Annotated in this window: 59 protein-coding genes and 1 tRNA gene (2 of these 60 running past the window's edge); 30 read left to right on the plus strand and 30 right to left on the minus strand. The window is 72.6% G+C overall.

Annotated features, from left to right (window positions below; all coding sequences use genetic code 11):
• Positions 1-261: the 5' end (the start) of an asparaginase gene (locus tag E0W78_RS07880; protein ID WP_131403317.1), read on the minus strand. 666 nt of this gene lie to the left of the window's left edge; the window shows 261 of its 927 coding nt (coding positions 1-261); it begins with the start codon at positions 259-261; its stop codon lies off the left edge, out of view.
• 107 nt (positions 262-368) lie between these two features.
• On the opposite strand from E0W78_RS07880, the gene E0W78_RS07885 reads away from it, so the two are divergent.
• Entirely contained in the window at positions 369-1,427 is a 1,059-nt protein-coding gene (locus tag E0W78_RS07885; protein ID WP_131403318.1) for a mannose-1-phosphate guanylyltransferase, read from the plus strand.
• Between the two features lie 3 nt (positions 1,428-1,430).
• Here the strand turns inward: E0W78_RS07885 and manA are convergent, their stop codons facing one another.
• From manA to E0W78_RS07900, 3 genes are all read right to left on the minus strand, one after another.
• A complete protein-coding gene (manA, locus tag E0W78_RS07890; RefSeq protein ID WP_165570442.1) occupies positions 1,431-2,612 on the minus strand; it encodes a mannose-6-phosphate isomerase, class I in 1,182 nt (393 codons plus the stop codon).
• Between the two features lie 105 nt (positions 2,613-2,717).
• Positions 2,718-3,662 (minus strand): glycine cleavage T C-terminal barrel domain-containing protein, encoded by a 945-nt coding sequence (locus tag E0W78_RS07895; protein ID WP_131403320.1) that lies wholly within the window; start codon positions 3,660-3,662, stop codon positions 2,718-2,720.
• Positions 3,655-4,173, minus strand: coding sequence for an FABP family protein (locus E0W78_RS07900; protein WP_131403321.1), 519 nt, complete (start codon positions 4,171-4,173; stop codon positions 3,655-3,657). Before E0W78_RS07900 ends, E0W78_RS07895 begins: the two co-directional genes overlap by 8 nt.
• Positions 4,174-4,242: 69 nt before the next feature.
• Here E0W78_RS07900 and dtd point away from each other — a divergent pair, with 69 nt between their 5' ends.
• Together dtd and E0W78_RS07910 are read left to right on the plus strand one after the other, a co-directional pair.
• Positions 4,243-4,665, plus strand: a complete 423-nt coding sequence (gene dtd / locus E0W78_RS07905) for a D-aminoacyl-tRNA deacylase (protein WP_131403322.1) — start codon at positions 4,243-4,245, stop codon at positions 4,663-4,665.
• Positions 4,666-4,758: 93 nt separating this feature from the next.
• Positions 4,759-5,904: an LCP family protein gene (locus tag E0W78_RS07910; RefSeq protein ID WP_131403323.1), complete on the plus strand. Its 1,146-nt coding sequence runs from the start codon at positions 4,759-4,761 to the stop codon at positions 5,902-5,904.
• 72 nt (positions 5,905-5,976) lie between these two features.
• Here E0W78_RS07910 and E0W78_RS07915 read toward each other — a convergent pair whose 3' ends face one another.
• From E0W78_RS07915 to E0W78_RS07940, 6 genes are all read right to left on the minus strand, one after another.
• A complete protein-coding gene (locus E0W78_RS07915; protein WP_131403324.1) occupies positions 5,977-6,273 on the minus strand; it encodes a DUF1416 domain-containing protein in 297 nt (98 codons plus the stop codon).
• Positions 6,273-7,121 carry a sulfurtransferase gene (locus E0W78_RS07920; protein WP_131403325.1) on the minus strand — a complete coding sequence of 283 codons (849 nt, stop codon included), beginning with the start codon at positions 7,119-7,121 and terminating at the stop codon, positions 6,273-6,275. Before E0W78_RS07920 ends, E0W78_RS07915 begins: the two co-directional genes overlap by 1 nt.
• Positions 7,122-7,175: 54 nt before the next feature.
• Positions 7,176-7,613 (minus strand): DUF4395 domain-containing protein, encoded by a 438-nt coding sequence (locus tag E0W78_RS07925; protein WP_131403326.1) that lies wholly within the window; start codon positions 7,611-7,613, stop codon positions 7,176-7,178.
• Positions 7,614-7,793: 180 nt separating this feature from the next.
• A complete protein-coding gene (locus tag E0W78_RS07930; protein WP_131403327.1) occupies positions 7,794-8,237 on the minus strand; it encodes a thioredoxin family protein in 444 nt (147 codons plus the stop codon).
• A gap of 22 nt (positions 8,238-8,259) precedes the next feature.
• Positions 8,260-9,054, minus strand: coding sequence for a hypothetical protein (locus tag E0W78_RS07935; protein ID WP_131403328.1), 795 nt, complete (start codon positions 9,052-9,054; stop codon positions 8,260-8,262).
• Positions 9,055-9,100: 46 nt separating this feature from the next.
• Positions 9,101-9,394 (minus strand): MoaD/ThiS family protein, encoded by a 294-nt coding sequence (locus E0W78_RS07940; RefSeq protein WP_131403329.1) that lies wholly within the window; start codon positions 9,392-9,394, stop codon positions 9,101-9,103.
• 100 nt (positions 9,395-9,494) lie between these two features.
• On the opposite strand from E0W78_RS07940, the gene E0W78_RS07945 reads away from it, so the two are divergent.
• From E0W78_RS07945 to pstB, 9 genes are all read left to right on the plus strand, one after another.
• On the plus strand, positions 9,495-10,205 hold the full coding sequence (locus E0W78_RS07945) for a response regulator transcription factor (RefSeq protein WP_019144615.1): 711 nt from the start codon (positions 9,495-9,497) through the stop codon (positions 10,203-10,205).
• Entirely contained in the window at positions 10,202-11,632 is a 1,431-nt protein-coding gene (locus E0W78_RS07950; RefSeq protein ID WP_242686275.1) for an acetyl-CoA carboxylase carboxyltransferase subunit alpha/beta, read from the plus strand. The genes E0W78_RS07945 and E0W78_RS07950 overlap by 4 nt, the downstream gene beginning before the upstream one ends.
• Entirely contained in the window at positions 11,629-12,444 is an 816-nt protein-coding gene (gene mshD, locus E0W78_RS07955) for a mycothiol synthase (RefSeq protein WP_131403330.1), read from the plus strand. Before E0W78_RS07950 ends, mshD begins: the two co-directional genes overlap by 4 nt.
• 99 nt (positions 12,445-12,543) lie before the next feature.
• Positions 12,544-14,652 (plus strand): RNA degradosome polyphosphate kinase, encoded by a 2,109-nt coding sequence (locus E0W78_RS07960; protein WP_242686282.1) that lies wholly within the window; start codon positions 12,544-12,546, stop codon positions 14,650-14,652.
• Between the two features lie 20 nt (positions 14,653-14,672).
• Entirely contained in the window at positions 14,673-15,557 is an 885-nt protein-coding gene (locus tag E0W78_RS07965; RefSeq protein ID WP_131403332.1) for an NUDIX hydrolase, read from the plus strand.
• 254 nt (positions 15,558-15,811) lie between these two features.
• Entirely contained in the window at positions 15,812-16,897 is a 1,086-nt protein-coding gene (gene pstS / locus E0W78_RS07970; protein ID WP_131403333.1) for a phosphate ABC transporter substrate-binding protein PstS, read from the plus strand.
• Between the two features lie 76 nt (positions 16,898-16,973).
• Complete coding sequence (gene pstC, locus E0W78_RS07975) at positions 16,974-17,915, plus strand: phosphate ABC transporter permease subunit PstC (protein WP_131403334.1); 942 nt, start codon at positions 16,974-16,976, stop codon at positions 17,913-17,915.
• Positions 17,915-18,994 (plus strand): phosphate ABC transporter permease PstA, encoded by a 1,080-nt coding sequence (gene pstA, locus E0W78_RS07980; RefSeq protein WP_131403335.1) that lies wholly within the window; start codon positions 17,915-17,917, stop codon positions 18,992-18,994. Before pstC ends, pstA begins: the two co-directional genes overlap by 1 nt.
• Before the next feature lie 27 nt (positions 18,995-19,021).
• Entirely contained in the window at positions 19,022-19,801 is a 780-nt protein-coding gene (gene pstB, locus E0W78_RS07985; RefSeq protein WP_131403336.1) for a phosphate ABC transporter ATP-binding protein PstB, read from the plus strand.
• Between the two features lie 95 nt (positions 19,802-19,896).
• Here the strand turns inward: pstB and E0W78_RS07990 are convergent, their stop codons facing one another.
• The 9 genes from E0W78_RS07990 to E0W78_RS08025 form a co-directional block, all read right to left on the minus strand.
• Positions 19,897-20,913 (minus strand): inorganic phosphate transporter, encoded by a 1,017-nt coding sequence (locus E0W78_RS07990; protein WP_278249427.1) that lies wholly within the window; start codon positions 20,911-20,913, stop codon positions 19,897-19,899.
• A gap of 2 nt (positions 20,914-20,915) precedes the next feature.
• Positions 20,916-21,533: a DUF47 family protein gene (locus tag E0W78_RS07995; RefSeq protein ID WP_020693390.1), complete on the minus strand. Its 618-nt coding sequence runs from the start codon at positions 21,531-21,533 to the stop codon at positions 20,916-20,918.
• 84 nt (positions 21,534-21,617) lie between these two features.
• Complete coding sequence (locus E0W78_RS16535) at positions 21,618-21,770, minus strand: hypothetical protein (RefSeq protein ID WP_165570443.1); 153 nt, start codon at positions 21,768-21,770, stop codon at positions 21,618-21,620.
• 92 nt (positions 21,771-21,862) lie between these two features.
• Positions 21,863-23,095 carry a histidine kinase dimerization/phospho-acceptor domain-containing protein gene (locus E0W78_RS08000; RefSeq protein WP_131403337.1) on the minus strand — a complete coding sequence of 411 codons (1,233 nt, stop codon included), beginning with the start codon at positions 23,093-23,095 and terminating at the stop codon, positions 21,863-21,865.
• A complete protein-coding gene (locus E0W78_RS08005) occupies positions 23,088-23,795 on the minus strand; it encodes a response regulator transcription factor (RefSeq protein ID WP_242686283.1) in 708 nt (235 codons plus the stop codon). Before E0W78_RS08005 ends, E0W78_RS08000 begins: the two co-directional genes overlap by 8 nt.
• Before the next feature lie 10 nt (positions 23,796-23,805).
• Positions 23,806-24,195, minus strand: a complete 390-nt coding sequence (locus E0W78_RS08010; RefSeq protein WP_131403339.1) for a hypothetical protein — start codon at positions 24,193-24,195, stop codon at positions 23,806-23,808.
• Positions 24,195-25,958 carry an Ig-like domain-containing protein gene (locus E0W78_RS08015; RefSeq protein WP_131403340.1) on the minus strand — a complete coding sequence of 588 codons (1,764 nt, stop codon included), beginning with the start codon at positions 25,956-25,958 and terminating at the stop codon, positions 24,195-24,197. The genes E0W78_RS08010 and E0W78_RS08015 overlap by 1 nt, the downstream gene beginning before the upstream one ends.
• Positions 25,959-26,072: 114 nt before the next feature.
• On the minus strand, positions 26,073-26,663 hold the full coding sequence (locus E0W78_RS08020) for a signal peptidase I (protein ID WP_131403341.1): 591 nt from the start codon (positions 26,661-26,663) through the stop codon (positions 26,073-26,075).
• 41 nt (positions 26,664-26,704) lie between these two features.
• On the minus strand, positions 26,705-27,235 hold the full coding sequence (locus E0W78_RS08025; RefSeq protein ID WP_131403342.1) for a TasA family protein: 531 nt from the start codon (positions 27,233-27,235) through the stop codon (positions 26,705-26,707).
• Between the two features lie 148 nt (positions 27,236-27,383).
• Between E0W78_RS08025 and E0W78_RS08030 the strand changes: the two genes are divergently transcribed.
• Positions 27,384-28,109: an MOSC domain-containing protein gene (locus E0W78_RS08030; protein WP_131403343.1), complete on the plus strand. Its 726-nt coding sequence runs from the start codon at positions 27,384-27,386 to the stop codon at positions 28,107-28,109.
• On the opposite strand, the gene E0W78_RS08035 is transcribed toward E0W78_RS08030, so the two are convergent.
• Positions 28,106-29,314 carry a GAF domain-containing sensor histidine kinase gene (locus E0W78_RS08035; RefSeq protein ID WP_165570444.1) on the minus strand — a complete coding sequence of 403 codons (1,209 nt, stop codon included), beginning with the start codon at positions 29,312-29,314 and terminating at the stop codon, positions 28,106-28,108. The two genes, E0W78_RS08030 and E0W78_RS08035, sit on opposite strands and share 4 nt — an antisense overlap.
• A 34-nt stretch (positions 29,315-29,348) precedes the next feature.
• Here E0W78_RS08035 and E0W78_RS16540 point away from each other — a divergent pair, with 34 nt between their 5' ends.
• Together E0W78_RS16540 and E0W78_RS08040 are read left to right on the plus strand one after the other, a co-directional pair.
• Entirely contained in the window at positions 29,349-29,582 is a 234-nt protein-coding gene (locus E0W78_RS16540; protein ID WP_165570438.1) for a hypothetical protein, read from the plus strand.
• Positions 29,583-29,650: 68 nt separating this feature from the next.
• A tRNA-Lys gene (locus E0W78_RS08040) sits at positions 29,651-29,723 on the plus strand.
• 75 nt (positions 29,724-29,798) lie between these two features.
• Here E0W78_RS08040 and E0W78_RS08045 read toward each other — a convergent pair.
• Together E0W78_RS08045 and E0W78_RS08050 are read right to left on the minus strand one after the other, a co-directional pair.
• Positions 29,799-34,364: a family 78 glycoside hydrolase catalytic domain gene (locus E0W78_RS08045; RefSeq protein WP_131403345.1), complete on the minus strand. Its 4,566-nt coding sequence runs from the start codon at positions 34,362-34,364 to the stop codon at positions 29,799-29,801.
• Positions 34,365-34,582: 218 nt separating this feature from the next.
• A complete protein-coding gene (locus E0W78_RS08050; RefSeq protein WP_131403346.1) occupies positions 34,583-36,208 on the minus strand; it encodes a methyl-accepting chemotaxis protein in 1,626 nt (541 codons plus the stop codon).
• A gap of 221 nt (positions 36,209-36,429) precedes the next feature.
• Between E0W78_RS08050 and E0W78_RS08055 the strand changes: the two genes are divergently transcribed.
• The 3 genes from E0W78_RS08055 (at position 36,430) to E0W78_RS08065 (ending at position 38,431) form a co-directional block, all read left to right on the plus strand.
• Complete coding sequence (locus tag E0W78_RS08055) at positions 36,430-37,143, plus strand: hypothetical protein (RefSeq protein ID WP_131403347.1); 714 nt, start codon at positions 36,430-36,432, stop codon at positions 37,141-37,143.
• A gap of 150 nt (positions 37,144-37,293) precedes the next feature.
• On the plus strand, positions 37,294-38,007 hold the full coding sequence (locus tag E0W78_RS08060) for a hypothetical protein (protein ID WP_131403348.1): 714 nt from the start codon (positions 37,294-37,296) through the stop codon (positions 38,005-38,007).
• A 220-nt stretch (positions 38,008-38,227) separates the two neighbouring features.
• Entirely contained in the window at positions 38,228-38,431 is a 204-nt protein-coding gene (locus E0W78_RS08065; protein WP_019144588.1) for a cold-shock protein, read from the plus strand.
• Positions 38,432-38,514: 83 nt separating this feature from the next.
• Here the strand turns inward: E0W78_RS08065 and E0W78_RS08070 are convergent, their stop codons facing one another.
• Both E0W78_RS08070 and E0W78_RS08075 read right to left on the minus strand, forming a co-directional pair.
• On the minus strand, positions 38,515-38,982 hold the full coding sequence (locus E0W78_RS08070) for an SRPBCC family protein (RefSeq protein WP_131403349.1): 468 nt from the start codon (positions 38,980-38,982) through the stop codon (positions 38,515-38,517).
• Positions 38,979-39,329: a metalloregulator ArsR/SmtB family transcription factor gene (locus E0W78_RS08075; RefSeq protein ID WP_131403350.1), complete on the minus strand. Its 351-nt coding sequence runs from the start codon at positions 39,327-39,329 to the stop codon at positions 38,979-38,981. The genes E0W78_RS08070 and E0W78_RS08075 overlap by 4 nt, the downstream gene beginning before the upstream one ends.
• 72 nt (positions 39,330-39,401) lie before the next feature.
• On the opposite strand from E0W78_RS08075, the gene E0W78_RS08080 reads away from it, so the two are divergent.
• Entirely contained in the window at positions 39,402-40,052 is a 651-nt protein-coding gene (locus tag E0W78_RS08080; protein WP_131403351.1) for a lysoplasmalogenase, read from the plus strand.
• Position 40,053: 1 nt separating this feature from the next.
• Here the strand turns inward: E0W78_RS08080 and E0W78_RS08085 are convergent, their stop codons facing one another.
• From E0W78_RS08085 to E0W78_RS08100, 4 genes are all read right to left on the minus strand, one after another.
• Positions 40,054-40,887 (minus strand): exonuclease domain-containing protein, encoded by an 834-nt coding sequence (locus E0W78_RS08085; RefSeq protein ID WP_131403352.1) that lies wholly within the window; start codon positions 40,885-40,887, stop codon positions 40,054-40,056.
• A 51-nt stretch (positions 40,888-40,938) separates the two neighbouring features.
• Positions 40,939-41,547 (minus strand): permease, encoded by a 609-nt coding sequence (locus tag E0W78_RS08090; protein WP_131403353.1) that lies wholly within the window; start codon positions 41,545-41,547, stop codon positions 40,939-40,941.
• Positions 41,548-41,595: 48 nt separating this feature from the next.
• Positions 41,596-41,778 (minus strand): hypothetical protein, encoded by a 183-nt coding sequence (locus E0W78_RS08095; RefSeq protein WP_131403354.1) that lies wholly within the window; start codon positions 41,776-41,778, stop codon positions 41,596-41,598.
• A 77-nt stretch (positions 41,779-41,855) separates the two neighbouring features.
• The gene (locus E0W78_RS08100; RefSeq protein WP_131403355.1) at positions 41,856-43,040 is read right to left on the minus strand and encodes a peptidoglycan-binding protein; all 1,185 of its coding nucleotides are present in this window, start codon (positions 43,038-43,040) and stop codon (positions 41,856-41,858) included.
• 27 nt (positions 43,041-43,067) lie between these two features.
• On the opposite strand from E0W78_RS08100, the gene E0W78_RS08105 reads away from it, so the two are divergent.
• From E0W78_RS08105 to E0W78_RS08140, 8 genes are read left to right on the plus strand one after another with little or no spacing between them, the layout of a single operon-like run.
• On the plus strand, positions 43,068-45,911 hold the full coding sequence (locus tag E0W78_RS08105; RefSeq protein ID WP_131403356.1) for a Na+/H+ antiporter subunit A: 2,844 nt from the start codon (positions 43,068-43,070) through the stop codon (positions 45,909-45,911).
• Positions 45,908-46,336: a Na(+)/H(+) antiporter subunit C gene (locus E0W78_RS08110; protein ID WP_131403357.1), complete on the plus strand. Its 429-nt coding sequence runs from the start codon at positions 45,908-45,910 to the stop codon at positions 46,334-46,336. The genes E0W78_RS08105 and E0W78_RS08110 overlap by 4 nt, the downstream gene beginning before the upstream one ends.
• A complete protein-coding gene (locus E0W78_RS08115) occupies positions 46,333-47,919 on the plus strand; it encodes a Na+/H+ antiporter subunit D (protein WP_242686276.1) in 1,587 nt (528 codons plus the stop codon). The genes E0W78_RS08110 and E0W78_RS08115 overlap by 4 nt, the downstream gene beginning before the upstream one ends.
• Positions 47,916-48,443, plus strand: coding sequence for a Na+/H+ antiporter subunit E (locus E0W78_RS08120; RefSeq protein ID WP_131403358.1), 528 nt, complete (start codon positions 47,916-47,918; stop codon positions 48,441-48,443). The genes E0W78_RS08115 and E0W78_RS08120 overlap by 4 nt, the downstream gene beginning before the upstream one ends.
• Positions 48,440-48,706, plus strand: coding sequence for a monovalent cation/H+ antiporter complex subunit F (locus E0W78_RS08125; RefSeq protein WP_131403359.1), 267 nt, complete (start codon positions 48,440-48,442; stop codon positions 48,704-48,706). Before E0W78_RS08120 ends, E0W78_RS08125 begins: the two co-directional genes overlap by 4 nt.
• Positions 48,703-49,023: a monovalent cation/H(+) antiporter subunit G gene (gene mnhG / locus E0W78_RS08130; protein ID WP_131403360.1), complete on the plus strand. Its 321-nt coding sequence runs from the start codon at positions 48,703-48,705 to the stop codon at positions 49,021-49,023. Before E0W78_RS08125 ends, mnhG begins: the two co-directional genes overlap by 4 nt.
• Positions 49,024-49,076: 53 nt before the next feature.
• Positions 49,077-50,186, plus strand: coding sequence for a serine hydrolase domain-containing protein (locus E0W78_RS08135; protein ID WP_131403361.1), 1,110 nt, complete (start codon positions 49,077-49,079; stop codon positions 50,184-50,186).
• Positions 50,187-50,195: 9 nt separating this feature from the next.
• The gene (locus tag E0W78_RS08140; protein WP_131403362.1) at positions 50,196-50,984 is read left to right on the plus strand and encodes an exodeoxyribonuclease III; all 789 of its coding nucleotides are present in this window, start codon (positions 50,196-50,198) and stop codon (positions 50,982-50,984) included.
• A gap of 57 nt (positions 50,985-51,041) precedes the next feature.
• Here the strand turns inward: E0W78_RS08140 and E0W78_RS16745 are convergent, their stop codons facing one another.
• Together E0W78_RS16745 and E0W78_RS08150 are read right to left on the minus strand one after the other, a co-directional pair.
• The gene (locus tag E0W78_RS16745; RefSeq protein ID WP_131403363.1) at positions 51,042-52,349 is read right to left on the minus strand and encodes a PhzF family phenazine biosynthesis isomerase; all 1,308 of its coding nucleotides are present in this window, start codon (positions 52,347-52,349) and stop codon (positions 51,042-51,044) included.
• A gap of 128 nt (positions 52,350-52,477) precedes the next feature.
• Positions 52,478-53,395, minus strand: a complete 918-nt coding sequence (locus E0W78_RS08150; RefSeq protein ID WP_131403364.1) for a serine/threonine-protein kinase — start codon at positions 53,393-53,395, stop codon at positions 52,478-52,480.
• 40 nt (positions 53,396-53,435) lie between these two features.
• Between E0W78_RS08150 and E0W78_RS08155 the strand changes: the two genes are divergently transcribed.
• The 3 genes from E0W78_RS08155 to E0W78_RS08165 all read left to right on the plus strand — a co-directional run.
• Positions 53,436-53,996, plus strand: coding sequence for an RNA polymerase sigma factor (locus E0W78_RS08155; RefSeq protein WP_242686277.1), 561 nt, complete (start codon positions 53,436-53,438; stop codon positions 53,994-53,996).
• A gap of 32 nt (positions 53,997-54,028) precedes the next feature.
• Positions 54,029-54,673 (plus strand): hypothetical protein, encoded by a 645-nt coding sequence (locus E0W78_RS08160; RefSeq protein ID WP_131403366.1) that lies wholly within the window; start codon positions 54,029-54,031, stop codon positions 54,671-54,673.
• Between the two features lie 124 nt (positions 54,674-54,797).
• Positions 54,798-54,963: the 5' end (the start) of a BTAD domain-containing putative transcriptional regulator gene (locus tag E0W78_RS08165; RefSeq protein WP_131403367.1), read on the plus strand. 2,918 nt of this gene lie beyond the right edge of the window; 166 of the gene's 3,084 nt are visible here — the first part of the coding sequence; the start codon lies at positions 54,798-54,800; its stop codon lies off the right edge, out of view.

The raw sequence follows: 54,963 nt of genomic DNA on the forward strand, positions 1-54,963 counted from the left end.
CAGCACCTCGCGGACGCCCTCCAGGTGGAAGTCCTCCCCGGAGTGGCTGGCCGTCGCGAGCGCCAGCAGTCGCCCGTCGAGCGGCAGGCCGGCGCGGAGCATCCCGAGGGCCTGGACCGGCTTGTTGGACGACCGCGGGAAGACCACGACGTCGGGGTCGCCGACCGACCAGGTGGCCGCGCCGTCCTCGACGCGGACGACGGCCCCGCGGTGGCGGCTCTCGACCAGTCCCGACCTCACGTACTCGGCGATGACGTCCATGCCGGTCACCCTAGGCAACCGGGGTGGTCGGCAGCGAGGCGACCGCGCCGGGTGCTCCCGCGTCCCGCCGCTACGCTGGGCCGGACCTCGATCCGGAAGGACCGCACGTGACCTTGGAGTCGTTCCACGCCGTGATCCCCGCCGGGGGCGCCGGCACGCGCCTGTGGCCGCTCTCCCGCACCACGCGGCCGAAGTTCCTGCTCGACCTGACCGGCAGCGGACGCTCGCTGCTGCAGCAGACCTGGGACCGCCTGACCACGTTCGTCGAGCCCGACCACGTGCACGTCGTCACCGGCGCCAAGCACGCCGACGCGATCCGCGAGCAGCTGCCCGAGCTCACGCACCTGGTCATCGAGCCCGAGGGCCGCGACTCCATGCCGGCCATCGGCGTCGCGGCGGCGCTCATCCACCGCACCGATCCCGGCGCGGTCGTCGGCTCGTTCGCCGCCGACCACCTCATCCAGGACGTCGTGACGTTCGCCCGCACCGTCGCCGAGGCCGACGCCGTCGCCCGGACCGGCAAGGTCGTCACCATCGGCATCGAGCCCACCGGCCCGTCGACCGCCTTCGGCTACATCGAGGCCGGCGACCCGCTCGGCATGGACGAGGCGCCGCACGCCCTGGACGTCGTCGGGTTCGTCGAGAAGCCGGACGCCGAGACGGCCGCCGCCTACCTGGCCACCGGCCGCTACCGGTGGAACGCGGGCATGTTCGTCACGCGCACGGACGTCCTGCTGGACCACCTGGCCGAGCAGAAGCCCGACCTGCGCGCCGGGCTGGACCGCCTGGCCGACGACTACGACGGGACGCTGGACGCCGCGGCGTGGGGCGCGCTGGAGAAGGTGGCGATCGACCACGCGATCGCCGAGCCGGTCGCCGCGGCCGGCGGCGTCGCGGTGGTGCCCGGCGAGTTCGACTGGTTCGACATCGGCGACTTCGCCGCGCTCGCGTCGCTCCCCCGCCCCGAGACGTCCGCCCTCGCGGTCGGGTCCGAGGACGCGCTCGTGCTGGCCGACCCCGGCAAGGCGGTCACCGTGCTCGGCATCCCCGGTGCGGTCGTCGTCGACACCGGCGACGCGCTGCTGGTCACGACCGCCGAGCACGCCCAGGCCGTCAAGCAGCTGCCCGGCGCCTGGGCCGAGCGCGGCCGTCCCGACCTGGTCTAGCGCTCAGACCAGGTCGACCAGGCGCGAGGTCGCCGGCAGGCTGGCCGGCTGGAAGGCCTGGGCCACCTCGCCGAGGCCGCGGACGTGCAGCTCGCCGTCGTCGGCGCCGGCGTGCACGGTGTCGCCGCGGCGCAGCGTCAGCTCCTGACCGTGCTCGTTGCGCAGCGCCACCTCGCCGCCGGTGCAGATGAGCAGCCGCTCCCCGGCCCCCGGCACCTCGACGCCGTCGCCGTCGGCCCCCGAGCACTGGGTCACGGCGAGCGCGAACTCGTCCGAGCCCGGGCTCAGCAGCACCGTGGCGTGGTCGACCGGCTCCGGCGTGACCCGGGCGAGGCGCGAGAACCGGGTGGTCAGCGTGCTCACCAGGCCGGCGGGGTCGATGTGCTTGCTGGTGAGGCCCGCGCGCAGGACGTTGTCGGACTCGGCCATGATCTCCAGGCACATGCCGCTCAGGTGCGCGTGGATGATGCCCGAGTCCAGGAACGCCGCCTCGCCGGGCTGCAGGGTCAGCCGGTTCAGCAGCAGGCCGACGACGACGCCGACGTCGCCCGGGTAGTGCTCGGCCAGCTCGACGACGGTGGCGAAGGCGCGCTTCACGTCGGTGCCCTCGGCCAGGTGGCGGCGCGCCTCGGCGACGACGCCCTCGATCTCGTCGGCCGGCGGGACGTCGCGCAGCAGCCGCTCGACCAGCCGCACGATGCCGGGGAAGCCCGGGTCCTCGTGCAGCTCGCGGCTCAGCCGGGCGGCGAGCGGCGTGCGGAGGTGGTCGAGCACCCGCAGGATCTCGGCGGTGGGCCGGAAGCCGACGAGCGTCTCGAACTGGGTCAGCGCGTAGGCCATCTCGGGCTTGTGGTTGTCGTCGCGGAAGACCCGGTGCGGTGCGTCGAGCGGGATGCCCGCCTCGTTCTCGGCGGCGAAGCCGGTCTCGGCCTGGCCCTTGTCCGGGTGCACCTGCAGCGACAGCGGCTTGCCGGCGGCCAGCACCTTCAGCAGGAACGGCAGGCGTCCCGCGACGTCCTGCAGCGGACGCTCGTCGTCGTCGGCCAGGCTCGAGGGCAGCAGCGGATGCGTGCCGACCCAGATCTCGGCGACCGGCGAGCCGTCGGGCTCGGCGCCCAGGAACCGCGGGATGAGGTCGGTCGAGCCCCAGTCGTACCCCTGCGTGCCATTGACCAGACGATGCACGGCTCTCCTTCCGTCGCCACGACGCGCTCGCGCCAGCGGTCCAGCGTAGTCAGCGCCACCCCGGCCCGCGCGCGGCGGGCGCGGACGCGCGCCGGCCGGTCGTCGCTACCGGTCGAGGACGGGCCGGACGTGCAGCCCGACCTCGGGGTCGACGACGACCTCCTGGCCGGCGGCGACACCGTCGGCGAGCAGCGTCGCGTCGACCGGGACGTTGCGCTTGACCAGCGCGAGGGCGATCGGGCCGAGCTCGTGGTGCCGGGCGGCGGAGCCGACGAAGCCGACCCGCTTGTCGTCCAGCAGCACGTCGCTGCCGTGGACGGGCAGCCGGTCGACCGAGCCGTCCAGGTGCAGCATCACCAGGCGGCGCGGCGGACGTCCGAGGGTGTGCACGCGCGCCACGGTCTCCTGGCCGCGGTAGCAGCCCTTGTCCAGGTGCACGGCCGACGGGATCCAGCCGACCTCGTTGGGGATCGTCTTGTCGTCGGTGTCGAGGCCGAGCCGCGGCACGCCCGCGGCGATGCGCAGCGCCTCCCACGCCCAGGTGCCCACCGGGTCGCCCAGGCGGGTGGCCTGCTCGCCGAGCGCGGCGCGGTCGACCACCTCGGTGCGCAGGCCGGGCAGTCCGATCACGGCCCGGTCCGCCGACGCGTCACGGACCTCCACCCGCATCATGAAGCGCATCGAGTCCAGGAACTGCGCCAGCGCGGCGCCGGCCCCGGGCTCGGTGTGCGCCCAGAACGTCTCGCCGTCGTCGACGCCGGCGAAGGCGTGCTCGACCCGCCCCTGCGGGCTGAGGATGAGGGCCTCGGTCGGCGCGCCGGGCGCAAGGGCGGCCAGGTGCTGGGTGGTGATCGAGTGCAGGTAGGTCAGCCGGTCGGCGCCGGAGATCGCGAGCACGTCACGGTGGGAGAGGTCGACGAACGCCTCGCCGGCCTCGAGCCGGCGCTGCTCGGCGGAGATGGCGCCGTAGTGCGCGGCCACGCCGGTGTCCGGCGGGTCGCCCTCGACCGCGCCGTGCAGGTCGAGCAGGGGGCTGCGGAGGTCAGACACGCTTGAGCTGTCCCCACACGTGCGACTGCATGGGCTGGTCGTCGGCCGCCTTGTCGTAGGCGTACATGAGGTCTCCCTCGACGAGGCCGTACATGCGCTGGCCGGCGGTGTACGGCGGGGCCGTCTCGGTGCGGGCGACCAGGTCGGTGGCCAGCGTCAGCCGCGGGCCGTCGATCGTGCCGTACCAGATCTCGGCGTAGCCGCTGGGGTGCGCCATGACCAGCTCGACGCCGGTCGCGGTCGACGGCGCGCCCGCGGGGGCGTCGGTCGGACGCACGAAGCCGGTCTCGATCGGGCCGGGACCCTGGCGCTCGCCGTCGGCGTCGGTGATCCAGGTGCGGCTGAAGTAGTGCAGGAAGTCGCGGCCGTCGTGGGCGAAGACGACGTCCTGCTCGAACTCGTACGGCTCGATGGTGGGGTACTCGCCCTTGCCGTTGCCGTGCCACGTGCCCAGCAGCCACGCGAACGGGACCAGGTCGCGGTGCAGGTCGGAGGGGATCTCGAAGGCCATGCCCCGATCCTATCGGCGCACGCACGGGCGTCCCGGCGGCATCGGCGGGGGTCGACTAGGGTCCGGCAGGTGCGAGCAGTGGTGCAGCGGGTCAGCGAGGCGTCGGTCGCGGTCGACGGCGAGGAGGTCGGGCGCATCGGCGCCGGTCTGATGGTGCTCGTGGGCGTCACCCACGACGACACTCCCGAGCAGGCCCGCCGGCTGGCCGACAAGCTCTGGACGCTGCGCGTGCTGCGCGACGAGCAGTCGTGCAGCGACGCCGGCGCTCCGCTGCTCGTGGTCAGCCAGTTCACGCTCTACGGCGACGCCCGCAAGGGCCGGCGGCCCACCTGGAACGCCGCGGCGCCCGGCCCCGTGGCCGAGCCGCTGTACGACGCGGTGTGCGCCCACCTGGTCTCGCTGGGGGCGCAGGTCGAGCGGGGTGTCTTCGGAGCGGACATGGCGGTCTCGCTCACGAACGACGGTCCGGTGACGATCCTGCTGGAGGTGTGAAACCAAGATCTCCCTGGCAATCGGGCCGTTGACGTTGGGCCGCGGGGACGCACCCGGCACAATGTCCCAGGACCCCTCACCAGCAGGAGATCGATGAGCGACGACAGCGCGAGGCCGCGCAAGTACCGAGGCGCGGGCAAGCGCCGCGCCGGTGGCCTCCCCTTCCACAAGCGGCACCGCAAGCTGCTCGTCGGCGTCCTCTCGGTCGTGATGCTGGCCGGCGTCGCCATCGGTGGCTACGCCTACAACCTGAACCGCCAGTTCAACAACATCGGTCGCGTCGGCACCGAGACCCTCAAGGAGGAGGAGCGTCCGGACCCCGACAAGGGCAACGCGCTCAACATCCTGCTGCTCGGCTCGGACCGCGGCGAGACGCAGCTCAAGGACTACAAGGACACCACGTTGTCCGAGGACGCCGCCAACCCCGAGTGGCCGGTCGGCAAGTACCGCTCGGACACGATCATGGTGCTGCACATCTCGGCGGACCGGAAGAACGTCCACCTCGTCTCGATCCCGCGCGACACGCTGACGATGATCTACGACGAGAACGGCGATGAGGCCGGCATGGCCAAGATCAACTCCGCGTTCTCCAACCACGGCCCGGCCGGCGCGATCTCCACCGTCGAGCACCTCACGAACCTGCGCATGAAGCACCTGGCGATCATCGACTGGGACGGGTTCAAGGCCCTGTCCGAGGCGGTCGACGGCGTCCGGGTGTACATCCCCTACACGTCCTACGACAGCAACCAGGACATCACCTGGGAGAAGGGCTGGAAGAAGCTCCAGGGCAAGCGCGCACTCCAGTACGTCCGCACGCGCCACGGCCTGGTGCGCGGCGACTTCGAGCGCATCGAGCGTCAGCAGAACTTCATCCGCGCGCTCATGAAGAAGATGCTCTCGTCGGGCACGCTGACCAACCCGGTCAAGCTCACCAACACGCTCGGCGCCGTCACGTCCAACCTGACCGTCGACCAGCAGTGGGAGTCCGGCGACATCCGCGGGCTGGCCCTGTCGCTGCGCGGCATCTCCGCCGACGACGTGCAGTTCATGACCGTGCCGATCGCCACCACCGAGACGGTCGACCCCTACGGCAGCGTCGTCCGGCTCAAGGAGGACCAGGCCGAGGAGCTGTACCAGGCGCTCCGCTCGGACCGCGTCGCCCGCTACGTGCGCAAGTACCCCGACGCCACGAACAAGGCGCCCGAGGACGACGAGGCCCAGGCCTCCGACGCCGGCTGACCGGCTCGCGCCCGACGCACGACGAAGGCCCCCTCCCGCGTGGGAGGGGGCCTTCGTCGTGCGTCGGGTCGGTCAGACCGTCACGAGCACCTCGGCGACCGAGCCCTTCTGGGCCACGACCTCGCGGTCGACGGCCTCCGAGCGGGGCGCCAGGGTGCGCAGCGTCCAGGCGCCGTCGGCGGCGAAGAACCGGAACTGGCCGGTCACCGACGTCGGCACCTCGGCGGTGAACTCGCCGTGGCGGTCGAGCAGGCGGACGTACGCGTTGCCGACGGGCTCGCCGTCACGCGTGACGATGCCCTGGATGACCGCCTGGTTGGCGACGTCGACCCCCTCGAGCGAGGGTCCGCCGGCCGTGGCGCCGCACATCAGCGGGCTCCGGGCTCGTCGCCGAGCGCGACCGGGACGCCGCGCAGCGAGCCGTACTCGCTCCAGGAGCCGTCGTAGTTCTTGACGTTCTGGTAGCCCAGGATCTCCGACAGCACGAACCAGGTGTGGCTCGAGCGCTCGCCGATGCGGCAGTAGGCGATGGTGTCCTTGCTGTCGTCCAGGCCGGCGTCGGAGTACAGCGCCTTGAGCTCGTCGTCGGACTTGAACGTGCCGTCGTCGTTCGCGGCCTTGCTCCACGGGACGTTGCCGGCGGTCGGGATGTGACCACCGATCTGCGCGGCCTCCTGCGGCAGGTGCGCCGGGGCCAGCAGGCGTCCGGCGTACTCGTCGGGGCTGCGGACGTCGATGAGGTTCTTGGCGCCGATGGCCTCGACGACCTCGTCGCGGTACGCGCGGATGTCGTCGTTGGGGGCCTTGGCCGTGTAGGTGGTGGCCGGGCGGTCGGCGACGTCCGTCGTGAGCTCGCGGGACTCCAGCTCCCACTTCTTGCGGCCGCCGTCGAGCAGGCGCAGGTTCTCGTGGCCGTAGTAGGTCAGGTACCAGTACGCGTAGGCGGCGAACCAGTTGTTGTTGCCGCCGTAGAGCACGATCGTGTCGTCGTTGGCGATGCCCTTGGCCGACAGCAGCGCCTCGAGCGCCTCCTGGCCGACGAAGTCGTGACGGACGCCGTCCTGCAGGTCCTTCTTCCAGTCCAGCTTCACGGCACCGGGGATGTGGCCCTTGTCGTAGGCCTCGGTGTCCTCGTCGACCTCGACCAGGACGACCTTCGGGTCGTCGAGGTGCTGCTCGACCCAGTCAGCGGTGACGAGCGCGTTCTCGCGGCTCATGTTTCCTCCGTTTCGTCGTGGGCTTGCCCCACGGCAGGGTTGGTGAGAAGGGATTCAGGCCCGGGCCGGCGCCAGGCGGCGCAGGACCAGGTACGTCTCGCAGCCGAGGCAGAAGCCCACGACGGCGTTGAGCAGGGCGGCGACCAGCGCGAAGCCGGTCGCGACGAGGCCGACGACGTCCAGGCCCGCGGCCAGGGCGACGACGGCGACGAGCGTGAAGGCGAGCCCGACGCCCTGGGCGAACTGCGGGGCGCGCGCGTCCTCCAGCTCGGACGGCGCGCCGAGACGGGGCCGCACCACGCGGGCGAAGACCCGGCCGTACGGCGAGAGGTCGAACCGGCCCGAGGCGCCCGTCGCGAAGACGAGGGCCTGCGCCGCGAGCAGCACCAGCGCGACGGGGCGCGGGGCCAGGAGCGCGGCGGCGAGGACGACCGAGGTGAGCGCGGCCGAGAAGCGCAGGCCGCGCGGGTCGACCTGGAGCGGTCGGGTCATGGGAGGTCTCCGGGAGGTTCGAGGGGTCGGGCGCGGATCAGCGCGCGCGACACAGCGCCGAGCGCGTGCGGCAGCAGTCCACTGCCAGGCGACGCGTCAGGAGCGTGGTCTCGAACATGGGCCCAGCCTAGGGGCCGGTCCCGGGAAGCCTCGCGGCGTCCCACATGGCGGACGGGCGTCTCAGTCCTCGGGAACGGCCTGCGCCAACGCGGCCAGCACCTGCTCGCGCCGGGGCACGCCGGACGCCCGTTGGACGACCTCGCCGTCCGGTCCGAGCACGAGCACGGTGGGCGTGCGCAGGACCCGGTGGCGACGCACGAGCTCGAGGTTCGACTCGGCGTCGACCTCCACGTGGGCGACGCCGGGGACGCTGCGCACCACGTCGGCGAGCAGCACGCGCGTGGCCCGGCACGGGTTGCAGAAGGAGCTGGAGAACTGCACGAGCGTGGCCCGCTCCCCCAGCGGCGAGTCCAGGTCGGCCGCGTCCACGCGCTCGCGGTCGTCGACGGGCGACGCCGGGGCCGCGACGCCGGTGGCCGCGAAGCGTCCGTCGCGTCGGCGCAGCAGCAGGGCGACGGCGGCGGTGGCGACGAGCGCGCCCAGCAGCACCCAGGTCCCGGTCATGCCGCCAGCCTACGAGCCTCGCTCAGAGCGACAGTCCCGCGACCTGGGCACCGACGTAGGCGACCGGCCCGAGCAGCGCGACCGACGTGGCGGCCGGCAGGCCCCAGGTGCGCTCCCGGCCGGCCACCCAGGCACTGCCGACGGCGAGCCCGAGCAGGGCGGTGACGGCGGCGAGCAGGCCCACGGCGCCGCCGGCGAGCCAGCCGAAGGCGTACGCGTCCTGCAGCTCGGCGGACAGCCCGCCCACCAGCAGCCCGACCAGTCCGGCGGCCGGCAGCACGACGAGCCGGCGCAGCGGGACGGCCCGCACCAGCACGGCCGCGGACGCCGCGAGGGCGACCACGAGCAGCACCTCGGCACCTCGGGGTCCGTGGGCGGCGGCCACCCACCCGGCGGCCAGCGCCGCCACGACGCACAGCCCGACGGCGTAGGCGACGCCCGCGACGACCTGCCGCCGCTCGTCCCGGCGCACCACCTGGGCCACGAACGTGGCGACCACGCCGAGCGCGACCGCGGGCAGGACACCGGTCAGCGTGCCCGACTCCCCCGCGGTGACGTCGACGCGCAGCCCCTCGGCACCGTCGAGCAGTCGCGGTCGCAGCACCAGGAGGGTGGCGACGAGGGCGGTGAGCAGCACCGGCACCAGGCATGGCGCCCGGACGACGCGCCCCCGGGCGTCCAGCGGCGACGGCGCGCCCGCGACGACGAGCTGGGTCAGCAGCACCGGCACGGCCACGGCGAGGGTCCCGGTCCGCGCGGCCAGGGCCGCTCCGATCGCCAGGACGACGACGAGGGCGGCGGAGCGCAGACGGGTCACGGACGCATGATCTCAGCCGGGTCCGGGGCGCCGCGGCCGAACCCGCTCATCCGCCGGCGAACGGCGGCAGCAGCTCGACGGTGGCACCGGCCTCGAGCACCACCGAGGCCGGCTCCCGGGTGTTCACCGGGGTGTCGCCGACCAGCACCGAGCACATCGCGACGACCTCGGCGAAGCGGTCGCCGTCAGCGTGCCGGCGGCGTACCTCGTCGAGCACCTCGGCCAGCGTGCCGGCCGGCACCTGCTCCTCGCTCAGGCCCGCTGCGGCGCGCGCCGCGGCCCAGTAGCGGACTGTGACGTGCTTCGCATTCTCGTAACGCTCTGGAGACGGTCGTGACACATGGTCTAGTCTGAGGCATGCAATGAGGCCGCGGTGATCGACTGATCACTGACGGCCTCAACGTGTATACGGGGTGAACCCCGTCCGGCAAGGAGGCACCGTGTCCCACCTGCTCCTGCTCACCAAGAGCACGCAGTCCTCGGCCGAGGTGCTGCCTGCCCTGGCGCTGCTCCCGCACTCGGTGCGCATCCTCCCGGCGGAGGCGAGCGCCCTGCTGGACGCGCCCCCGTGCGACGCGGTGCTCGTCGACGGTCGCAACGACCTCGCCCAGGTGCGCAGTCTCACCCGGGTCATCCGCACCACCGGCATCGAGTGCCCGCTCGTGCTCATCCTCACCGAGGGCGGGCTCGCGGTCGTGGCCGCCGACTGGGGCATGGACGACGTCATCCTCACCACCGCCGGCCCGGCCGAGCTCGAGGCCCGGCTGCGGCTGAGCCAGGGCCGCCTCGCCGAGGCCCGCGACGGCCACGAGGACTCCCACCTGATCTCCACCAGCGGCCTGGTCGTCGACGAGGCGACCTACACGGCCAAGCTCGAGGGCCGCACGCTCGACCTCACGTTCAAGGAGTTCGAGCTGCTGAAGTTCCTGGCCCAGCACCCGGGCCGCGTGTTCACGCGCCAGCAGCTGCTCCAGGAGGTGTGGGGCTACGACTACTTCGGCGGCACCCGCACCGTGGACGTCCACGTCCGCCGCCTGCGCGCCAAGCTCGGCGCCGACAACGAGACGCTCATCGGCACGGTGCGCAACGTCGGCTACCGCTTCGTCGCCACCAAGGCCGACGCGCGGGACACGGCCGACGCGAAGGCGTGAGCGTGGCCCAGCGCGTCCACGCCCGTGACCTGCTCGACCTCGTCCTCGACCCCGGCTCCTGGGCGTCCTGGGACGCACCGGTCACGATCGACCACCACCCCGAGGCCTACCAGCGCGAGCTGCGCGCCGCCGCCGAGCGGGCGGGCACCGACGAGTCCGTCCTGACCGGACGCGGCACGGTCCGCGGACGTCCGGTGGCCGTGGTCGTCAACGAGTTCTCGTTCCTGGCCGGGTCGATCGGGCAGGCGTCGGCCGAGCGCATCGTCGCGGCCGTGCGCCGGGCCACGGCCGAGGGGCTGCCGATCCTGGCCTCCACGGCGTCCGGTGGCACCCGCATGCAGGAGGGCACGCCCGCGTTCGTGCGGATGGTCGACATCTCCCGCGCGATCATGGACCACCGCGCGGCGGGCCTGGCCTACCTCGTCCACCTGCGCCACCCGACGACCGGAGGCGTCTTCGCCTCGTGGGGCTCGCTCGGCCACGTCACGGTCGCCGAGCCCGGCGCCCTGGTCGGCTTCCTCGGCCCCAAGGTCTACGAGAAGCTCCACGGACGCCCGTTCCCGCAGGGCGTGCAGGTCTCGGAGAACCTCTCGCGCCGGGGCATCATCGACTCGGTCGTGCTGACCGACGAGCTGCCCGAGGTCGTCGACCGGGCGCTGAGCATCCTGCTCGACCCGGCCGAGCCCGCCTCGCTCCCCCGCCGCACCGACGAGCCGCGGTTCGCCAGCGGCACGTGGGAGTCGATCGAGCGCACCCGTGGGGACGCCCGCGCCGGCGTCCGCGAGGTGCTGCGCCACGCCAGCTCGGCCACCGTCCGCCTGCAGGGCACCGGGGAGGGCAAGCGCGACAGCGCCATGCTCGTCGCCCTGGCCCGGCTCGACGGCGTCCCGTGCGTCGTCGTCGGCCAGGACCGCAAGACCCAGACCCCGGCCACGCCGATGGGCCCGGCCGCCCTGCGCGAGGCCCGCCGCGGCATGCGCCTGGCCGACGAGCTCGGGCTGCCGCTCGTCTCGTTCATCGACACCCCCGGCGCCGAGCTGTCCCCGGCCGCCGAGGAGGGTGCGGTGGCCGGCGAGATCGCCCGCTGCATCGCGCACATGTCGACGCTGCGCGTGCCCTCGGTCTCGGTGCTGCTCGGCCAGGGCTGCGGCGGCGGGGCACTGGCCCTGCTGCCCGCGGACCGGACGATCGCCACCGAGCACGCCTGGCTCTCGCCGCTGCCGCCCGAGGGCGCGAGCGCCATCGTCCACGGCGACGTCGACCACGCGGCCGAGATGGCCGAGGCGCAGCGCGTCGGTGCGCGCGAGCTGCACCGCGCCGGCACCGTCCAGGTCGTCGTGCCCGAGCGCGACGACGACACCGCCGAGTCCCTCGCGTCGGCCGTGGCCGCCGAGGTCGGCGCCCAGCTGAGGGAGCTCGCCCGATGACCACGCCCGACCTGACCCGCCTGGCCGACGCGGCCGCCGCGCACGACAGGGTGGCCCCGTTCAACGAGGCGTCACGCCTGGCCCTCGCCGAGCAGCGCGAGCCGCGGGTGCTGGCCACCCGCACCGACGGCGACGCGGTGGTGGCGGCCGGCTACGCCGTCGACGACGCCCCGGTCGAGCTGGTCGTGCACCCCGACCACCGCCGCCAGGGCCACGGCCGCGCGCTGGTCGACGGGCTCCTGGCCGACGGCGAGACGCGCTTCTGGGCCCACGGCGACCTGGCGCCCGCCCAGGCCTTCGCCGCCGCGACCGGGCTGCGCGCCGAGCGGACGCTGCTCGTCCTGCGGCTCGAGCTCGACGAGGCGCCCGCACCCGAGCGCGTCCCCGAGGGCGTCACCCTGCGCACGTTCACGCCCGACGACGTCGACGCGGTCGTCGCGGTGAACGCACGCGCGTTCGCCGCCCACCCCGAGCAGGGCGCGATGGACCGGGCCGACTTCGAGCGCCGCGCCGCCAGCGACTGGTTCGACCCGGCCGGCCTGTTCGTGGCCGAGGCCGACGGCCGGGTGATCGGCTTCCACTGGACGAAGGTGGAGGACGGCGTCGGCGAGGTCTACGTCGTCGGCGTCGACCCCGACCGGCACGGCGGCGGCCTCGGCACCGCGCTCACCGCTCACGGCCTGCGCCACCTGTGGGAGGCGGGCCTGCGGGTCGTCGACCTCTACGTCGAGGGCGACAACGCGCCCGCCCTGGCCGTCTACCACCGGCTCGGCTTCGTCACCCACGCCAAGGACGTCCTCTACACCCGCTGACCCCGCGGGGCCGACTCCCCGGCGTCGGGCCGGGTTCACGTCGCGTTCATGTTGCTGGGGCACGGTGGGGGCGTGGAGACTGCCGACATGTCCGCGGCCATGGAGGAGGCGGCGTCGCCGGACGAGTTCGACGTCGACCCTCCCTTCGACCCGGCCGCGAGCGACCTGCCCCGCGACCGGTTCCTCGACCGCGAGCTCTCGTGGCTCGCGTTCAACGCCCGCGTGCTGGAGCTCGCCGAGGACGAGGAGCTGCCGCTGCTGGAGCGGGTCCGCTTCCTGTCGATCTTCGCCAGCAACCTCGACGAGTTCTTCATGGTCCGCGTGGCCGGCCTCAAGCGCCGCATCGCCGCCGGCGTCGCCGTGCCGAACGCCGCCGGTGCCCCGCCGTCGCAGATCCTGGACGACCTGCTGCGCGCCGCCCAGGTGCTCATGCGCCGCCACGCCGAGGTCGCGTCCGCGATCGTCCCGCTGCTGGCCGCCCAGGACATCCACCTGCTCCGCTGGGACGAGCTGACCGGCGCCGAGCGCAGCCGCGCCGGCGAGGCCTACCGCGAGCGCGTCTTCCCGGTGCTGACCCCGCTGGCCGTCGACCCCTCGCACCCGTTCCCGTACATCTCGGGCCTGTCGCTCAACCTGGCCCTGCTGACGCGCAACCCGGAGACGGGCAAGGAGCACTTCGCCCGGGTCAAGGTGCCGCCGATCCTCGACCGCTGGTTCCACCTCGGCGAGGGCCGCTACCTGCCGCTCGAGGAGATGATCGCGGCCCACCTCGACCTGCTGTTCCCGGGCATGGAGATCCTCGCGCGGCACCTGTTCCGGGTGACCCGCAACGAGGACCTCGAGGTCGAGGAGGACGACGCGGAGAACCTGCTCAAGGCGCTCGAGCAGGAGCTGCTGCGCCGCCGCTTCGGCCCGCCGGTCCGCCTGGAGGTCGAGGACGACGTCTCTGACGACGTGCTCGAGCTGCTCGTCTCCGAGCTCGGCATCCGGGCCGAGGAGGTCTTCCGGCTCCCCGGGCCGCTCGACCTGCGCGGACTGGCCCAGGTCGCCGACCTCGACCGGCCGGCCCTGCACTACGAGCCCTACGTGCCGCGCACCCACCGCCACCTGGCCGAGGTCGAGACGTCCAGCCCGGCCGACCTGTTCGGCGCGCTGCGCAAGCGCGACGTGCTGGTGCACCACCCGTACGACTCGTTCGCCACCAGCGTCCAGCGGTTCATCGAGCAGGCGGCCGCCGACCCCAAGGTGCTGGCGATCAAGCAGACGCTCTACCGGACGTCCGGCGACTCGCCGATCATCGACGCCCTGGTCGACGCCGCGCGCGCCGGCAAGCAGGTGCTCGTGCTGGTCGAGATCAAGGCCCGCTTCGACGAGCAGGCCAACATCCGCTGGGCCCGCAAGCTCGAGCGCGCCGGCTGCCACGTCGTCTACGGCGTCGTCGGGCTCAAGACCCACTGCAAGCTGGCCCTCGTGCTGCGCGACGAGCCAGACGGGCTGCGCCGCTACGCGCACGTCGGCACCGGCAACTACAACCCCAAGACCGCACGCGCCTACGAGGACCTCGGCCTGCTGACCGCCGACCGCGACATCACCGCCGACCTCACCGACCTGTTCAACAACCTGTCCGGCTTCGCCCGCCGCCAGTCCTACCGCCGGCTGCTCGTCGCGCCGACGGGCGTCCGTGACGGGCTGCTGGAGCGCATCGCCGCCGAGGTCGAGCACCACCGGGCCGGACGTCCGGCGCGCATCGTCATCAAGGTGAACTCACTGGTCGACGAGGAGACGATCGACGCGCTGTACGAGGCGTCCCGCGCCGGCGTGCCGGTCGACCTGGTCGTGCGCGGCATCTGCGCCCTGCGGCCCGGCGTGCCCGGGCTGTCGGAGAACATCCGCGTGTTCAGCGTGCTCGGCCGCTACCTCGAGCACAGCCGCGTCTTCTGGTTCGCCAGCGGCGGCGAGCCGCAGGCCTGGCTCGGCTCGGCCGACCTCATGCACCGCAACCTCGACCGTCGCGTCGAGGTGCTCGTGCGCGTGCCCACCGCCGAGCACGTCGCCGAGCTCGGCGAGCTGCTCGACCTGCTCACCGCCGACGACACCACGAGCTGGCGGCTCGGACCCGACGGCGCCTGGACGCGTCACGTCGGCGCCCACGACGCCCACCACGTGCTCATCGCCCGCGCCCGGGCCGCCCGCCGGCCCCGCGGCTGACCCCACCCGGAGAGGTGCCCATGAACAGCTCCCAAGACACCGTCGTGCTCGCCGCCGGCGCCGTGGTCTGGCGTCGCCGCACCGGCGGCACCAAGGGCGCCCTGGAGGTGCTGCTCGTGCACCGCCCGCGCTACGACGACTGGTCGTTCCCCAAGGGCAAGGCGGACGTCGGCGAGCGCGTCGCCGAGACCGCCGTCCGCGAGCTCGAGGAGGAGACCGGGCAGCGCGTCCGGCTCGGCGTGCCGCTGGACGTCGTCGGCTACGTCGTCAACGGCGGCCACAAGCGGGTCTCGTACTGGTCGGCGAAGGTCGTCGGCCGCGAGCAGCCGTTCGTGCCCAACGACGAGGTCGACGAGATCGCCTGGGTCTCCCCCAAGGCCGCGCAGGCGATGCTGAGCCACGAGACCGACCGGCGCGTGCTCGACCGCTTCGTCGACGCCGCGATCGACCGGTCGCACAAGACCCGCACCCTCGTCGTCGTCCGCCACGGCAAGGCGGTGCAGCGCGACGACTTCGTCGGCGACGACCTGGACCGCCCGCTCACCGACGTCGGGCGCGAGCAGGCGCTCGGGCTGCGCGGCGCCCTGGCCGCGTACGGCGTCCGCCACGTCGTCTCCAGCCCCGCGCTGCGCTGCACCCAGACCGTGGAGCCGTACGCCGACACGCTCGGCACCTTCCTGGAGGTCGATGAGCGGCTCGGCGAGGAGACGACCTCGGGCCAGGTCGGACGTTCCGTGGACGCCCTGCTCGAGCGCCGCAAGCCGACCGTCGTCTGCACCCATCGGCCGACGCTGCCGCTGCTGTGGGCGGCGCTCGGCGTCGACGGACCCCGGATGTCGCCCGGCGCGGCCCTCGTCGTCCACCACCGCAAGGGCCGCGTCGTCGCCGTGGAGGAGCTGGCCTGAGCGTTCCGACGGTGAACACCCAGCGAACGAGCCCGCCGAGACCCGATCTCGGCGGGCTCTCGCGTTCTCGCCACGTGGCGGGCGCCACACCCCGGGGCGCCGGGGCGGAAGCCGGTCGCCCCCGCCCGTCGCGAGGGCGCGCCACTCGTCGGTCAGGGTTCACCGTCCGTTCACCTACGACGGGGCATCGATACACCTGGCGTCCCTAGCGTCCTGGATGTCAGACCCCCAGACATCGAAAGAGGAACCAGGACGTGAACCGCACCCTGCGCCGCGCCACCCTCCCCGCTGCCGCCATCGCGCTGGCGCTCGGCCTGAGCGCCTGCAGCGCCGGCAACGAGGCCTCCGGCGACACCGACTCCGAGTCGACGCTCTCCGGCACCCTGAACGGCGCCGGCGCCAGCTCCCAGGAGGCCGCTGTCGGCGCCTGGAAGCAGGGCTTCCAGACCGCCAACCCCGACGTGACCGTCAACTACGACCCGGTCGGCTCGGGCGGCGGCCGTGAGCAGTTCATCGCCGGTGGCGTCGCGTTCGCCGGCACCGACTCGGCCTTCGACGAGGAGGAGACCACGGCGGCCGCCGAGAAGTGCGGCAGCGACCTGGTCGAGGTCCCCTCGTACGTCTCGCCCATCGCCGTCATCTACAACCTCGACGGCGTCGAGGACCTGAAGCTGTCGGCCAAGACCATCGGCGCGATCTTCCAGGGCACCATCAAGACCTGGGACGACGCGGCGATCAAGGCCGACAACCCGGACGCGACCCTGCCGTCCACCAAGATCACGCCGGTCCACCGCTCGGACGACTCGGGCACGACCAAGAACTTCACCGACTACCTCGACCAGGCGTCCGAGGGCGGCTGGAAGGGCGGCGTCGTCGAGACCTGGCCGGTCAAGGGCGGCGAGGCGGCCGAGGGCACCTCGGGCGTCGTGCAGGCGGTCGGCAACGGCAGCGGCACCATCGGCTACGCCGACGCCAGCCAGGCCGGCGAGCTCGGCACCGTCCAGGTCAAGGTCGGCGAGGACTACGTCGGCCCGACGGCCGAGGCCGCCGCGGCGATCCTCGACGCGAGCGAGGAGGCCGAGACCGGCTCCGAGACCCAGCTCGTCTTCGAGCTGAACCGCACCACGACCGAGGCCGGCACCTACCCGATCGTCCTCGTGTCCTACCTGGCGACGTGCGCCAAGCACACCGACGAGGCGCAGGGCGAGCTCGCCAAGGGCTGGTTCGAGTACGTCACCGGCACCGACGGCCAGCAGGCCGCCGCCGAGTCGGCCGGCTCCGCGCCGCTCTCGGAGTCGGTGTCCCAGAAGGTCGCCGACATCGTCGCGAAGATCTCCTGACCCACCTGGCCGTCCGGCCGCGCTCCCCTCGGGGACCGGCCGGGCGGCCGCCGCAGTCCCGCTCGAAAGGCACCACGTGACCACCACCCCCACCCCACGCCGACCGCGTGGGGTCCGTCGCGCCGGCGACCAGGTCTTCCGCGGCCTGTCCACCGGAGCCAGCCTGCTCATCCTGCTGGTCCTGGCCGGCGTGGCCGTCTTCCTGACCGTCGAGGGCATCCCCGGGATCACGGCCGACCCGCAGGACGTCAAGAGCGGCGAGTCGTTCCTGCCGTTCGTCGCCCCGCTGGTGTTCGGCACGCTGCTGTCGGCGCTGCTCGCGCTGATCATCTCGCTGCCGCTGTCGGTCGGCGTCGCCCTGTTCATCTCGCACTACGCGCCGCGCCGGCTCGGCGCGGCGCTCGGCTACGTCATCGACCTGCTCGCCGCCGTCCCCAGCGTCGTCTACGGCGCCTGGGGCATCGCGGTGCTCGCCGGATGGCTGGCCCCCGCCTACGCCTGGCTCGAGACCCACCTGGGCTTCATCCCGCTGTTCGCCGGCCCCGCGTCCGCGACCGGACGCACGATCATGACCGTCGGCGTCGTCCTGGCCCTCATGATCCTGCCGATCATGACCGCGATCTGCCGCGAGATCTTCCTGCAGACGCCGCGCCTGCACCAGGAGGCCGCGCTCGCGCTGGGCGCCACCCGCTGGGAGGTCGCCCGGATGGCGATCTTCCCCTACGCCCGCTCCGGCATCGTGTCGGCGGCGATGCTCGGCCTGGGCCGTGCCCTCGGCGAGACCATGGCCGTCGCGATGGTGCTGTCGGCCAGCGGCGTCGTGACCTTCAACCTGATCAGCTCCACCAACCCGAGCACGATCGCGGCGAACATCGCGCTGAGCTTCGGCGAGGCGAGCGGCCTGACGGTCAACGCCCTCATCGCCTCCGGCCTGGTGCTGTTCGTCATCACCTTCGTCGTCAACTTCACCGCGCGCGCGATCGTCGACCGCCGCAAGGACTTCTCCGGAGCCAACTGATGAGCACTGTCGTCACCCCCGAGCCGGGCACCCGTCCCGAGACGTCGCTCGCCGACCAGCTGCGCGGACGCTCGCTGCCCGCCGGCGCCGCCCGCGTCGTCGTGGGCGTCGCCCTGGCCACCGCCGTCCTGGCGTACGTCGTGGGCGCCTCGCCCGTGCAGGCCGTGCTGCTGGCCTGGGTCGTCACCCTGGCACTGCCGGTCTGGTCGTACGCGGTCGAGGGACGCCGCAAGGCCGTGGACCGCCTGGTCACCGTGCTGGTCTCGTCGGCGTTCGTGCTGGCGCTGTTCCCGCTGGCGAGCATCCTGTGGACCGTCATCTCCAAGGGCGCGCCGGTCCTGTCGGCGGAGTTCTTCACCTACTCGATGCGCAACGTCGTCGGCGAGGGCGGCGGCATCTACCACGCGCTCATCGGCACGCTGCTCATCACCGGCGCCGCCACCGTCATCAGCGTCCCGATCGGCCTGCTCACCGCGATCTACCTGGTCGAGTACGGTGCCGGCGGCCGCATGGCCCGCTGGATCCGCTTCCTGGTCGACGTCATGACCGGCATCCCCTCCATCGTCGCCGGCCTGTTCGCGTACGCCCTGTTCGTGCTGTTCTTCGGCGAGGGCGTCCGCATGGGCATCGGCGGCTCGGTCGCGCTGTCGGTGCTGATGGTGCCGGTGGTCGTGCGCTCCTGCGAGGAGATGCTCAAGCTCGTCCCGAACGAGCTGCGCGAGGCGTCGTACGCGCTGGGCGTGCCGAAGTGGCGCACCATCACCAAGGTCGTGCTGCCCACCTCGTTGGCCGGCATCGTCACCGGCATCACGCTGGCCATCGCCCGCGTCATCGGCGAGACCGCGCCGCTGCTGATCATCGCCGGCATGACCGACTCGGTGAACTTCAACCTCTTCGACGGCCGCATGGCCACCCTGCCGGTCTTCGCCTACACCTCGATCCGCAACCCCGGCGTGCCGCCGGAGTTCGCGCTCGAGCGCGCGTGGGGCGCCGCGCTGGTGCTGCTCATCATCGTCATGCTGCTGAACCTCGCGGCACGACTCGTCTCCTACTTCTTCTCCCCCAAGGGCGAGCGCTGAGCTCCCCGGTCTGACAAGGAACCCATCATGGCCAAGAGCATCGACGTCTCGGACCTCAACATCTACTACGGCGACTTCCTCGCCGTGGAGGACGTCACCATCGACATCCCCGCCCGCTCGGTGACCGCGTTCATCGGCCCGTCCGGCTGCGGCAAGTCCACCTTCCTGCGGTCGCTGAACCGCATGCACGAGGTGATCCCCAACGCCCGCGTCGAGGGCAAGGTCCTCATCGACGGGCAGGACCTGTACGGCGACGAGATGGACCCGGTGAACGTCCGCCGCACCATCGGCATGGTCTTCCAGCGGCCGAACCCGTTCCCGACCATGTCGATCTACGACAACGTCATCGCCGGCCAGAAGCTCAACAGCAAGCGCATGAAGAAGGCCGACTCCGACGCGATCGTCGAGCGCTCGCTGCGCCGCGCCGGCCTGTGGGCCGAGGTCAAGGACCGGCTCAACCGTCCGGGCTCCAGCCTGTCCGGCGGTCAGCAGCAGCGTCTGTGCATCGCCCGGGCGATCTCGGTCGAGCCCGAGGTGCTGCTCATGGACGAGCCGTGCTCGGCCCTGGACCCGATCTCGACCAGCGCGATCGAGGACCTGATCCACGAGCTCAAGAGCGAGTACACGATCGTCATCGTCACCCACAACATGCAGCAGGCCGCCCGCGTCTCGGACGACACCGCGTTCTTCAACCTCTCCGGCGTCGGCAAGCCCGGCCGCCTGGTCGAGACCGGCCGCACGGAGAAGATCTTCTCCAACCCCGAGGACCCGGCCACCGAGGCCTACATCCAGGGCCGCTTCGGCTGAGCCGCACGCCACGAGCCGTACGCAGAAGGCCCCGCCCGGATCACCCGGGCGGGGCCTTCTGGCGTCCCCTCGACGAGCTCGGGGAGCGGGTACGACTACGGCAGGAAGACCCGCGCGACGTAGTACGTCGCCGCCGCGACGGCGGCCGCGGCCGGCATCGTGACGATCCAGGCCACGACGATGCCGCGGGCGACGCCCCAGCGCACGGCGCTGAAGCGCTTGGTGGCGCCGGCGCCCATGATCGCCGAGGTGATCGTGTGCGTCGTCGAGACCGGGGCGTGGAGACCGATCGCCATGCCGTACAGGACCGTGGCGGCGGTCGCCTCGGCCGCGAACCCGCGGGGCGGGTCGAGGTCGATGATGCGCCGGCCCAGCGTCCGCATGATGCGCCAGCCGCCCGAGTAGGTGCCCAGCGCGATCGCGGTGCCTGCGGCGGCGATGACCCAGAAGGGCACCGAGTCACCGTCGGCGTAGCCGCCCGCGACGAGCGCCAGGACGATGATGCCCATCGTCTTCTGCGCGTCCTGCAGGCCGTGGCCCAGCGACATGCCGGCGGCCGACAGCGTCTGCGCCAGGCGGAACCCGCGGCTCACGCGCCCTGGGTTGGCCTTGCGGAACAACCACATGATCGCGGTCATGATGGCGAACGCCCCGAGGAAGCCGAGCAAGGGCGACAGCACCATGGGGATGGCGACCTTCTCGACCAGGCTGTCCCAGTGCACCGTGGTGGCCGAGGCCACGCCCGCGCCCACGATACCGCCGATGAGGGCGTGCGACGAGGACGAGGGGATGCCGAAGTACCAGGTGATGAGGTTCCAGGTGATGGCGCCGACCAGCGCCGCGAGGACGATGGTCAGCGCATGTTGCGCGCCTTCTCGGGCGATCGTCGGCTCGATGTCGATGAGGCCCTGGATGGTCTGGGCGACGCCGACGCCGAGCAGGGCGCCCACAAAGTTGAGCACCGCGGCCATCGCCAGGGCGGCGCGCGGGGTCAGCGCCCGCGTCGACACCGAGGTCGCGATCGCGTTGGCGGCGTCGTGGAATCCGTTGGTGTAGTCGAACACCAGTGCGATGGCCACCACGACGATGACCATGATGAGGGTGGAGTCCACGCTCAGGACTCCTTGACCGCGATCTGCTCCACCGTGTTGGCGACGGACTCCAGGGCGTCGATGGCGTGCTCGAGGGAGTCGACGACGTCCTTGAGCTTCATCACCTCGAGCGTCTTGTACGAGCCGCCGAACAGGTGGGCCACGATGCGGCGGTACGCCCGGTCGCCCTGGTTCTCGAGACGGTTGATCTCGATCCAGAACTCCTCGAGGTCCTTCATCGTGCGCAGGCGCGGCATGGCCTCGGCCGTCAGCTGGGTGGCGCGCTGGAGCACCTCGACCTGCTGGGCGACCTCGGGCGGCAGCTCACCGAGCTCGTAGAGGCCGATCAGGTCGACCGTCTCCTCCATGAAGTCCATGACGTCGTCGAGCAGGCCGGCGAGGCGGTAGATGTCCTCGCGGTCGAACGGCGTCACGAACGTGCTGTTCACGCGACGGACGATCTTGTGGGTGGTCTCGTCCGCCTGGTGCTCGGCCTCGCGCATGCGCTCGGCGATCGCGGATCGATCCTTGGTGGGGTCGAGCATCTCGGCGAGGAGTCGGGACCCCTCGACGAGGTGGGACGCCGATTCCGTGAAGAGGTCGTAGAACGACGTCTCCACGGGACGCAGGCTGAAACGCACGACAAACTCCAGTCGACGGTGAGTGGGCCACGGCAATGCTAGGTCATGGCGGGCAGGGCGAAGAACGTGCAGGCGGCGCTCGGGTCAGGGGCGGGTGTCCAGGCCCAGGATGCGGTCGACCTCCGCCTGCGTCAGCGGGGTCTCACGGGTCGAGGCCGCGATCATGAGGTCGCTGGTCAGCTCGATCTCGTCCAGCGCCGCGTCGTCGCGCAGCCGCTCGTCGAGGGGCTCCGCCATGGTGCCTCCTGAGGTGCCCGTGCCAGGTCGATCCCCCAGGGCCCAGCGTAAGCCCAACCCGCCCGCGCGCGCACCCGTCCGAACGGGCCGGATCAGGCCAGGACGTCGCTCGCGTCGCGGCGCGGCAGGCGCAGGACGTAGCGCGTGGTGGGGGTGTCGTCGACGAGCAGCTGGCCGCCCATCGACTCGGCGAGCAGCGAGATCGCCGACAGGCCGCCGCCGACGCCGCGCACCTGGTGGATGACGCCGGGTGCTGCGGTGCGCTCCCCCTCGTCGTCGACCGCGATCTCGTCGTACGCCGGACGACGGGTCACCGTCACCGAGACGACGCCCTCGCCGTGGGCCAGCGCGTTGTCCATGAGCGCCTCGACGACCTGTGCGACTGGGCCGGGGACGACCGTGACCGTGGCCTCGTCGTCGCCGCCGAGCCGCACCGAGCGACCGGCCTCGCGGGCGGGCTCGCGGAAGCGGTCGATCGTGCCCGCGACCAGCCGCACGAGGTCGACCTCCACCGCCTGGCCGAGGTTCGCCCCCTTGCGGTCGACCAGCAGCTCACCGATGGCGGCGTCGAGCCGGTCGAGCTCGCCCATCGCGGCGGTGAGCTCCTGGGCGACGTCCGGCGGGGTCTGCGGCCAGTAGGACAGGTCCTCAAGCACGAGCCGCAGGGACGTGACGGGGGTACGGAGCTCGTGGGACGCGGTGACCGCGAGCTGGCGCTCGCGGGTGACCAGGTCGTCGAGCTGGCGGGCCGTGGCGCGCAGCGCGTCGCCGAGCGCCTCGGCCTCGGGGACGCGCGAGTGCGGCACCTCCACGTCGAAGCGTCCGGTGCCGAGCACGCGGGCGGAGTCGGCGAGCCGGCGGAACGGGTGGGCCAGCCGGCGGGCGAGCACGAAGCCGACGACGGCCGAGAGCACGGCCAGCAGCAGCGCGAGGAGCACGAGCGGGGTGAGGGCGTCGGAGATGCGTTCGTCGACGGCGTCACGTCCACGCTGGACGACGACCTCGCCGCCGCCGCTCAGCTCGCGCGTCGCGGTGAACGCGTCGTCGCCGACCGGGTCGCCGGTGACCGCCGTCGTCCCGTCCGGGGTCGTCACGGTGATCCGCTCGTCGTCGCCGGCCAGGCTGCGCAGGAAGCCCGAGTCGACCGGGGCGCCGCTCGCCCGCCGGGCCTCGACCGCCGTCGCCGCGAGCTGGACGGTGCGGCCGACCGCCTCGCGCTCGCGGTCGGTGATGAGGTCGGCGGTCTCGTACGCGCGCGGGACGCCGAACAGCGCGATGACCGCGAGGGTCATCCCGACGAGGGTGACGACGAGGCGCTCACGCATCGGCCGGGGCGTCCTCGAGCCGGAAGCCGACGCCGCGGACGGTGACGATGCGCGCGGGGGTGCCGCTCTCCTCGAGCTTCTGGCGCAGGCGGCCGAGCGTGGTGTCGAGCGTCTTGGTCGAGCCGAACCAGTTCTCGTCCCAGACCTCGTCCATGATCCGCTCGCGGGTCACGACAGCGCCAGGATCGGCGGCCAGCAGGGCGAGGACGTCGAACTCCTTGACCGTCAGCACCACCTCGCGGTCGCCGGCCCACACGCGGCGGGCCTGGACGTCGACCCGCAGGCCGTCGGGGCTCGCCGGCCCGGCGGCGTCGCCCGGGGTCTCCCCCGCGGACGCACGCGGGCCGCTGCGCCGCAGCAGCGCACGGGTGCGGGCGAGCAGCTCGGCCAGGGAGAACGGCTTGGGCAGGTAGTCGTCGGCGCCGACGTCCAGGCCGACGACGCGATCGAGCTCGCCGCCTCGCGCGGTCAGGATGATGATGCCGCCCTCGTAGCCGTCGGCCCGGAGCCGGCGGCAGACCTCGAGGCCGTCGACGTCGGGCAGACCCAGGTCGAGCAGCACGAGGTCGACGTCGCCGGCGGCGGCCCGGTCGACGGCGGGGAGGCCGGCGGCGAGCCGCTCGACCGTGTAGCCCTCGCGCTCCAGGGTGCGCAGCAAGGGCGGCGCGATCTGGTCGTCGTCCTCCACCACCAGCACCATGGCACTCACGTCAGGGAGCATACGGCGACACCGCCGGCCGGGAGCGGTGACGCCGCGGCACCTCGGCCGCGACCGTCACCAGGAAGACGACGGCGGCCACGCCGAGCACGACGCCGGCCGGGCTGGTCGAGGGGCTCCGGCCGGGCAGCCCGACCGTCGCCGCCGCGACCGCGCCGCCCAGTGCCGCGAGCGTCGTGAGCCAGGAGACGAGCCGCGACTCGAAGCAGTTGTCGCGCGCCATCTTGTAGGCCGCCCCGACGGTGACGACGGCGGCGGCGGTGATCGGCAGCACGAGGTAGGGCAGCGCGACGCTGGTGGCCCCGAGCTCGGCGAGCGCACCGGCGACCAGGCACAGCGCGACGACGGCCACGCGGCTGAGCGCGGTGTGCGGGACGCGCATCAGAAGTCCCGGTCGAGCGGGCCGCGCTCGGTGACCACGGCGGTGTCGAGCGGGTTGCCGGCCAGGTCGGTGACGCCGGACGCGGGCGTCCACTCCATCGCCGCCGCGCTGTCCACCGTCGTCATGCCGAACCCGCCGGAGCTCTCGATGCGGATGGTGACGACCGTGCGGGCCACGCCGTCGACGGTGACCGTCTCGGCGGACAGCGTCCCGTTGACCGTGTTGCCGAACAGGATCGTGAAGTCCTCGTTCAGCTGGACCGAGCCCAGCCGGACCGTCGCGGAGCGGCCGACGACCTGGAACGTGTTGTTGCGGAAGCCCCAGTCGTCGGTGACCCGGCCCTGCACCGAGACCGGCGATCCGTCCCAGCCGGCCAGGACGCTGCCCAGGTCGATCCGCTCGCTGAACGTGAAGGACATGGTGTCGCCGGCGTCGATGCGGCCGGGCGCGCCGCCGTTCGTGGTCTGCACGTCGTAGCCGCGGGGCGCGACGTTGTCGACGGTGCGGTCGGTCACGACGGCGGAGGTGACCGAGGCGCCCTGGGTGTCGGTGAGCACCGCGCGCAGGTCGTAGGCGCCCTCGGCCAGCGTGCGGGTGTCGAGCGCGCAGGAGTAGGGGGCGGTCGTGTCGGTGCACACGTCGGTCCAGGTGCCGGCGCCGGCCGGCGAGCGCTGGACGACGACCTTGGCGATCGTCCCGGTCGTGGTGGCGCTCGCGGTGAGCGTCACCGTGCCGCGCAGGTACGCGCCGGGGTCGGCCAGCGTGACGGTGGAGACGACGTTGCTGACGACGCGGCCGGTGACCGCGGCGGACGTCGTGGAGTTGCTGGCGACGTCGGTGGCCACGGCACGGAAGGAGTACGTGCCGTTGGGCACGGTGCGGGTGTCGGCGCTGCAGCTCCAGGGCGCGGCGGTCGCGGTGCACAGCGTCGTCCAGGTCGAGCCGCTGGAGTACTGCACGGCGACCTCGGCGACGCCGGAGTGGGCGTCCGTGGCCGTCGCGGCGAACGTGCGGGTGCCGGACAGCGGCGTGCCCGGGTTCGTCAGCGTCACCGCCGGGGCGGCGTTGTCGACCAGCACGCGCTCGGTGCCGGACGTGGCCAGCACGGTGGTGCCGCTGACCAGGACGGCGCGCAGGTCGTAGGAGCCGTTCGCGACGCCGGTCGTGGCCCAGCTGCACGAGTACGGGGAGGCGAGCGGGCCGCAGACCGTCGTCCAGGTGCCCGCGCCGGCCGGCGAGCGCTCGATGCGCACCGCGGCGTCAGTCGCCGTGGAGGTCGAGGCCGTCGCGGCGAGGGTGACGTCACCGCGCACGACGGACGCGGGACGGGCGAGGGTGACGGTGGCGCGGTTGACCACGGTGACCCGGGCGACGTCCGACGTGCCGGTGTTGCCGGCCGCGTCGGTGGCCAGGGCCCGCACCTCGTAGGTGCCGTCGGCGCCCGCGGTGGTGTCGTAGGAGCAGGTCGCGCGGCTGCCGGCCTGCGTGCACACGGTCGTCCAGTCGCCGCCGGCAGGACGCACCTGCACCTGCACCGACGCGACGCCGGACTCGGCGTCCGTCGCGGTGGCGGTGACCGACGCGGTGCCGGAGGCGGTGGCCGGGGCGCTCAGCGTGACGGTGGGGCGGGTCCAGTCCGAGGAGGCGGCGACCGTGGCGGTGCTGCCGCTCTGCGAGGTGTAGGTGGCCGAGGAGAACTGGGCCGTGCCGAGGGCGAGCACGCCGCTCAGGGCGGCGAGGGCGACCAGGACTCGGCGGCTCATCGGGGGCTCCTTCGGGGTTCTGCTGGGGACGTCGTCCACGCTACGGAGCGTCGATCCACGCGTTCTCCACACGCGCTCCCCGGCCGCTCCACAGTCGGGAGCGGAGGCGGAGCGTCAGGCCTGGACGGGCGCGGCCTCGGTGGCCGGCGGCTTCGTGCCGGGCTCGCGCAGACCGCGGACGAGCTGCACCATCGCGCCGAGCGCGATGAGGACCGCGGGGCCGCCGACGGCGAACATCCGCACCTCGCGGTCGGCCATGGCGATGAGCGCGTAGCCCACGTACGGGACGGCGTGCTCGACGACCGGCTGCGTAGAGTCGGTCAGGTTGAACTTCCAGGGGTCGGGGTCGGGGTTCGCGTCACCCTTGGTGACGAACTGCCGGACGCCGTCCTCGGTCGTGGTCACCGAGGAGATGCGGTGGGTGACGAGCGTGCTCACGCCCGTGTCCGCGGGGGGCTGGTAGGTGATGACGTCGCCGACCGCGAGCTCGTCGACGGGCACCTCCTGCTCCAGGACCAGGGACCCCTTCTCAAAGGTCCCCGACATGGACCCACCCGTGATCACGTACCGGTCGTAGCCGAGGGCCCACGGAACCACGTAGGCGACGCCGGCCAGGGTGACGACCAGGAGCACCAGGTCCACCAGCGCACGTCCGAGACGGACGGCGACGCGACGGCGGGGGACGTCGTGGGTGACGGTGCTCATGGTTGCTCCTGGGATCACGGGTGGGGGTCTGGGGTGTCGGACTACTGGTTGGTGGTCTGCGCGTCGAGCTGCGTCGAGGCCCACTGGTAGGAAGCCGAGGCCGTCTTGCCCTGCTGGGTGTTTTCGGCGTTCTGGTCGAGCTTCACGGTGAACGAGTACTGGTTCGCCGCGCCGGCCGCGACGGTGCCGAGGTCCTGCTTCTCGTTGTCGACCAGGGCGCCGAAGGTGCCGTCGAAGACGACCCGGTTGGTGGTGACGTTCTTGATGGTGAGCGTCAGGTTCGCGCCGGTGAAGCCGTTGGTGGACGCGGTCTCGGCCAGCGTGAACTTGGCCGGCAGCGAGCCCGTGTTGGTGATGGTCAGACCGCCGTTGAGCGTGTCGCCGGGCTTCATGCCGTTGAGGTTGAAGATCGCCGAGTCGGCCTTGGTGTTGGCCTGCGACAGCGTGCCGGAGGTGACGGCGCTGATCGTGTTGTTCGTCTGCGAGGTGAACGTGGCGCCCGAGCCGATGGCGACGGCGCCGGCGACGGCGACGGTGGCGAGCGGGGCGAGGAGCTTGGCGCTGAGAACCATGAGTGGGTGTCCTTCGTGGTGGTTTCCGTGGGTCGTGCTTGGTGTCTCCGACGCTATGCAGACGCGATCCACGCCTCCTCCACACGAGCTCCCCATGCGGTCCACGGTTCCGCGACGGTCGTCCGTGGACGTCTGGGAGAGTGCCGCCATGACCGTCCCGAGCCCCGCGCCCGACGCCCACGTCCTGTCCCTGCACCGCTACCCGGTGAAGTCGACGTCCGGCGAGGCGCTGGGCTCCGTCGACGTGGACGTCCGCGGCCTCGTGGGCGACCGCGCCTGGGCGGTGCGCGACGCCGACGGCAAGCTCGGCAGCGGCAAGTCGACGAAGCGGTTCCGGCGGATGCCCGGGCTGCTCGACCTCGCCGCGCGGCTGGGTGACGACGGCGTCCCGGTGCTGCACCTGCCCGACGGCACGGACCTGCGCGCCGACGACCCGGCGGTGCACGCGGCGGTGTCGGAGCACGTCGGGCGTCCGGTCACGGTGGCGCCGGAGGCGGACGTGTCGCACTTCGACGACGGACCGGTCCACCTGGTGACGACGTCCACCGTCCGCGCGGTCGAGGCGGCCCTGGGACGTCCGGCCGACCCGCGGCGCTTCCGGCCCAACCTCGTGCTCGGGACCGACGGCGACGGCTACGTGGAGGACGCGTGGATCGGCCGCGAGGTGGCGATCGGGCCGGAGCTGGTGCTGCGCGTGCTCATGGCGATGCCGCGGTGCGTGATGGTGAACATGGCCCAGCAGGACGGGGTCGCGGCCGACCCGGACGTGCTCCAGACGGTCGCGTCGGCGCACGACACGACGGTCGGCGTGCTGGCCGAGGTCCTGACCCCGGGCGCGGTCGCCGTCGGCGACGCGGTGCGGGTGCTCGGCTAGGCCGGCAGGTCGAACCAGACGGTGAGGCCGACGCCGTCGTCGGGCGTCTCCAGCCCCATCGTCCCCTGGTGGGCCTGCACGAGCCGCAACGCGGTCGTGAGCCCGATGCCGTGGCCCTCGACGTCGGTCGTGCCGCGCTCGTAGAGGCCGAACAGGGCCTCGCGCCGCTCGGGCGGCACGCCCACGCCGTTGTCGGTGACCCGGACGCGCCAGGAGCAGTCGCGCCGCTCGGCGGTGACGCGCACCCGCGGCGGGACGCCGGGGCGGGCGAACTTGAGCGCGTTCGACAGCAGGTTCAGCGCGACGACGTAGAGCATGCCCGCGTCGCCGCGGACGGTCGGCAGGCCGTCGGCCTCGATCGTCCCGCCGGTGCGCTGCAGCAGCGCCGCGACGTCGGTGCGGGCGGACCCGAAGACGTCCGTCAGGGACGCCTCGGCCAGCCGCAGGCGTCCGCCGTCGCGGGCGACGCTGAGCACCTTTCCGATCATCTGGTCCATGCGCGTGGCCGCGGCGAGAATGCCCTCGACGACGGTGCGCGCGTCGCGGTCGTCGACGACGGCCGGCTCGGTGGCCAGCAGCTCGGCGTTGGTCTGGATGGCGGTGAGCGGGTTGCGCAGGTCGTGGCTGACCTGGGCCGCGAAGAGCCCGAGGTGCTCGTTGGAGCGGCGCAGGTCGTCGCGCACCGCGGTGAGGTCGCGCAGCGACTGCTCCAGCTGGCGGGTGCGCAGCCGCAGCTCGAGCATCTCCATGACCTGCCCGGCCAGGGTGCGCAGCGCCCGCACCTGCTGCTCGTCCAGCTCGCGCGGCTCGGTGTCGAACACGCACATCCGTCCGATGGTGACGCCGTCGGGCGTGGTGATCGGCGCCGAGGCGTAGAACCGGACGGTGTCGATGCGCCCGTCGACGAACGGGTTGTCGGCGAACCGCGGGTCCTGGCTGGCGTCGCCGACCACCACGGGCCGGGCGACCTCCTGCACGGCCGCGCACATGGAGTCCTCACGGCGGCAGACGCCGCCGTCCATGCCGGACGTGACGACCTGGTGCTGCTCGGTGCTGGTGAGCATGTTGACCGCCGCGTACGGCACGCCGCACACGCGGGTGACGAGGTCGACCAGCGCCTGCAGGCCGGGGGCGTCGGCGTCGAGCGCGTCGTACCGCTCGATCTCGGCGTCGACGCGCTGGGCGGCGCTCCGGACGTCGTCCACGCTCACCCCTCGCTCGTTCGCCGCGGACGCCCCGATGCCTCCGCTCGAGACCGATCGTAGGGGTGTGCACCGCTCGGTGGGGATCGGTGCTGAGCTCGAGCGGCCGTTCGGCGTGCGGGCGCGGACGTCCGCCGCGAGGCTGGACGTCCGACCCGACGACGGAGGCACCGTGTTCCTGTTCTTCAGCAACCGCCTGGGCTGCCTGGGCTCCGTGCTGGTCTCGCTCGTGCTGACCGCGCTGCTGGTCCTCGTGCTCATGGCGCTGTAGTCCCGACCCGCTCGACTCCCCTCCACCTCTGCGACAATCGCCGGGGACGCGGAGCACGCTCCGCGCCCGGGCCTCTAGCTCAATTGGCAGAGCAGCGGACTTTTAATCCGCGGGTTGTGGGTTCGAGTCCCACGGGGCCTACCGACGGCAGGTCACGGCACACGGCCCCGGTTCCCGACGTGGGAACCGGGGCCGTGGCCTCGGACGACGAGCCGGCTACCGCTTCCGGACCACCACCCTGAACGCCTTGCTCGAGCCGGCGACGTTGGTCGAGCCCGCGTAGGTGACGGTGAACCGCTGCGAGCCGGCCTTCTGGCGAGGCAGCCGGAGCACGACCTTGCCGTTCCTGACCGTCCCGCGGGCGACGACCTTGCCGCCGCGGACGACCTGCACCGGCCCCGACACGACCGCGCCGCCGGCGGACACGCGGACCGTCACCTTCGGCCGCGTCGTGGTGGTCACCTTCTTGGGCGACACCGAGACGGACACCGAGGCACGCGCCTTGGCGACCTTCACCACGACCGCCCCGGTGGCCGGGGCAGCCGTCGCGCTGCCCGAGTAGGCGAGCGTCAGGCGGTGGGTCCCGGCGTTGAGCGCCTTCGCCGGGATGGTCAGCGCGACCTTGCCGTTCGCCCCGACCGGCGCGGTGGCCAGTGCCCTCGAGCCGTTCTTGAGCGTCACGGTCCCGCTCACGCCGTCCTCGTTGGTCACGACCGCGGCGACCTTGATCGCCTTGCCGTAGGTGCCGCTCGCCGCCGACCCCTTCACCACCGAGGGCGTCTGGACGCCCTTGACGTACCCGCCGTCGACCGAGGCCTTCACGGTCGCGCCGTCGACGGAGAACGTGTACTTGCCGGCCCCCAGGGTGAACTGGGCGACGGTCAGGCCGTTGCGCTTCGTCATGGCGGTGAAGGTGACGCCGGGGACGTTCTTGAACGACTTCACGTCCGCGGAGACCGGCAGGTACAGCGTCGCCGTGGTGTTGGCCGGGACCGTCGTCGCGTACGAGCTGAGCTTGCCCTTCGAGGCCTTCCAGCTGGACTCGATCGTGCCGTAGCTGGAGGTGAAGCTGCCCTTGAGCGACGTGAAGTCGCCACCGGGCACGGGCTGCAGGACGAAGTCCTTGTAGCCCTTAGCCCCCTCGGACGTGATGCCGAGCTGGTACTCGTACATCCAGGCCTGCGAGGCGCCCAGCGCGAAGTGGTTCTGCGAGTTCATCTGGCTGTTGCCGCCCTGGGCGAGACCGCGCTCGTAGGAGTTCCACAGCTCCCACATCGAGGTGGCGCCCAGCGTGACCGGGTAGAGCCAACTGGCGAACTCGTCGTTGCTGAACAGCTTGTAGGCCGTGTCGCCCTCACCGTTCTTGGTCAGCGCCGGAAGGATGTTCGGCGTGCCGTTGAACCCGGTGGTGATGGTGTACGGCTTGTTGCTCGCCTGCCCGCCGGAGAACAGGCCGGTGCCGGCCAGTGGGCCCTTGCCGTCGTTGCTCTGCGCCGGGTCGGCGATCAGCTGCGCGAGCCGCTTGGTGGCGAACTCCTTGTAGGTGAGCCCGGCGTTCGGACCCGCCTGCACGGTCATCTCGTCGCTGAACAGGTTCAGCGCGAGCGGCGTGGCGTAGGACGCCTGGGAGTCCTGCAGCGTCCGCCCGCTGACCAGGGTGGCCCCGGGCGTGGCGTTGAGCGTGTAGCCCGTCTGCGGGTCGACGTACAGCCGGTTGAAGCTGTCGACGCCCTGCTCGTACCGCGTGCGCAGGGTCTCGGCGTAGTCCTTCTCGCCGATGACGTCGGCCATCTTCGCGGAGATGTCGACGAAGTACAGGTACATCGCCTGGCCGACCATGTGCGCCTGGGTGTTGGCGTCCATGCTGATGTGGTCCGCGTTGCCCGACGTCCGGCTGGTGAGGCCGGGGTAGTCGGCGCTGAGCGCTCCGCCGTCGGCCAGGTAGCCCTCGAGCCACTTCCGGATCGTCGAGAAGTTCTCGCGGATCACCTGCGTGTCGCCGTACTGGGTGTACAGCTGCCACGGCGCCTGGGCGACCGCACCCTCCCAGGTGGGCGACTGCGGGTAGTTCGTCCCGCGGTCACCGGACAGGCTGATGATCGGCACGGTGTCGCCGATGCCGCCGTTGACGCCCTGGGCGTCCCGCAGCGCGATCAGCCACTGGCGCAGGAACGCCTGCGTGTCGGTCGAGTTGTACGTCGCCGACCGGGCGTACGCCTGCAGGTCTCCGGTCCAGCCCATCCGCTCGTTGCGCTGCGGGCAGTCGGTCGGCAGCGAGAAGAAGTTGCCGAGCTGGCTGCGCTGGGCGTTCTTGAAGAACTGGGTGGCCAGCTTGCCCGTGTGGTTGTCGTCGCTGGTGGTCGCCTCGTACGTGCCCTCGGGCATGTCGATGGACGACAGGACGACCCCTTCGACGTTCTTCAGCGGCAGGGCCGTGTCGCGGCCCGGGACGGTGATCTCGATGTACTGGTAGCCGCGGAACGTGAAGTTCGGCTGGATGACCACGTCGCGGTTGGCGTCGGCGGCCGACGCCTCGTAGACGTCCTCAGCCAGGGCGGCCCGGTAGGTGTCGGTCAGGATCTGTCCCGCGACGCCCGGCCGGTAGCTGCCGTTCGGACCGTAGAGGTCCGCGTACGGCTTGGGCTGGGAGACGCGCGGGTCCGGGCCGGGCCACGTCTTGTTCGGGGAGTCGTCGTTGCCGGGGTAGATCGTCTCGCCGAAGCGGAAGATCACCTCGTCACCAGCCTTGAGCGTGCCCTTCGGGATGGTGATCCTCGGGACGCCGACCATGTTGACGCCCATGTCGTACGTCCAGGTGCGGTCGTCGTCGCTGTGCGTCTCGAGCACCCGCTTGGCCGTCAGGCGCTCGACCTCGTGCACCGGGTTGTCCTGGCGGGCGACGATCTCGGGCTTGAGCTCGTTCTTCAGCGCGACGACGTCGGGGGTGGACCACTTGCTGACCAGGGCGTCCTTGTAGGACGTCTTGGTCCAGTTCGCGACGTTCGGCTCCTTGCTCGCGTCGTACGTCACGCCCTGGAAGTTGTCGGCGTAGCGGTTCGGACCGTCGTTGTAGGCCTTCCACGTCGACGGGTCGGTCACGATCGTCTCGGTGCTGCCGTCGGCGTAGGTGACGACCATCTTCGACAGCAGCGCCTCGCTGTCGCCGAACATGTTGTAGTTGTTCGGCGTGAACGTCATGTAGCCCGTCCAGAAGCCCGGGCCGAGCAGCGCACCGACGGCGTTGGTGCCGCCGGAGAGCATGTCCGTCACGTCGTAGGTGTTGTAGTTGAGCGTCTTGGCGTAGGTCGCCATGCCCGGGTTGAGGTAGTCGTCGCTGACCCGGTCGCCGTTGATGAACATCTCGTACGCGCCCTGGGCGGTGACGTACAGCCGCGCCTTGGCGATCTCCTTGGCCGGGTTCAGCCGGAACTCCGAGCGCAGGTGGGTCTGCGCCCCGTAGCTCGGGTCGGCGTACTTCGGGCCGAGCTGGGCGGCCGTGGTCGGGTTGATGCGGATCGTGCCGCCGCTGGTGGTGATGCCCGAGCTCGGCAGCGAGCTGAAGATGCCGTAGCTCGCTCCCGTGCTGGCGTCGAACAGCGTGCGCTTGGCGCTCTGTCCCACGTCCACGAGCTTGTAGTCGCTGACGGTGACGTCGTCCCCGACGTTCTTGACCTGGAAGCCGATCTCGTTGAGGTTCGGGAACGTGTTGTAGTTGTTGCCCGTCGCAAACGTGTGCACGCCGGCGTCGTTGATCGTCGAGTACGGCGACACGTTGAGGTTGTTGTTGGCGGCCGGACGTCCCGCGCCCACCGTCATGGTGGCGGCGGTGAACCCGGTGAGGGGCACCCCGTCGACCGTGAACGTCATCGCGCTGGCGTTCCCCTGGATGCGCAGGGTGTGCTCGGCGTTCTTGTTGGCCGGCGTGAACAGCGTCTTGACCGCCGCTGCGGTGCTGTCGGCGAGCTTGACCGACTTGTACGGCAGGACGTTCGGGTCGCCGTTGTCGTCGTCGGTGGCGTGGTAGCCCTTGCGGTACAGGTTGAGCACGCCGCCGGTGTTGCTGGCGTCGGCCGTCACCCCGGAGAGGTCGAGCTCGGCGCGGATGAAGTTCTCGCCGCCGGGCGCGCCGAAGACGTTGCGGAACTCGCTGGTGAACCGGTCGTCGTTCGCGCCGAACACGAACGAGACGTTGTCGCCGGTGTTGATCGTGAACGTCGTGTTGATGTCGAAGATGGCGGCGGTGCGCGCGTCCAGCTTGGTCTTGGTGCTGCCGATCCACTGCGCGCCGTCCCAGGCGCCGATCTTGCCGCTCATGAGCCCGGTCGAGAACGTCGAGGTCTTCGAGACCGTCTTGACGCCCCGGTGGTCGGTGGAGGTGACGCGCCACCAGTAGTCGGTCTCCGGACGGAGCTTCTGGGCGGAGCTGCCGGTGCCGCCGTAGGTGATGTCGGTGGTCTCGTCGGAGGCGACCGTGCCGCTGTCCCACGCGACGTTCCGGAAGCCCGCGTCGCGCGCGACCTCGATGCGGTAGCTCTTCTGCTTCGCGCCGATGACGTTCGACTCCACGCCCCAGCAGAAGACCGGGTTCGCGTCGTCGATGCCGAGCGGCGCGAACAGGTGGTTGACCTCCAGCCCGTCCACCGTGACCTTCGCCGCCGGCGCCTTCGCCGCCGCCACCGTGCCGGGCGCCGCCGTCGCCGTCGGGGCCACCAGCACCCCGGCGCCGAGCGGCAGGGCCATGCCCCAGGCCACCAGCAGCCTCGTCGTCCTCTTCGTGATCATGATCGCCTCTCGTGCCTCGTGCTGAGTCCCCCAACACGACCAGCCATGGATGCGACGGACCCGATGAGACGTGGGTCACGCCGACTGAAACGGTTCAACCATGAGGTGACGCGCGTCACAAAGTCCACGGAATGACCGCATGTGGCCAGCACGACGACGAACGACGACGACCCGTGTCCGCCCGAGCGGGACACGGGTCGTCGTGGACCAGGGGTGGGTCAGTAGGAGAAGCGGCCCACCAGCTCGCGCAGGTCGCCGGCCATGTGCGAGAGGTCCTCGGCGGCCTCGCGCGTGCTGTCGGCGGCCTCGCGGCTCTCCGCGGCCGAGCGGGCCACGCCCGACACGGTGCCGGCGATCGCCACCGAGCCGTTCGCCGCCTCGGCGACGTTGCGGCTCATCTCGTTGGTGGTCGCGGTCTGCTCCTCCACCGCCGAGGCGATGGTCGTCTGGCTGTCGCTGATCTGGCCGATGACCTCGGAGATCTGGCCGATCGCGGTGACCGCCTCCTCGGTGTCGCCCTGGATGGCCTGCACCCGGCGGGCGATGTCCTCGGTCGCGCGGGCCGTCTCCTGCGCCAGCTCCTTGACCTCGTTGGCGACGACGGCGAAGCCCTTGCCCGCCTCGCCCGCACGCGCCGCCTCGATGGTCGCGTTCAGCGCCAGCAGGTTCGTCTGCTCCGCGATCGAGGTGATGACCTTGACGACGTCGCCGACCTCGGCCGACGAGGTGCCGAGGCGCGCCACGGTCTCGCTGGTGCTGCTGGCCGCGGTCACCGCGCTGGCGGCGATCGTCGCCGCCTCGCTGGCGCTGTGGGCGATCTCGCGGATCGAGGCCGACATCTCCTCGGTGCCCGCCGCGACCGTCTGGACGTTCGTGGAGACCAGGTTGGCCGAGTCGGCCACCAGGCCGGCCTGCGTCGCGGACTCCGCCGCCGAGCCCGACATGGACGCCGAGACACCGGTGAGCCGCTCCGACGCCGCGGCGAGCGCGGTCGCCTGCTCGTCGAGCTGCCGCATCGACGCGCCCAGGGTCTCGAGCACGCCGTTGAGGCCCGTGCTCATGCGGGCGACCTCGTCCTTGCCCGTGGCGTCGGCGCGGACGTCCAGGCGTCCGGTCGCCACCGTCGCGAGCAGCTCGACCATGCGACCGAGGGGACGCGTGACCGAGCGGGTCACCACGACGAGCAGGGCGACGGTCAGCGCGGCGGCGAGCGCCAGCACGCCGAGGTAGAGGGTGCGGCCTGTGGCGACCGTGGACTCCTGCTCGTCCTGCAGGGTCTCCAGCCGCTTCGCGACCGAGGTGCTCAGCGTGTCGGCCTCGCCGTACACGGCCGTCCACGCCTCACCGGCCGCACCACCGTTGATGCTGGCCATGATCGCCGGCAGCGCGTCCAGGCCCTCGCTGCGCAGCTGATCGCGCAGCTTGAGGTCCTCGACGAAGAACTGCTGGAACTGCGCCTCGGCGTTCTCGACCGCCTTCAGCTCGACGGGGGCCAGCACGTCGCGGTCGATGTCGGCGAACATCTTCTCGATGCCGGCCTGTGAGTCGGCGAAGCCGGCGACGTTGTAGGCGTCGTCGGCCAGGCCCTTGCGGACGCCGTTGGCCGCGGCCTCGGCGATGTAGAGCCCCTGCCAGCCGGTCACGTCGTTGATCCGGATGAGCAGGTCGTCGGAGATGCGGCGCGCCTCGTAGGCGTCGGCCAGCTCGGCCTGCTTGTCCTGCGCCCGCTCCTGGGAGACCAGGTCGACCACGATCGCGGCACCCAGCAGGACGCCGCACAACGCGAAGACCGCCCCCAGGCGGACGCCGATCGGACGATCTCGCAGCACACGGTTCAAGCGCATCGGTTGTAAACCCCTCGACGTCGTTGCAGTCCGCACCGGACCATCGACATCCATCGGCATCGTGACCCCGGATCTGACCGGTTCCGGACACCGGAACGCCGACTCGGCTCGGACGGGCCGGGCCTGGGTGGCCCGATCGGGCCGGATGGAACGATTTGGCAGACGGCGCTGACCGCCGCCCCTACCGTGAGGACCTCCATCACCTCGTCGCTAGGACCCCCATGCGTCTCACGCTCCCCCGCGCCGTCCGCCTCGCGGCCGTCGCCACCGTCGCCTCCGCCCTCGTCGTGGGCGGCGCGACCAGCCCGGCGACCGCCGACGACCGCCCGGCCGTGCCGTCGGCAAAGACGTTCGTCGACCACGCGATCAACAGCGGCTCCGAGCTGACCTTCAAGGTCGGCAGCAAGGGCGCCGTCAAGCGCTGGAGCCTGTTCGACGTGTGCGGCACCAAGCTCAGCGGCACCAAGCTGACGTTCAAGAACTCGCGCCTCAAGGCGACCAAGAAGGTCAAGGGCAGCAAGGTCACCTTCGACCTGCACGTGGCGAGCAAGAAGGTCGTCGTCGGCGAGGTGAAGATCAAGGCCAAGGACCGCGACTGCTCGGCCACCTACACCGTCGTCGCCGGCACCAAGGGCGCCTGGAAGGGCGACGGCGAGGCGATCGCCGTCAACACCGTCCTCGCCTACTCCGGCGTCATCGACTGGGCCGCGCGCGACTACAAGTCGAAGACCGGCCGCTTCCCGAGCTCGAAGGCGAAGCTCGTCCGCCACGCCAAGCGCCTCGGCATCACGTCCAGCAAGCAGGTCGGCGAGCGCGTGACCGCCTACGAGTCCAAGCGCAAGGGCAAGGGCTTCGTCGTCACCCTCGGCGCCAAGCGCGGCACCGACGTGCGCGTCGAGTTCAGCTCGTCGTACCGCTTCGACTGGGTGCTCTGACCCGTCGAACGTCCCTGACCACGGGCCCGCACCTCCTCGGTGCGGGCCCGTGGTGCGTCCGTCCCGAGTTCGGCCGAACCGGCCCACGAGCGGGCGCCTCCGGGTTAGCGTGACCGCGCACGTCACCCACCCACGTCCCAAGGAACGTCCATGCGTCTGCTCTCCCTCGGCCGGACGGCCCGCCTCGCGGCGACCGCCCTGGTCGCCAGCACCCTGGCGGTCGTCGGCACCGCCGCGCCGTCGTCCGCCGCCGAGTCCGTCACCCCCGTCGCCCACGTCTTCTGGGACGCCACGGAGGAGAACGGCCTGGCTCTGAAGATGGGGAACAAGGGTCGGATCCACGGCTGGTGGGTCGGGTCCGAGTGCGGTGACGAGTTCCAGGGGCGGTCGGCCAAGCGGTTCCAGCGCTCCAAGACGACCTTCAGCAAGAAGACCAGCCGCGGCAGCGTCAAGATCACGCTGCGCGCGGTCGAGAAGCGACTCATCGTGGGTCACGCGACGGTGAAGGTGAAGGGCAAGCCCGAGTGCTCGAACACCCGCCCGATGATCCTGGGCGACTCCAGCAGCTGGAAGAGCTCCGGTGACGCCTACGCGGTCTCGGAGCTGTTCTTGTACACCGACAGCGTGCGCGGGGCCGCCGAGCAGTACCGCGCCCGCACCGGCAAGTACCCGAGCAGCAAGACGAAGCTGGCCCGCGAGGCCAAGCGCCTGGGCGTCCGGTCGTCGAAGAAGTTCGGCCAGAAGATCGACTCCTACAAGCGCACCCGCAACGGTCGCAGCTACACGCTGCGCACCTCGGGCAAGCGCGTCGACCTCGGCATCGAGATCGGTCCGGCGGCCGGCAGCACGCGCTGGCTCTACTGAGCCACGACGACCGCGTTCACCGACTCGTCATCGAGAGGTCGGACACGGAGGGTGCGCGGGCACCCGGCCGTCCTGTACGGTTGAGGCAGTTGCACGACGTTGTACCCCGGTTTCGAATGCGCCTCCTCGGAGGCACCAGCAGTTCTTCTCCAGGTTGATGTTTGCGCGACCGGCTGCACGCAATACAGCGCGTGGCCCGATTTACCCGAAGGAGAACAACATGGCTACCGGAACTGTGAAGTGGTTCAACGCTGAGAAGGGCTTCGGCTTCATCGCGCCCGACGACGGCGGCGAGGATGTCTTCGCTCACTTCTCCTCGATCCAGTCCAGCGGCTACCGCTCGCTCGACGAGAACCAGAAGGTCGAGTTCGACGTCGAGCAGGGCCAGAAGGGCCTGCAGGCGGCGAACATCCGCCCCATCTGATTCATCTCGAGCAGCTCGCTGCTTGAACGCACGAGGCCCCCGCACCGTCACGGTGCGGGGGCTTCGTCCTTTCCTGGGGCGGTTCAGTCCAGCGAGGCGACCAGTGCGTCGAGCAGCTCCCGCGTGCCGTGCTCGCGCATCGTGCCGTCGTCGAACCCGTCCAGGTGGACGCCCTGCTCGGTGAACGTCAGGCGCGTGCCGGCGTCCGTCGGCTCGAGCGCGATCGTCGTGATCGACGTCGAGATGTGGGCGCCGTCGATCCACATGTCGTACGTGTAGACGATCCGCTGGTGCTCGACGATGTCGGTGTACGTGGAGTGGAAGCGGTGCTCGGGCCCGTCGCCGAACCGCCCGGCGTCCGTGCCGTGCCCGCCCACGCGGAAGTCGTCGGTGAGCTCGGACAGGTCCAGGTCGTCGCTGCCTCCGCCCCACCAGCGCCGCTTGGCGTCGAGATCGGCGAACGCCTGCCAGACGCGCTCGACCGGGTGGGCGACGTCGCGCTCGACGACGAACGTGTGGTGGGTCTGGGACCGCTCGGTGGTGGTGCTCATGAGGACTCCTCGGGTGGTGGTGGGGCGTGCTCGTCCAGGTGCGCCTCGAGCCGGTCGAGCAGGCGCTCGGCCGGCGTGCGGACGTCCGCGATCCAGCGGCCGGCGTCCTCCAGCGCCCCGGGCACGACCCGGAACGTGCGGACGCGACCGACCTTCTGCGAGGCGACCAGCCCGGCGGCCTCCAGCACCTTGAGGTGCTGCAGGACGGCGGGCAGCGACATCTCGAACGGCGCGGCCAGCTCGCTGACCGTCGCCGCCGAACGGCTCAGCCGCGCGACGATCGCGCGTCTGGTCCCGTCGCCGAGGGCACGGAAGACGCTGTCGAGGTCCTCCTGATGGTTAAGCACATCGTTAAGTATTGGCCTCTCGCTCCGGCCCGTCAAGAGCCGGGTGAGACCGGACGTCGCTACGGTGCGGCCATGCCGCTCGTCGCCTGGCCGCTCGCCTTCGTCGCCGCCACCTTCGTCCACCTCGTGCTGAACGTCGCAGGTGCGACGCCGTGGGACTCGGTCACCAAGTGCCTGCTCGCTCCCCTGCTGGCCGGCTGGGTGCTCGCCGCCGGCGGACCGCGCATCGTCGCGCTGGCCCTGCTGTTCTGCGTCGTGGGCGACCTGCTCCTGGAGCTCACCCCGTCGGACACGTGGTTCCTGCCCGGCATGGCCGCGTTCGCCCTGGCCCACATCTGCTTCATCGCGTTCTTCGCCTCGCGCGGCGCCTTCGACCGGCTCGCCGACCACCCGTTGGTCGGCGCCGCCTACCTCGCCGCCGCCGTGGCGCTCGTCGTCTGGCTGTGGGACGGGCTGGAGCCGGGGCTGCGCGTGCCGGTGGCGGTGTACGCGCTGCTGCTCACCACGACCGCCGTGTGCGCGTGGGCGAGCGGACCGGTGGCCGCGGCCGGGGGCCTGCTGTTCCTGGTCTCGGACGCGCTCATCGCGCTGGACGTCGCCGGACGCTGGACGCCGCGGCCCGAGGGGTTCTGGGTCATGCTCACGTACGCGCTGGCGATCGGGCTGCTGACGGCCGGCGTGCTCGGCTCGCGCGCCGACGCCCGGGTGCCGGCCCGGGCCTAGCTCAGACGAGCTGGGGCAGCGGCACGGCCAGTGGCCACCCCGCGCGGTCCTCGACCCGGCGGCCGGCCCGGCGGGCGTAGGCGTTCCAGTCGTCGGCGCGCTCGCCGAACCAGCCGCGCTGGTGGTGCACGAGCGCCTCGAGCGTGACCTCGCCGACCTCGCGGTGACGGGCCCCGATCTCGACCGCGACCTCGCGGGCGGCGACGGCGTCGCAGCGGGCGTCGTGGGCGTCGGCGATCCGGACGCCGTAGTACTCGCAGGCGATGCCGAGCGTGCGCGAGCCGAGCGTGCCGCGGTGCAGGCCCCAGTCGACGACCAGCGGGTCGACCACCAGCAGCCGCGACCAGTCCGGCTGCAGCACGCCCCAGCGCTCGCACTCCGCCCGCAGCATCGTCAGGTCGTAGGCGGCGTTGTAGACGACCAGCCCGACGCCGGCGTCGGCGAGCGTCTGGACCCACTCGGCGATGGCCGAGACCGCCTCGTACGACGCGGGCGCCCCGCGCAGCGTGTCGGCGGTGAGCCCGTGGACGGCCGAGGCCGCAGCCGGAACCTCGACGCCCGGGTCTACGAGTCCGACGACGTCCTCGCCGTGCGGGCCGAGCAGCGCGTAGCTGACGACGCGGTCGGCGTGCGGGTCGACGCCGGTGGTCTCGAAGTCGAGGGAGGCGAGCGGGAGGCGGAACCAGCCGTCGTGCTGGCCGCGCTCGGGGGCGACCGGGACGTGGGCCAGGCACACGACCTGGCGGCTCCCGAAGGCCCCCGTCAGTCGTCCGCTGCCTGCCGGCACCGCCACCGCGCAGGTGGCGCACCATCCGTCGTACGCGTTCGGCTTCACATCGACCTCCTGCCAGCAACCTAGGGGCGGTCACCGACAGGAGGCGGCAGGTCAGGGGGTGTGTCGAGGAGCGTCCGGCGGCGTCTCCGCGTCGCGGCGGGCGATCTGGTCGCGCAGCTCGTGCACCTGCCGGCGGCGGCGCCGGGCCGATCCCAGCAGCGCCGCGGCCACGAGCACCAGCAGCACCGCGACCAGGGCACCGGCCAGCGTGGCGCCGCGGAAGCCGGGCGCGTCGGCCTCCATCAGCGCGCGGCCGTCGAGCGCGGAGTCGTTGGTGCCGAGCACGACGGCGAGCGTGAGCCAGTTGGGCGTCGCCACGAGCAGCGCCAGCACCACCATCGCGGCGCCCGCCCGCCGACCCCAGCGGCGGTTCACCAGCAGCATCGCGAGCAGCGGGACCAGGGTGAACCCGAAGCCGTAGAACAGGCCCCAGGCGATGCCCGAGGACGTCGAGCCCTGGACGCGGTCGGCGATGCGCTCGGCCCACCACTGCGGGAGCGTGGCCGCGGCCAGCACGATGAGCGCCACGAGCAGGGCCGCCAGGACGATCGACCACAGCAGGCGCGCGACCCACCGGCGCTCGCGCCGCGGGGCGGGCGGGACCGGGTCGGTGCGCTCGTCCGCCGGGTCGACGGGACGGGACGGGTCGTCGGTGCTCATGTCGTCATCGTGCCGCGACGGAGCCGGACCCGCCTGCGGAGCGCGGCGTCAGGGCTGCGGGACGCGGCGCCGGGACCCGCGCGTGAACAGGCGGAAGAGCAGCTCCGCGAGCAGGATGCCACCGGTCCCCCACAGGCCGAGGGCGAGGATGCCGCCGTCGCTGTCCGCCCCGGCCTGCAGGCCCAGCCAGAGCATCCCGATGGCCACCATGAGGGCGCTGGACCCCTTCACGTCTCCCCCTCGAGTCGTCGTCGAGACGAGCGTAGGACGGGGCGGGCGCACGCGGGCCCGCTCCGCCCTGCTCGCCGTCAGGACGGGAGCGCCCTCCAGGTCGCGGCGTCCACGACCCCGGTGGCGCGCAGGCCGCGTGACTTCTGGAACCGCTTCACCGCGGTGCGGGTGTGGCCGCCGAAGTAGCCGTTGACCCGGGCGCGCGGCATGCCGAGGGCGACCTGCAGCGTGATGACGTCCCGGCCGATCGAGCGTCCCTTGCTCAGCACGCGACCGGCGAAGTGCTCCTTGGCCAGGCGACCGGCCGCGCCGCGGGTGAGGCCGGCGGTGACGTCCGTGCGGACGTCGGCCGGGCTCAGCGAGGCCCAGGTGGAGTGGTCGAGCACGCCGGTCACGGGCAGGTCCGCGCGCTTCTGGTAGCGGCGTACAGCCTTCCAGGTCCGGGCGTCGAAGGTCCCGGTCTGGCGGACGCGGAGCAGCTTCTGGGCCGCGCGCACCGCGTCGCCGGTGTGGCCGTACGCCCGCTCCGGACGCTTGGAGGTGCGCAGCGCGGAGGTTGGCACGACGTCGCAGGCGCCGACCCGGCGGCGCGTGCTGGGCAGCGCCGCGAACGTGCCGCGGAAGTAGGTGCACGGACCGAGGTCCTGGCGGCTCTTGGCCCGGCCGCGCCAGAACGAGGTGCGCCCGTTCGCGCCGTCCCAGGTGAAGGAGACGTGCACGTGGTCCTCGTGGCCCCACGACGGACGCCAGCCCTCGTCCGCGCGGTACGACGCCCAGATCTTCTTGTTGTAGATGACGTACATGACGCCGAGGCGGCGCGCGTTCTCGCCGTTGCGCCGGGTCAGCCAGGCCAGGAAGTCACCGGCCGCCTTGCGGTCCTTGGACTTCTTCGGGTCGAGCATCCAGTCCCAGGCGCGGCCCTCGAGGTGCTCGGAGTCGGCCGCGCTGCACAGCCGGACGCTGCCGCCGGAGTGCCCGGCGCCGTAGGTGCGCAGCACGAGCTTGCGCAGACGGGCGACGCCGCGCTTCTCGACCGGCGAGCACGACGACTGCGGCACGTAGGCCGGCACCGGGTCGAGGTCGCCGACCAGCCGCGCCGGGGCGCGCAGGCCGTGCGGGTCGCTCGGCATCCGGACCGGATCCTTCGCCTGCGCCGGCGTGCCCGTGGTGACGAGCAGACCGGCGGTCAGCGCGACGGCGAGGGCCGCGGCCCAGCCCCGTCGCGTCCGTCGCGGGGCACCCGAGATTTCCCCTGTCTTCATGCGTACCGATACCCTTTCCTCAACCTCATGCTGCCGCTGCTGACGCTCCACTTCCTCGCTGCAGCGGTGGCCCCTGTCCTGGTCCGCTACCTGCATCGCGGCACGTTCCCCGTGCTGGCGCTGGTGCCGGCCGGGGGGTTCGTCTGGCTGCTGGTGCACGGCCGTCCCGACGGGACGGATCTGGAGCACCACTCCTGGATCGGCACGCTCGGCCTGGACGTGAGCCTCGCGCTCGACCCGTTGCGCTGGACGCTCTCGCTGCTGGTCACGGGCATCGGCGCGCTCGTGCTCGTCTACTGCACCAGCTACTTCCGCGCCGGCGACCCCGGACTGTGGCGCTTCTCGGCGGTCTTCGTCGCCTTCGCCGGTGCGATGCTCGGCCTCGTCCTGTCGGACAACCTGCTGCTGCTCTACGTGTTCTGGGAGCTCACGACCGTCCTGTCGTACCTGCTCGTCGGCCACAACCCCGAGCGCAGCGCCAACCGTCGTGCCGCCATGACCGCGCTGCTCGTCACCACCTTCGGCGGCCTGGCGATGCTGGTCGGCTTCATCCTGCTCGGCGAGCACGCCGGCACCTACTCGGCCGCCGCGCTCGTGGCCGACCCGCCGGCGTCCGGGCCGCTCGTCACCGTCGCGATCATGCTCGTGCTGGTCGGCGCGGTGTCGAAGTCGGCGCTGGTCCCGTTCCACTTCTGGCTGCCCGGCGCCATGGCCGCGCCGACGCCGGTGAGCGCCTACCTGCACGCCGCGGCGATGGTGAAGGCGGGCATCTTCCTGGTGGCGCTGCTCGCGCCGGCCTACGCCGACACCCCCGGCTGGCGGGCGGTGCTCGTGTCGCTGGGCCTGCTGACGATGATGGTCGGCGGCCTGCGGGCGCTGCGCCAGTACGACGCGAAGCTGCTGCTCGCCTACGGCACCGTGAGCCAGCTCGGCTTCCTCATGACCCTCGTCGGGCTCGGCACCCGCTCGGCCGCCCTCGCCGGCCTGGCGCTGGTGCTCGGCCACGCGCTGTTCAAGGCGACGCTGTTCATGGTCGTCGGCGTGGTCGACCGCTCCACCGGCACCCGCGACATCCGCCAGCTGTCCGGCCTGCACCGCCGGATGCCCGTGCTCATGGTCGTCGCCGTCATCGGCGCCGCGTCGATGGCCGGCGTGCCGCCGCTGCTCGGCTTCCTGTCCAAGGAGGCCGCGTTCGCCGCCGCCGAGGACCTCGGGCACGACCTGGGCTGGACCGTCGCCGGACCCCTCACGCTGGCCGGCCTCACGCTCGGCTCGATCCTGACCGTCGCCTACGCGGCGCGCTTCGTGTGGGGCGTCTTCGGGCCGGCGCCGGGCGTCGACCCGTGCTCGATCAAGCGTCCGAGCTACTGGCTGGTCGCGGCGCCCGCCGTGCTCGCGGTCGCCAGCGTCGTGCTCGGCCTGCTCGGCGGTCCGCTCACCGAGCTGCTCGCGCCCCACGCGGACGTCTTCCCCGCCGGCGCCCACGAGCCGGAGCTGACCCTCTGGCACGGCGTGACCGTCCCGCTCATGCTGTCGGTGCTGGTGCTGGTGCTGGGCGTCGCGCTGTTCGTCGCGCGCCACCCCGTGGCCGCCGTCCAGCACGCCGTCGTCGACCGGGTGCCGATGCCGGACGCCGAGCGCGGCTACCAGCTCGTGCTCCGCGGGGTCGACCGTCTGGCCATCGAGCTGACCGGACGCACGCAGCGCGGCTCGCTGCCCTTCTACCTCGGCTCGATCCTGGTCGTCGTGGCCGCCGTGCCGGGCACGGCGCTGCTGCTGGCCTGGGAGCCGACCGACGTCCGCGTCGCCGACTCCCCCGCCCAGGTGGTCGTGGCCGTCGTCATGGCCATCGCCGCCGTCATGACCGTGCGGTCGCGCCGCCGGCTGCGCGCGGTGCTGCTGGCCGGCATCACCGGATACGGCACGGCGCTGCTGTTCGACCTGCACGGCGCCCCCGACCTGGCCCTGACCCAGGTGCTCGTCGAGACCTTCGTGCTCGTTACCTTCGTGCTCGTGCTCCGCCGCCTGCCGCAGCACTTCTCAACCCGCCCGTTCACGCTCTCGCGCTGGGTGCGCGTGGCCATCGGCGTCATGAGCGGCGTGCTCGTCGCCGGCCTGGCCTACGTCGCGTCCGGCGCCCGTGTGGCCGACCCGATTTCGGACGGCTTCGCCAAGCCGGCCAAGGAGTACGGCGGCGGCTCGAACATCGTCAACGTCACGCTGGTCGACATCCGCGCCTGGGACACGCTCGGCGAGCTGTCCGTGCTCGTCGTGGCCGCCACCGGCATCGCCAGCCTGATCTTCCTCATCACCGACCGCGCCACGCTGCCGACCACGCGCAAGCCCGGCCACGACTCGGCCTGGCTGCGCAACCCCAGCCTCCCGCCGGAGCGCCGCTCGATCGTGTTCGAGGTCGTGACCCGGCTGATCTTCCACGCCGTCATCGTCTTCTCGGTCTACCTGGCCCTGGTCGGCCACGAGCTGCCCGGCGGCGGGTTCGCCGGCGGCCTGGTCGCCGGCCTGGCCCTCATGCTGCGCTACCTGGCCGGCGGGCGCCGCGAGCTCGACGCCGCCGCGCCCATCGACGCCGGCGTCGTGCTCGGCGTCGGCCTCGCCCTGGCCGCGGCGTCCGGCCTGCTGCCGACGCTGCTGGGCGGCGGCGTGCTGCAGAGCGCCATCGTCGACGTCCACATCCCGGTGCTCGGCACCCTGCACCTGGTGACGTCGGTGTTCTTCGACCTCGGCGTGTACCTGGTCGTCGTCGGGCTCGCCCTGGACGTGCTGCGCAGCCTCGGCGGCGGCATCGATAAGGACATCGAGACCGACCACGACGACGCCCAGGACGACGAACGAGAGGAGGTGCGCCCATGAGCCCGAGCCTGACCCTCGTGCTGCTGGTCGGCGTGCTCGTCGCGTGCGGCGTGACGCTGATCCTCGAGCGCAGCCTGTCGCGCATCCTGGTCGGCTTCGTGCTGCTGGGCAACGCGGTCAACATCCTGCTGCTGCTCGTGTCCGGCCCGGCCGGCGCGCCCCCGATCGTCGGCCTCAGCGACGACGAGATGGCCGACCCGCTCCCCCAGGCCATGGCGCTGACCGCCATCGTCATCACGCTCGGCACCACCGCGTTCGGCCTGGCCCTGGCCTACCGGGCCTGGCAGCTGCGCGGCACCGACGACGTCCAGGACGACGTCGAGGACGACCTGATCCGCCGGCGCGCCGAGCGCGACGAGGTCTCCTCGACGTTCGAGGAGGCCGCGCCCGGCGCCGTGCCCGACGAGGAAGGTGCCGACCAGTGATCGACCAGGTCGTGCTGCTGCCGGTGATCATGCCGCTGCTCGGGGCGGGGCTCTGCCTCGTGCTGGGCCGGTCGGCGGCCGCCCAGCGCCTCGTCTCCGTCATCGTGCTGGCGCTCGTCGTCGCCGTGGCCGGGTTCCTGCTGCACCGGGCCGACACCGTGGGGCCGCAGTCCGTGGACGTCGGCGGCTGGCCGGCGGGCATCGGCATCAGCCTGGTCGCCGACCGGCTCTCCGCGCTGCTGCTGCTCGTCTCGGCCGTCGTCACCCTCTGCGTCCTGCTGTACTCGCTCGGCCAGGGCGTCGCCGAGTACGGCCGTGCGACGCCGCTCTCGGTCTTCCACCCGACGTTCCTCGTGCTGAGCGCCGGCGTCTCCAACGCCTTCCTCTCCGCCGACCTGTTCAACCTGTTCGTCGGCTTCGAGATCCTGCTGGTGTCGTCGTACGTGCTCATCACGCTCGGCGGCACGGACGCCCGCGTGCGGGCGGGCACCATCTACATCGTCGTCAGCCTGCTGTCGTCGGTGCTGTTCCTGGTCGCCATCGCCTGCGTCTACGCGGCCTGCGGCACGGTGAACTTCGCCGAGCTCGCGCTGCGCATGCCGGACGTCGCCCTGCCCGTGCAGCACGTGCTCCAGCTGCTGCTGCTGTCGGTGTTCGCGATCAAGGCCGCGGTGTTCCCGATGTCGGCCTGGCTTCCCGACTCCTACCCGACCGCGCCGGCACCGGTCACGGCGGTGTTCGCGGGCCTGCTCACCAAGGTGGGCGTCTACGCGATCATCCGCACGCAGACGCTGATCTTCCCCGACTCGGGCATGAACGACCTGCTGATGTGGGCGGCGATCCTGACGATGCTCATCGGCATCCTCGGCGCGGTCGCGCAGTCCGACATCAAGCGTCTGCTGTCGTTCACCCTGGTCAGCCACATCGGCTACATGCTGCTCGGCGTGGCCGTCGGCACCGAGCTCGGGCTCACCGGCTCGATCTTCTACGTCGCCCACCACATCACCGTGCAGACGACGCTGTTCCTCGTCGCGGGCCTCATCGAGTACCGCAGCGGCACCACCAGCCTGGACAAGCTCGGCGGCCTGGCCCGGGCCGCGCCGGTGCTGGCGGTGATGTTCTTCGTCCCCGCCATGAACCTGGCCGGCATCCCGCCGCTGTCGGGCTTCCTGGGCAAGCTCGCCCTGGTGCAGGCCACCGCGGACCTGTCCGGGTTCCTGCCCGCGCTGGCCATCGGCGTCGCCATCGCGACCAGCCTGCTGACGCTGTGGGCCGTCGCCAAGGCCTGGAACCGCGCGTTCTGGCAGCCGGCACCCGAGGAGTCGGTCGACCGCGACCACACCGACTCGCTGCACGGCCACGGCCGTCCGGCCGCCGGCGACCTGCGCACGTCCGACATCGTCGAGGCGGTCGAGGACACCCGCCTGCCGCGCAGCATGGCCGTGCCGACGCTCCTGCTGGTCGTCGTCGGCCTGGCGTTGACCGTGCTCGCCGGCCCGCTGTTCGCGCTCACCGAGCGCGCCGCCGCCGAGACCCTCGACCGCAGCCCGTACGTCGAGACTGTCCTGGGGAGCGAGCGATGACCGCCCGGCTGCTGTTCACCGGCGGGCTGACCGTGCTGTGGCTGATGCTGTGGGGCTCGGTCACCCCGCTCGCCGTCGTCGGTGGCGTGCTGGTCGCCACGCTGGCCATGGTCGCGTTCCCGTTCCCGACGATGACCTGGGACGTGACCTTCCGGCCGTGGCCGTTCGTCGTGCTGACCGCCCGCTTCTTCGCCGACGTGCTGCGGGCCAGCGTCCAGGTCGCCTGGCTGGCCGTCCGCCCGGCCCGGCCGCCACGCAGCGCGATCGTCGAGGTGCAGCTGCAGACCCGCTCGGAGCTGGTCATGACCCAGATCGCCGAGATGATCTCGCTCGTCCCGGGCTCGCTGCTGGTCGAGACCGACCCCGACACCGGGCGGCTGTGGCTGCACGTGCTCGACGGCCACGACGAGGAGGCGGTGGCGCACGCGCACCGCATGGCCGCCGAGCAGGAGCGACGCGTGCTGCGCGCGTTCGCGACCGACGCCGACCTGGCCGAGAACGGGCACCCCGAGGAGGCCGCGTGACCACCGTCGCCGTCGTCTGCACCGCCATCCTGGGCCTCAGCGCCCTGGTGGCCGTCGTCCGCATCGTCCGCGGCCCGTCCATGCTCGACCGGGCCGTCGCCACCGACACGTTCATCGCCATGATGGCCGCCGCCATCGGCATCGAGGCGGTCGCCAACGACCGCACGGTGACGCTGCCGATCCTGGTCGCCCTCGCGCTCATCGGCTTCCTCGGGTCGGTGGCCGTGGCGCGTTTCGCCGTCCGTCCGGAGGAGGAGGCATGATCGACGTCGTCGCCGCGGTGCTGCTGGTCACCGGCTCGCTCATGTCGCTGACCGCCGCGATCGGGCTGGTGCGCTTCCCCGACGTGCTCACGCGCATGCACGCGGCTACCAAGCCGCAGACCGTCGGCCTGCTGCTGATCCTGGCCGGCATCGCCGCGCACTTCCACACCCTGCCGGTCATCGCGATGGTGTCGCTGGTCGCCGTGTTCCAGCTCGTGACCGCGCCGGTCGCCGCGCACATGGTGGCGCGCAACGCCTACCGCGCCGGCATGCACGACTCGCGCCAGCTGACCGTCGACGAGCTCGCCGACGGCTGAGCCCCCAGGTTCGTGGCCTCCGCCGAGAGCCGTGCCGAGGTAGCGTCCGGGCCATGCTGACCTACGCGCACTGCGTCCCCGGCCTCGAGCCGGCGCTGGACGTGCTGGGCGACCTGGTCGCGAGCGGTGCCGAGCCGGGCGCCGGGGTGAGCGTCCTCGTGGCCGGACGCGAGGTGCTGGCCGCCGGCGGCGGCACCCAGGACGCCGCGGGCCGGACGCCGTGGTCGGAGCGGACGCTCGTCCAGACCTACTCGACCGGCAAGCCGCTGGTCGCCGTCGCTGCCCTCCTCGCCGTCCGCGACCGCTGCCTGACGCTCGACGACCCGCTCGTCACCTGGTGGCCGGCGTACCGCGACCATCCCGAGGGCGCCACGACCCTGCGGCACGTGCTGTCGCACACCGCCGGCAAGCCCGTCTTCGGCCCGGACGCCGAGCACGTCCCGCCGCACCGGGCCGACGCGCTCGTCGACGTCCTGGCAGGACAGGCGCCCGCCACCGTGCCGGGCCAGCAGCTGGCCGAGCACGCGTCCACCTACGGGCACCTGGTCGACGGGCTGCTCGCCGCCGCCGGCGCACCGTCCGTCCGCGACCGCACCCGCCAGGTGGCCGCCGCGCTGGGCGTGGAGCTGTGGTTCGGCGTCGAGCCCGGCGACCTGGACCGCGTGGCCGACCTCGAGCCGCTCGCCGACGGGTGGGCGGACGGCTACCTGGCCGACCCGTTCGCGCGGGACGCCCTCACGCGTCCGCCCGGCCTGCTCGACCCCGCCTACCTCCGCACCGAGGCCTGGCGGCGCACCTCGTTCCCCGCCGTCGGCCTGCACGCCGACGCCCGGGGCCTGGCCGCCTTCTACGACGACCTGTCGCGCGAGGACGGCGTGCTCGCCGGGCTGCTCGGCGCGGACCTGCGCGCGGAGATGCTGCGCCCCCAGGCGTCCGGACCGGACGCCTTCCTGCGTCGCGACGCAGAATGGTCGCTCGGGTTCAACGTCGAGGGCGGCGAGGTCGGCATGGGCGGCATCGGCGGCTCGTCCGCGTGGTGGTCGCCCGCCCACGGCTACGCGATGGCCTACGTGACCCGCGGCCTGCTCGACCACGCCCGCGTGGACGCCGTCGCCACCGCCGTCGAGCAGCACCTCGCCGACGCCGTCGGGGGCGTTCGATAGGTTCGTCCGGTGCGCATCGCCACCTGGAACGTGAACTCCGTCCGCACCCGCATCGACCGGGTGACCGCCTTCCTGCAGCGTCACGACGTCGACGTCCTGGCCCTGCAGGAGACCAAGTGCCGGGACGACCAGTTCCCGGCGCTGCCGCTCCACGAGCTGGGCTACGAGACCGCCCACGTCGGGCTCGACCAGTGGAACGGCGTCGCGCTGATCTCGCGCGTCGGGCTGGACGACGTGCGCACCCAGTTCGCGCCCGAGCAGCCGCTGTTCGGCGCCGACGCCCCGGTGCTCGAGGCGCGCTCGATCGGGGCGGTCTGCGGCGGCGTCGAGGTCTGGAGCCTGTACGTGCCGAACGGCCGCGAGCTCGACCACCCGCACTACCACTACAAGCTCGCCTGGCTCGAGCAGCTGCGCGCCACGGCGGCCCAGTGGCTGGCCGACGACCCGGGCAAGCAGGTCGCGCTCACCGGCGACTGGAACATCGCGCCGCAGGACGAGGACGTCTGGGACATGGCCGCCTTCGAGGGCAGCACCCACGTCTCCGAGCCCGAGCGGGCCGCGTTCCGCAGCGTCCTGGACGCCGGCTTCACCGACGTCGTCCGGCCGTACACCGAGGGCGCCTACACGTACTGGGACTACCAGCGCCTCGCGTTCCCCAAGCGCATGGGCATGCGGATCGACTTCATCCTCGCCTCGCAGGCGCTCGCCGCCCGCGTGAACGGCGCGATGATCGACCGCGAGGAGCGCAAGGGCAAGGGCGCGTCCGACCACGCCCCGGTCATCGTCGACCTGGACTGAGACCTCGTCCGGTCCCTGAGCCTGTCGAAGGGACGTACCGACGCCGAGTCTGGCCGATCAGGCCGTCTCGCGCGGCCAGACCACCTCGAAGCGCTCGAACACGACGTCCAGCTCGTCGACCCGCTCGGGGTCGAGGCCGAGCCGCTCGCACGAGCGGCGGAAGTACCGGCGGTGCCCGCGCAACCACGAGTCCCGGGTGCGGTCGTCCTCCCCCTCGTCCCAGGCGAACGCGTCGTCGACCGACTCCAGACGCCCGACGCGGACCTCGGACGTCCGCAGGACGACGGCCGGCACGCCGGCCCCGTCCGCGACGACCCAGTGGTCACCCGGCTGCGGCACGGGGTCGCCGTCCGCCTCGAACTGCGCGACGAGGTCGGCCGTCGCCCGCTTGGGCCCGTCGGTGACCAGCGCCAGCAGCTCGTCGCCCAGGCGCATCGAGTCGCCGAACGCCTCGAGCGGGGGCTGCTCGCCGTCGTGCTCGGGGTGGGCGGCGACGTACTCACGCCACAGGTCCGTCTCGGTGGCGACGTGGTGGAATCGTGACCCGACACCGCTGACCCGCGTCCGTCCGTCCGGACGTGACACGTCGACCAGCAGCCGACACGGCCGTCCCATGTCGTGTCCCTGCAGCACGGTCACCGGCACGGCAGCGTCGTGGCCGGTCGCCCGCAGCCAGCCGCCGAGCGCGGCAGCGGCCGCCCCGGTCGCCGGGTCCTCGTAGACCCCGCCGACCGGGAACGGGTTGCGGGCGTGGACGAGGTCGGGACGCTCGACGTGGAGCAGGCTCACCGTCGTCCATCCCTGGCCGAGCATGAGCGCCTTGAGCCGGTCGACGTCGTAGTCGAGCCGGGCGAGCCGCGCGCGCGACCCGGCGAACACGAGCAGGTGGTGCATGCCGCCGAACGCGACCGCGGGGTGCCGGGCGGGGTCCAGCTCGTCGGACGACCAGCGCAGCGCCGACAGCGCCTCGGCCAGGACGTCCGGGGCGACCGACACGCTCGACGCCGGGACGCTCGTGAGGGTCGCGGTGGTGCCGTCCGCGCCGTGGGTGGTCTCGACCTCGATCGGCCCGGCCGGCGTCTCGAACGTCAGCGAGCCGATGCCGTCCCGCTCGGCCAGCGCGACGGCGGTCGCGACCGTGGCGTGGCCGCAGAAGCCCACCTCGTCGAGCGGGCTGAAGAACCGCAGCCGGTGACGGCCAGGACGGTCGGTCGGCTCGACGAAGGCGCACTCGGAGTAGCCGAGCCGCGCCGCCAGGGCGAGCCGGTCGGCGTCGCTCCAGGTGCGGGCGTCCAGGACGACCCCGGCCGGGTTGCCGCCGGACCCCTCGTCGGTGAACGCGGCGTAGTGCAGCACCTCGGTCATGGCGTCCCTTCGTCGTGCTCGGTCGAGCGGCCGTCCCACGGACGCGGTCGGCACCGCCGACGGTCACGCTAGTGCCGTCGACCCCGCCTCCGCTCCCATCTCGCTGGGACGGGCGGAGGACGTCTCCGTCACAGGAAGCGCCAGGCGGCTCCAGCACCGACGCCGAACAGGCCGGCCGCGGCGGACCAGACGAGCGCCGGGGCCACGTGGCGCTCGCCGTGCCGGGCCCGGCCGCCGTCGGCGACGTGCTCGAGCGCGTCGGCGAGGTCGTCGGCGCCGTCGAACCGTCGGTCCGGGTCGAGGGCGGTGGCCTTGGCCAGGACGCCGTCGAGGGTGGCCGGGTCGACCCGCCGGGGCAGCCGCTCGGGACGCAGTCGGGGCGGCCGGTCGGTCTCGGTGCGCGTCACGAGGCTGTACGGGTCGCGGACGTCGAAGGGCAGCTCGCCGACCAGCAGGACGTACGCCAGCACGCCCAGCGCGTACACGTCGCAGCGCGCGTCGACGCCCTGCCCCAGCGCCTGCTCGGGGGCCATGAACGACGGCGTGCCGGTGGTGACCGTGATGCCGCTGGCCTCCGACAGCCGCTTCGAGCTGCCCAGGTCGGCCACGACGACGCGCTCGGCGTCCCCGTCGCCGCGCAGCAGGAAGTTCGCCGGCTTCACGTCGCGGTGCACGACCCCGGCCTCGTGCAGGACGGCCACCGCGCGGGCGGCCTCCGCAGCCAGGCGCAGGGCCACGACCGGCTCGAGGGTGCCGTCGGCCCGGCCGGCCAGCGTCCCGCCCTCGGCGAGGTCCATGACGAAGAACGGCTGGCCGTCGTGCACGCCCATGTCGTGCACCCGCACCACGCGGTCGCTCTCGACCCGGCGCAGCAGCCGCGCCTCGGCCAGGAACCGCTCGCGCACGTCGGCGTGGTGCGCCCAGTTCTCGGCCAGCACCTTCACCGCGACCGGCACGTCGAGCTCGGTGTCGAAGCCCTGCCAGACGGTGGCGAACGCACCCGACCCGCGCACCGCGTCGAGCCGGTAGCGTCCGATGGTCCTCACCGGCCCCAGTATGGTCACCCCGAGCCGGAGGAGGAGCCAGGTGATCGACGAGTCGCTGGTCGCGCAGGCCCGGTCGGGCGATCCCGTTGCGCTCGAGGCGCTGCTGCATGCGGTGCGGCCGGACGTCATGCGCCGCTGCTCGCGCGTGCTGCCGCTCCACCAGGACGCCGAGGACGCCGCCCAGGAGGCGCTGCTCACGATCGCCACGCGGCTGGACTCCTACGACGGGCGCGGCTCGTTCGCCGGCTGGGTCGCCGCCGTCGCGACCAACACCGCCCGCGCCGCGTACCGGACGATGCGCCGCCGTGCCGTCGAGTCCGGCTCGGCCGAGCCGCCCGAGCGGGCGGACCCGCGCACGACCAGCGTCGTCGCCGGCACCCGGCTGGACGTGCTGGAGGCCCTCGACCGGCTCGAGCACGACCACCCCGCCGCCGTCCGGGCCTTCGTGCTGCGCGACCTCGCCGAGCTCTCGTACGCCGACGTCGCCGCCCAGCTGGACGTGCCGGTGGGCACCGTGAAGGCGCGCATCCACACCGCGCGCAGGCACGTGCGCGAGAATCTTCGTCCTGCCGACAACTTTTCGTCCGCCCCGCGCATCTAACCGGTGTCAGCCCTCTCGACAGGAGCACCCCCATGCGTGTGAAGCCCGCCGCCCTCGTCCTCGTCTCCGCCCTCGCCCTGGGCGGCGTGGCCGGGGTCCTCGTGCGCAGCGTCCAGGACGACCGCCCGACCGGTGACGCGCGTCCGGCGGTCTCCGCCTCGTCGGACCCCACCGCGTCCGCCACCCCGACCCCGTCGACCGCCCCGGCCGCCGCCGACCCCGCGGTGCTGTCGCCCGGCCGCGCCGGGCCCGTCGAGGTGGGCATGAGCAAGGACGCCGCCCTCGCGACCGGCTTCCTGGACGCCGACGTCCCGGGCGCGGACGGGTGCCCCGACCTGCCGCTCGTCTGGAAGCCCGCCCTGGCCGACACGTTCGACGTGCAGACGCTGGGCAACGGTGAGATCAGCTCGATCGGCGTCCGCGGCACCGGGCCCCGCACTGCCGCCGGGCTCGGGGTCGGCAGTACCGCCGAGGAGGTCCGCCGCGTCGTCGACGAGGACACCGCGCAGGAGGCGGGCTTCGGCCAGTCCGGGCTGTTCGACTACGACGACCAGACCGGACGCTGGATCGGCTACCTCTTCGACGCCAGCCCAGACCGGCTGCGCGGGTCCGACGTCGTCTCGTTCGTCGAGCTCACCAAGGGCGCCCAGCCCGGGCTCGTCCGCTCCGGATGCTGACCGGGCCCGCCCCCGGCCCGGCGACCGCGACGTCCCGCGGTTTCCCGGACGCGCCCGCCCGGATCCACTTGAATGGACGTCGAGCGGCGCCTGGGCGGCGGGCCGCCAGTGACGGAGGAGCGTCGTGAAGATCAACGTCCTCGGCCCGCTCGCGGTCTCGCGCGACGACGAGGAGGTCGACGTCGGTCCCCGGCGCAACCGCGAGGTGCTGGCCGCGCTGCTCACCCGCGCCGGCAGCGTCGTCCCGCTCGACACCCTCGTCGACGAGGTCTGGGGCGACAGCCGGGTCG

Source organism: Aeromicrobium sp. IC_218 (assembly GCF_004336805.1).
GTDB lineage: Bacteria > Actinomycetota > Actinomycetes > Propionibacteriales > Nocardioidaceae > Aeromicrobium.

What these genes read in the sequence shown, in the direction of transcription:
- E0W78_RS07930 (WP_131403327.1), bottom strand. Translation starts at nt 8,237, where the DNA reads ATGACCGGGACCTGGGTGCTGCTGGGCGCGCTCGTCGCCACCGCCGCC.
- E0W78_RS08160 (WP_131403366.1), top strand. Translation starts at nt 54,029, where the DNA reads ATGCGTGTGAAGCCCGCCGCCCTCGTCCTCGTCTCCGCCCTCGCCCTG.
- E0W78_RS08120 (WP_131403358.1), top strand. Translation starts at nt 47,916, where the DNA reads ATGACCGCCCGGCTGCTGTTCACCGGCGGGCTGACCGTGCTGTGGCTG.
- E0W78_RS07965 (WP_131403332.1), top strand. Translation starts at nt 14,673, where the DNA reads ATGAACAGCTCCCAAGACACCGTCGTGCTCGCCGCCGGCGCCGTGGTC.
- E0W78_RS08070 (WP_131403349.1), bottom strand. Translation starts at nt 38,982, where the DNA reads ATGAGCACCACCACCGAGCGGTCCCAGACCCACCACACGTTCGTCGTC.
- E0W78_RS16535 (WP_165570443.1), bottom strand. Translation starts at nt 21,770, where the DNA reads ATGGCGGAGCCCCTCGACGAGCGGCTGCGCGACGACGCGGCGCTGGAC.
- mshD (WP_131403330.1), top strand. Translation starts at nt 11,629, where the DNA reads ATGACCACGCCCGACCTGACCCGCCTGGCCGACGCGGCCGCCGCGCAC.
- E0W78_RS16540 (WP_165570438.1), top strand. Translation starts at nt 29,349, where the DNA reads ATGCCTCCGCTCGAGACCGATCGTAGGGGTGTGCACCGCTCGGTGGGG.
- E0W78_RS07910 (WP_131403323.1), top strand. Translation starts at nt 4,759, where the DNA reads ATGAGCGACGACAGCGCGAGGCCGCGCAAGTACCGAGGCGCGGGCAAG.
- E0W78_RS08060 (WP_131403348.1), top strand. Translation starts at nt 37,294, where the DNA reads ATGCGTCTGCTCTCCCTCGGCCGGACGGCCCGCCTCGCGGCGACCGCC.
- E0W78_RS07920 (WP_131403325.1), bottom strand. Translation starts at nt 7,121, where the DNA reads ATGAGCCGCGAGAACGCGCTCGTCACCGCTGACTGGGTCGAGCAGCAC.
- E0W78_RS08015 (WP_131403340.1), bottom strand. Translation starts at nt 25,958, where the DNA reads ATGAGCCGCCGAGTCCTGGTCGCCCTCGCCGCCCTGAGCGGCGTGCTC.
- E0W78_RS08050 (WP_131403346.1), bottom strand. Translation starts at nt 36,208, where the DNA reads ATGCGCTTGAACCGTGTGCTGCGAGATCGTCCGATCGGCGTCCGCCTG.
- E0W78_RS08020 (WP_131403341.1), bottom strand. Translation starts at nt 26,663, where the DNA reads ATGAGCACCGTCACCCACGACGTCCCCCGCCGTCGCGTCGCCGTCCGT.
- pstB (WP_131403336.1), top strand. Translation starts at nt 19,022, where the DNA reads ATGGCCAAGAGCATCGACGTCTCGGACCTCAACATCTACTACGGCGAC.
- E0W78_RS08135 (WP_131403361.1), top strand. Translation starts at nt 49,077, where the DNA reads ATGCTGACCTACGCGCACTGCGTCCCCGGCCTCGAGCCGGCGCTGGAC.
- E0W78_RS07925 (WP_131403326.1), bottom strand. Translation starts at nt 7,613, where the DNA reads ATGACCCGACCGCTCCAGGTCGACCCGCGCGGCCTGCGCTTCTCGGCC.
- E0W78_RS08105 (WP_131403356.1), top strand. Translation starts at nt 43,068, where the DNA reads ATGCTGCCGCTGCTGACGCTCCACTTCCTCGCTGCAGCGGTGGCCCCT.
- E0W78_RS08090 (WP_131403353.1), bottom strand. Translation starts at nt 41,547, where the DNA reads ATGAGCACCGACGACCCGTCCCGTCCCGTCGACCCGGCGGACGAGCGC.
- E0W78_RS08025 (WP_131403342.1), bottom strand. Translation starts at nt 27,235, where the DNA reads ATGGTTCTCAGCGCCAAGCTCCTCGCCCCGCTCGCCACCGTCGCCGTC.
- E0W78_RS07915 (WP_131403324.1), bottom strand. Translation starts at nt 6,273, where the DNA reads ATGTGCGGCGCCACGGCCGGCGGACCCTCGCTCGAGGGGGTCGACGTC.
- mnhG (WP_131403360.1), top strand. Translation starts at nt 48,703, where the DNA reads ATGATCGACGTCGTCGCCGCGGTGCTGCTGGTCACCGGCTCGCTCATG.
- E0W78_RS08005 (WP_242686283.1), bottom strand. Translation starts at nt 23,795, where the DNA reads ATGGTGCTGGTGGTGGAGGACGACGACCAGATCGCGCCGCCCTTGCTG.
- E0W78_RS08080 (WP_131403351.1), top strand. Translation starts at nt 39,402, where the DNA reads ATGCCGCTCGTCGCCTGGCCGCTCGCCTTCGTCGCCGCCACCTTCGTC.
- pstA (WP_131403335.1), top strand. Translation starts at nt 17,915, where the DNA reads ATGAGCACTGTCGTCACCCCCGAGCCGGGCACCCGTCCCGAGACGTCG.
- E0W78_RS08030 (WP_131403343.1), top strand. Translation starts at nt 27,384, where the DNA reads ATGACCGTCCCGAGCCCCGCGCCCGACGCCCACGTCCTGTCCCTGCAC.
- E0W78_RS08100 (WP_131403355.1), bottom strand. Translation starts at nt 43,040, where the DNA reads ATGAAGACAGGGGAAATCTCGGGTGCCCCGCGACGGACGCGACGGGGC.
- E0W78_RS08045 (WP_131403345.1), bottom strand. Translation starts at nt 34,364, where the DNA reads ATGATCACGAAGAGGACGACGAGGCTGCTGGTGGCCTGGGGCATGGCC.
- E0W78_RS08055 (WP_131403347.1), top strand. Translation starts at nt 36,430, where the DNA reads ATGCGTCTCACGCTCCCCCGCGCCGTCCGCCTCGCGGCCGTCGCCACC.
- E0W78_RS16745 (WP_131403363.1), bottom strand. Translation starts at nt 52,349, where the DNA reads ATGACCGAGGTGCTGCACTACGCCGCGTTCACCGACGAGGGGTCCGGC.
- E0W78_RS08000 (WP_131403337.1), bottom strand. Translation starts at nt 23,095, where the DNA reads ATGCGTGAGCGCCTCGTCGTCACCCTCGTCGGGATGACCCTCGCGGTC.
- E0W78_RS07900 (WP_131403321.1), bottom strand. Translation starts at nt 4,173, where the DNA reads ATGGCCTTCGAGATCCCCTCCGACCTGCACCGCGACCTGGTCCCGTTC.
- E0W78_RS08110 (WP_131403357.1), top strand. Translation starts at nt 45,908, where the DNA reads ATGAGCCCGAGCCTGACCCTCGTGCTGCTGGTCGGCGTGCTCGTCGCG.
- E0W78_RS08065 (WP_019144588.1), top strand. Translation starts at nt 38,228, where the DNA reads ATGGCTACCGGAACTGTGAAGTGGTTCAACGCTGAGAAGGGCTTCGGC.
- E0W78_RS07960 (WP_242686282.1), top strand. Translation starts at nt 12,544, where the DNA reads ATGGAGGAGGCGGCGTCGCCGGACGAGTTCGACGTCGACCCTCCCTTC.
- E0W78_RS08010 (WP_131403339.1), bottom strand. Translation starts at nt 24,195, where the DNA reads ATGCGCGTCCCGCACACCGCGCTCAGCCGCGTGGCCGTCGTCGCGCTG.